Raw genomic sequence first — 55,327 nt, forward strand, 5'->3', positions numbered from 1 at the left:
CCGGACGCCGCAGTTGATGTCGTAGCCGACCGCGCCGGGGGAGAGACAGCCGTTCCGGGCGTCCATCGCGCCGACGCCGCCGACGGGGAAGCCGTAGCCCTGGTGGCCGTCTGGCATGCAGATGGCGTACTTGGTGATTCCCGGCAGCTGTGTCGCGTTGCGGAGCTGTTCGAGCGTCTTGTCGTCGCTGATCTCCTCGAGCAGGGCCTCGCTGGCGAACACCCGCGCCGGGACGCGCATGTCGCCCTGCTTCGGGATCTCCCAGACGAAGTCACGGACCTTCTCGAGCGTGACGTCGCCTGCGTCGTAGGTTGTCATGGTCGACAGTTGGACGGCACGGCCGGAATAGGTTGTGACTTGTTCACATCGGGTCGCCGACTGCGCGGCTATCGGTCGGGCCGCCGGGCCCTACACGTCGAAGACGACGTACGCCCGCCAGCCGTCGTCGGTCTCCTCGACGGTCATCTCGGAGTAGGTGACGGCCTTGACCTCGCGGGCGTCGACGGCGTCGAACGGGACGCCGTGCGCGCTGGCGTCGACCCGCCAGGTACCGTCGGCCGCCGCGGTGACGGTCGCGTCGTGGTCGGCTGGGAGGACGCCCCGAACGTCGCGCTCGTAGACGAGTTCGTCGAGGTAGTCGAACAACAGGCTCTCGCGGCTCTCGCTCCGGACCGAGAGCTCGAACCGGTCGCCGACGCCGGCCGGGACGTCGTCACACTGTGCGGCGGTCAGCCCGTCGGCGACAGCCGCGAACAGCTCCCCGAGACGTCCGCCGGTGGCCTCGACGGCCACGTCGGCGGTGTGCTCGCGGAGTTCGAAGCTCATGGCGTGTTCTCGTCGGTCATATCGGCCTCGGTCTGGCGGTCGTCGTCGTCGTCCGCCTCCTCCGTCGTCGTGGCGTCGCCACCGAGCTCGTGTTCCTCGCGTGCACCGGCCCGTCGCCGACCGCCGCTCTCGATGTCGAGGTCGCCATCGGGGGCGACCTCGTCCGTCTGCTCGGCTTCGTCCGCCGTCTCCCGGTCGAGCACGTCCGGTTCGACCTCGGGCTCGGCCGCCGTCCCCACGTCGTCCTCGGCCTGCTCGAACGCGGCCATCTGACTGAGTTCCGCCTCGGTGAGGTTGTCGGGCTCGCTCGGGTCGCCGCCGGTCGCGACGCCGGTCGTCACGATGGTCCGGATGCCCTCCTCGACGGACATGTCGACGTCGACGACGCGATGTTCCGGCACGTGGACGAGGTTGCCACCCATCACGGGGTTCGGCGCGAGCGGGAGGAAGAGCGTGACCATGTCGTTCCGGCCGACGGCCTCCTGGAGCGGCTGCGGGGTCGAGGTGGTCAGGAAGCCGATGGTGTACGTCTCCTCCTGTGGGAACTCGACGAGTTTGACGTCGCGGAAGTTCCGCTCCTCGCTCTGGACGATGACCTCGGACATCTCGCGGAAGCTCTCGTAGATGGAGCCGAAGCCGGGGACGCGCGCCACGAAGCCGTCGACGTACGAGATGGCGAGTTCCCCGTACCGGAACCGGGTGAGAAAGCCGATGGCGAGGACCAGCAGGACGACGAACAGGATGGTCAGGGTCTGGACGACCAGCACCGAGACGCCCTGGCTCATGCCGGCCTCCTCGAGCGCGAGGACGACGGCGTCGAGGAACGTGAAGAGGTAGCCAGCGAGGACGTTCAGCACGAACAGGGTGACGATGAGGGGGACCACGACCGCGAGCCCAGCGACGAACGCGTCCTGCAGGACGTTCAGAGGGTCGAACCGGTTTTCGTCCTCCGCTGGGGAGCTCATCTCCTGTTTGGACGGGCGGCACTCTTCAAAACCTTTCCCCAAACCCGATTGGGGGTGCTCGACTGCCGGTGGAATTATATCGTCGTGTCCCGGAGTTTCACGACAGTGAGCGTCAACGTCGACACGCGCGTCGCCTCCCCCGGAAGCGACGAGTACGTCGAGGATGCGTGGCGCCTGAAAGAGCGCATCCGCCGCGATGAGGACGTACTCAAGCAGCGAAAGAGCTTCTTCACCGACGCGTATCGCCGGTCGAAGGTCCACCTCTTCCTCGACGAGGGGGCCGACCAGCCGGTCATCGGGTTCGCCGCAGTCCGCCGCGACGGCTACATCCTCTTTCTGGCAGTCGACCCGAGCTATCGCGGTGAGGACATCGGGAAACGACTCGTCGCCCGCGTCGCCGAGGAGCACCGCACCGTGACCTGCCACGCGCGTACCAGCAACGAGAACGCGCTGCGCTTCTACGAGCACCTCGGCTTCGACATCAAGCGACGCATCGACAACTACTACGAGGACGGCGGCGACGCGTACTACCTGAAACTCGGGGACGACGTGAGCATCACGGGGCGGCTCTCCGAGTTCATGCGTCGCTGAGACGGGGCGACTCCGCAAGGTTTGTACGACCACCTTCCGAACCAACGAGAGCCATGAACGAGCGCACCCGACGATACCTCCGCGGTCGCTTCGGCGACCACTACCGGGGGACGGAGCTCTCCCCGCCGCCGCAGCCGAACGAGCGCGAGTGGGGGTACATCACCTGGTCGTCGGGTGGCACGACGATGATCCGCCATCACTCCTGGATGGAGGTCGGCGACCTCCGGACGTTCCTCACGGACGAGCGCCCGCGGCACGTCTACTTCTCCGCGGGCCGCTACGACGACCCCGGCGCGGGCTCGATGTCGAAGAAGGGGTGGCGCGGGTCGGACCTGGTGTTCGACCTGGACGCCGACCACCTGCCGGGGGTCGACCCGGACGAGGACAGCTACGCCGAGATGCTCGCGGTCTGCAAGGACGCCCTGCTGCGGCTGCTCGACCTGCTCGAGACCGACTTCGACTTCGAGGACCTCACCGTGGTCTTCTCCGGCGGCCGGGGGTACCACGTGCACGTCCGCGACGACGGTGTCGACGAGCTGGACCGCAGCCACCGCCGCGAGATAGTCGACTACGTGATGGCCAACGACGTGGACTTCGAGTCGCTGGTCAACCGCGAGTCCGTCGCCGGGCTGGGGCTGAAGAACCCGACCGACAAGCGCAGCCTCGACACGACGGGCGGCTGGGGCCGACGGGTCCACGACCGGCTGCTCGCCTTCGTCGACGAGGTGCGCGAGCTGCCCGACGAGGAGGCCCGGGAGCGACTGCAGTCCTTCGAGGGCATCGGTGCCGGCCGCTCGAAGAAGCTCGTCGAGGTGCTCGACGACCGCTACGACGAGCTCGCGGCCGGCAACCTCGACGTGCATCCGACCGTCGTCCGGCTCGCCGACATCTTCGCCGAGGAGACGTTCGCGGCCGAGACGGCACCCATCGACGAACCGGTGACGACGGACATCAACCGGCTCATCCGGCTGCCGGGGAGTCTGCACGGCGGGACCGGCCTGGCCGTGACGCGCATCCCGCGGGACCAGGTCGCCGAGTTCGACCCACTGCACGACGCCGTCCCGGGGACGTTCGTCGGGAACGACATCGAGGTCACGGTCGACGAACCGACCGCGGTCGAACTTGGGGGCGGTAGCTTTACGGTGGAGGCAGGCACACAGACTGTACCGGAGTACGTGGGCGTGTTCTTGATGGCCCGCGACCACGCCGAGAAGGGGAAAGAATGAATCTCGACGAACTGCGCTCTGCGCTCGACACGGAACGGCAGAAGGGTGGCCTCCAGGGGTTGCGCGACTCCTTCTACCAGGAGGTCGCGGAGTTCGTCGAGGAGCTGAAAGCGGAGCGCGACCGGGTGGCCGCGGAGTCAGACGACCCGTTCGGCTCCCCGGAGGTCCAGCGCCTCACCGACCAGATCGACACCGCGCGCTCGACCGCCGAATCGCTGTACGAACGCCGCCTCGGCAAGCTTGTCAAGCAGGCCAGCCTCGCCGCCGCCGACATGGCGAGCATGGACCAGGTCAAGGGCCTCACCGACGAGGAGCGCGCCCTGTACGACGACCTCGTCGACCGGATCGAGGGCAACAAGAACCACATGTTCGATGTCATCGCCGGCGAGGCGACGACACCGCCCGTCACGGACGACGACTCGCCCGCGCACCACCCCGAGGACGGGATGGCGACGGGGTCGAGCGGGTCGTCGGCCCCAGCCGAGCCGGGCGGTCGGGAGACATCGGACCCGACGACGGCGTCCGAGACGGACAGTTCGACGGACACAGCAGCGGACGACGAGCCAGCGCCGGATGACGACCGCGCGCCCGACGTTGCAGCCGCGGAGGCGAGTGCGGTCGCGGGCGCCGACGATACCGAACCGGAATCCGACGGTGTCAGCGCCGCGGACGTGATGGGCGAGACGCCGTCGCCCGGCGAGGCACCGTCGCCCGGCGACCCCGCCACGGACGGTTCGGGCGTCGCCGCACAGTCCACCGACCAGCCAGCCGACCCGATACCGGCCGGCGGTGCAGCCGAGTCGACGAGCAGCGACGACGCGGCGGGACGGGATGCCGGCGGCGACGGCGGACCGACCGTCGAGCGGACGACGGTCCGCATCACCGACGAGGTCGGAGAGATATTCGGCGTCGACCAGCGCGAGTACAGCCTCGGCACGGACGACGTGGTGACGCTCCCGACGGCGAACGCCGAACCCCTGCTCGACCGCGAGGCCGCGGAGCGCCTCGACTGACCGTCGGCCATTGACACGCCGTCACGTCCCTCCAGTAGCTTCTTGCACCGGTGCTTCGTAGCCGGTGCCATGACCGAGACGGACGCTGCGGATGCGGTCGCCGGCGACGCCACGGCGACGACTGGAACGGTCGAGGCGATTCACATCGCGCCCGAGTCGGGTGAGCCGGTCGCGCCCGTCGAACGGGTCGAGGCTATCGCCGAGGCGGGGCTGCGTGGCGACCGCTACTTCGATGACGGCGGGACGTTCTCGGACGGGACCCCGCGGGGTATCACGCTCATCGAGGCCGAGGCCATCGAAGCCGCCGCGAGCGACTACGGCGTCGACGTGAGCGACGGACGGCACCGCCGGAACGTGACCACGCGGGGGGTCGCGCTCAACCACCTCGTCGACGAAGAGTTCCGCGTCGGCGACGCGATCTGTCGCGGCGTCGAACTCTGCGAGCCCTGCTCGTACCTCGAGGGACTCACGGAGGACGGCGTCGCCCGGTCGCTCGTCCACCGGGGCGGCCTCCGGGCCACCATCGTCGAGTCGGGTGAGCTGGCGGTCGGCGACACCGTCGCACCGGAGTGAGCGCTCGCCGGAAGCGAAATCCGTTTTACCGGGCGTTCCCTTCCGAACGCTATGCTCGAAATCGGTTCAGAGGCTCCTGACTTCGAACTGCCCGACCAGAACGGCGACCTCGTCTCGCTCTCGGACTATCGCGGCCAGACGGTCGTCCTCTGGTTCTACCCCCGGGCGAACACCGAAGGCTGCACGACGGAGGCCTGCTCGTTCCGCGACAACTGGGACGCCTTCCAGGAGCGTGATATCGCGGTCCTGGGCGTCAGCGACGACGAGATCGCCGACCTCGAGCAGTTCGAGGCCGACCACGACCTGCCGGTGACGCTGCTCTCGGACGAGCACGGCGAGGTCGCCACCATCTACGAGTCCTACGGCGAGAAGCAGCTGTTCGGCAACACGTTCGACGGCGTGTTCCGGAACACGTACGTCATCGACGAGAACGGCGAGGTCGCGCGCGTCTACGAGGGTGTCGACCCCGAGGAGCACGCCGCGGAGATACTCGCGGACCTCGACGCCGAGTGACCGACGGCGGGCGCCTCGGGGCGGGTGGTCGCTGTAGCAGTCGGTAGACGCGGCCCACGTCGCCACGGGGACGCCGTGGCGCGTGACGAGGCAGGCCCAGCAGGCGACCAGGCCGACGGCCGCCGGGGGCGAGCCATGCGTCGGACAGCGAGAGGGGCCGCGGTCCCTACTGGAACGTCCGACCGATCTGCTGTTCCTCGGCCACGACGTCCTCGCGGCCGAAGCGCTGTTCGATCTCCTCGTAGCGTTCCTTGACCTCCTCGGTGACGCTCGCGGTCACCTCGTCCAGCGCCTGCTCGAAGTGGTCGGCGGTGATGCGGACGTTGCCGACCGACTCGGCCATCTGCTCCGGTTCGACGGAGTTGATGAACTCGCGGGTCGCTGCGAGCGACGCCTCGCGGCAGACCGCCTCGATGTCCGCACCCACGTAGCCATCCGTCCGCGTCGCGTACGTCTCGAGGTCGACGTCGTCAGCGAGCGGCTTGTCGCGGGTGTGCACCTCGAAGATGCGCTTGCGGCCTTCCTCGTCGGGGACGGGGACGTGGACGTGGCGGTCCAGCCGGCCGGGGCGCAACAGCGCGTCGTCCATCAGGTCCGGGCGGTTCGTCGTCGCGATGACGACGACGTCCTCCAGGTCCTCGAGGCCGTCCAGCTCGGTCAGGAGCTGGGAGACGACGCGTTCGCCGACGCCGGAGTCACCGGTCCGGCTGCCACGTTCCGTGGCGATTGAGTCGATCTCGTCGAAGAAAATGACCGTCGGGGCGTTCGACCGTGCTTTGTCGAACACCTCGCGGACGCCCTTCTCCGACTCGCCGACGTACTTGTTCAGCAGCTCCGGCCCCTTGATGGAGATGAAGTTGCTGTTGGCCTCGTTGGCGACGGCCTTCGCGAGCAGCGTCTTGCCGGTCCCGGGCGGCCCGTACATGAGCACGCCACGGGCGGCTTCGAGGTCCATCGCCTGGAACACGTCGCCGTAGTCGAGCGGCCACTGGATGGTCTCGCGGAGGCGTTCCTTGGTGTCCTCCAGGCCACCGACATCCTTCCAGGTGACGTCGGGGACCTCGACGAACACCTCGCGCATCGCCGACGGCTTGACCGACTTCATCGCCTCCTTGAAGTCCTTCTCGGTGACCTGCAGGTTCTCGAGCACCTCGGCGTCGATCTCCTCCTGCTCGAGGTCGAGCTCGGGCCGGATGCGCCGGAGCGCGTTCATCGCCGATTCCTTGCTCAGGCTGGCGATGTCGGCACCGACGAACCCGTGCGTGTTCTCCGCGTAGTCCTCGAGCTCGACGCTGTCCGACAGCGGCATCCCGCGCGTGTGGACCTGGAGGATCTCCAGGCGGCCACCAGTGTCGGGGACGCCGATCTCTATCTCGCGGTCGAACCGGCCGCCGCGGCGGAGCGCGGGGTCGAGCGCGTCGACGCGGTTCGTCGCCGCGATGACGGTGACCTGGCCGCGCTCCTCGAGGCCGTCCATTAGCGAGAGCAGCTGGGCCACGACGCGGCGCTCCACGTCGCCGGATGCCTCGCCGCGCTTGCTCGCGATGGAGTCTATCTCGTCGATGAAGACGATGGCGGGCGCGTTCTCCTCGGCCTCCTCGAACACCTCGCGGAGCTGCTCCTCGCTCTCGCCGTAGTACTTCGACATGATCTCCGGCCCGGAGATGGTGTGGAAGTGGGCGTCGATCTCGTTGGCGACGGCCTTGGCGATGAGCGTCTTCCCGGTGCCCGGCGGGCCGTGCAGGAGGACGCCCTTGGGCGGTTCGATGCCGAGCTGCTGGAACAGCTCGGGGTGGCGCATCGGCAGCTCGATCATCTCGCGCACCTGGTCGAGCTCGTCGTCGAGGCCGCCGATGTCCTCGTACGTCACGTTCGGGACGCCCTCCGCGTCACCCTCGCCGCTGGGGCCGACCTGCTCGGCGGGCGTCTCGGATATCTGGATGTCGGTCGAGTCCGTGATGATGACCGTCCCCGACGGGTCGGTCGAGGCGATCTTCAGCGGGACCGACTGGCCGCTGCCGCCCATCGGACCGAACGAGAGCGAGAACGGGACGGTCTGGCCGCTGGTGACGGCCTGCCCGCTGAGCTTGTCACGGACGAGCGGCCCGATGTTCCCGCGGATACGGAGGTTCTGCGGGAGGGCGACGGTCACGCTCGTCGCGGGCTTCACGTCGGCCTTCTCGACCTCGACGCGGTCGTCGATACCGACGTTGGCCTGCTGGCGGAGGCGACCGTCGATACGGACGACGCCCTGGCCCTGGTCCTCGGGGTAGCCGGGCCAGACGCGGGCGACCGTGGTCGCGTCCTGCTTACCGACGAGGCGGATGTAGTCGCCGTTCTCGAGCCCGAGTTCGGCCATCGAGCCTCTGTCGATCGCGGCGAGTCCACGACCGGCGTCCTTCTGTTTGAGGGGTTTGACGGTGAGTTTCATGCATCGACCTCCATCTCGATAGTGAGGACGCCGTTTCTGATAAACGCTTGCGAGACGCCGGGGACCTCGAGCTCGTACTGCTCGGCCCCGTCGCCGACCACGATGACCGTCTCGCCGATGACGTCGACGGACCCGGTGCCGGCGAACTCGCCGGCGAGGTCCACTGCCACGACGTGTGCGTCGTCGTACGCGTACTGCCGGACGAAGCGCTCGTCCTCCGCGGTGAAGTCTTGGATATTCATGAGTTCAACTAACCCAAGGTTAGTCGTACTACTATATAAATGATTCGGCGGCGGAACCACCAGACGGTATCGGGTTCTCCCGCGTATGGTGTATCTGCGGTTCAGGATAGACTTAGGCTTTATGCCCTCGGCCCGGCAACCTGTTCGTATGCAGCAGGTCACACACCACGGTCGGACGACGACGTACGAGAGCTTCGACCGTGGCGGCTCCGGGGAGACGGTACTGTTCGTGCACGGGAGCGGGGGAAGCAGGCGCCTCTGGAAGTCACAGGCCCGCCTCGCCGACGAGTTCCCCGTGGCCGCGGTCGACCTCAGCGGCCACGGCGGCGCGAGCGACACCGACGCCAGCGCGGGCTTCGAGTCGCTGTCGGCCTACGCCGACGACGTGCTCGCCGTCGCCGAGGAGGTGGACGCGAGCGTCCTGGTCGGCAACTCGCTGGGCGGTGCCGTCGCCCTCCACGTCCTCCTCGAGCGCGACACCGAGTTCGACGGTGTGGTCCTCGCCGGCACGGGCGCGAAGCTGGGGGTACTGGAGGACCTGCGGAACTGGCTCGCCGACGACTTCGAGCGCGCCATCGAGTTCCTCCACGCGAACGACCGGCTGTTCCACGACCCCGACCCGCGGCTCGTCGAGTTGTCGACGGAGAGCATGCGAGCCTGTGGCCGGGCGGTCACGGAGCGTGACTTCCTGACCTGCCACCAGTTCGACGTCCGTGGCGAACTCGACGGGCTCGACGTGCCGACGCTCTGTATCGTCGGCGAGCACGACCAGCTGACGCCGCCGCACTACCACGACTACCTCGCGGAGGTCATGGACGGGCGCGTCGCCGTCGTCGAGGACGCCGCCCACCTCACGATGCTCGAACAGCCCGAGGCGTTCAACAGCGCGCTCGACCGGTTCGTGGCACGCGTACAGGAGTAGGACTCAGTAGATGCCGTCGAGGTCGTCCTCGACGTGGCTGTGCTCTTCCGCCGGGAACTCGCCCGACTCCACGGCCTCGCGGTAGGCGTCGACGGCGTCGGCCATCTCGCTCCGCACGTCACCGAACTCCTGGACGAACGACGGCGTCCACGTCGAGAGCCCGACGGCGTCGTCCACGACGAGTACCTGCCCGTCGCAGTCCGGGCCCGCGCCGATGCCGATGGTCGGCATCGTCACCGTCTCCGTCACCTCGCGGGCGACGTTCGCCGGCACGTGCTCCAGCACGAGCGAGAACGCGCCCGCCTCCTCGTGGGCGACCGCGAGGTCGAGCATCTCCGCCGCGGCCTCCGCCGTGGTGCCCTGTCGCGCGTAGCCGAGCTGGTTCACGCGCTGGGGCGTCAGCCCGAGGTGTGCCATCACCGGGATGCCGAGCTGGCTCATCCGCTCCGTCAGCTCGACCGTGTGCGGCCCAGACTCGAGTTTCACCGCGTGCGCACCGGCCTCCTTCAGCATCCGACCGGCGTTCTCGATGCTCTCCTTCGCGTCGTGGCCGTAGCTCAGGAACGGCATGTCGGCGACGACCAGCGCGTCCTCCGTCGCCCGCGAGACGGCGGCCGTCGCGCTCGCCATCTCGTCGACCGTCACCGGGAGCGTCGACTCGTGCCCCAGCTTCGTGTTCCCGATGCTGTCCCCCACCAGGATGACGTCCACGCCCTGCTCGTCGACGATCTCCGCCGTCACCGCGTCGTACGCGGTGAGCATCGTGATCGGCTCGTCACCCGCCTTCTCTCGCACGTCACGCACCGTGGTTCGCATGTCCCGAGGTAGCTCGGCATCGCTCAAACGCCTGCCGGTTCCGTGACGACTGGGCGTCACATACCACGGCCTCGCCGTCCCCCAGACGGCCCGCGAGCCCGAGAGGTTTACAGTAATCGTAAACTATCGCCGTGGGCGCGTCCACCGAGAGGACCACCGGCTGCCGACCGCGAAATCGGCAGACCTTACCCACTGGCGGGGTCAGCACCGTCTGTGAGCGATGCAGACGCCGAGGCGGACGAGCCGGAACCCGTCAGCAACCCCGAGGAGGCGGTCGACGCGGCCGTGGGCGAGCGCGAGGAGGAGGGTGTCGACTACGCGTGGGTGATGCGGACGACGTTCGTCGTCACCATCCTCGTGGGCGCTCCGCTGGTGACGCTGCTCTCGGTCCCGGTCTCGCTGCCGACGTGGAACGCGCGCGCCGAGTTCGCCATCCGTGTCGGTGCCGTGGTCTGGTTCCTCACCGCCGTCGGCGTCTATCTCTACGCGTCACGCAAGCGCTGACCGGCGGGTCAGTCGACCCACTGGAAGCCGGTGCCGGCGCGCTCGGCCGTCACCGCGTCGCGTTCCGAGTCGCCGACGAACAGCACGTTCTCGGGCGAGAGGTCGAGTCCGTCGACCGCGTGGAGCAGCGGCGCCGGGTCGGGTTTCCACGTCGAGAGCGTGTCGCGGCCGACGACGGGGCCGACGTGCGGGGTGAGGCCGTGGGTGTCGAGCGCGACCCGACAGGCGGCCTCGCAGTTGAGCGAGCAGACGGCGGTCGGACGGCGCTCGCCGACGAGTTCGTCGGCGTAGGGGAGCAGGTGCGACTCGCGGGCACCGGCCCGCTCGTGGGCCGCGATGGCAGCCTCGACCTCCTCGTACAGCCCGTGCTCGCGTGCCTCGCCGAGCATCGTCCAGAGGTCCCGGTCAGCGGGCGCGATGCCCGCGTCGGCGTACACCGTCTGAACGTCCCGCGCGACCGCGTCCCAGTCGACCACCAGGTCGACCAGCGTCCCGTCGAGGTCGTAGACGACGCCCGCGTACTCGCCCGTCATCGACCGTCGATTGGGTCGAACGCCGGTTGAGCGTGTCGGTTCGGGACCGGGGGACCCCGTCGTGGTCCACCGCGGCACCTAGCTTCTTGCCCGTGGCGGCCGTCCGTCAGCACGGATGTCCTACACGAAAGCCAGCACGGACGACGTGGACTCGGTCGTCCCGGAGGAGTACGGCGGTATGTGGTTCCTCAGGGACGCCCTGGATGCCGAGGCGGTGGGCGTGACCGTCCTCGAACTCGAACCCGGCGCGAAGGGCAAGGAACACGACCACGAGGGTGATGGCCAGGAGGAGGTGTACGTCGTCGTCGCGGGCGAGGTCGCCGTCGACCTCGGCGACGAGACGGTCCACGTCAGCGAACACGAGGCCATCCGACTGCCGGCCGACCAGACGCGCCAGATCCACAACGACGGCGACGAGCGCGCCCAGCTCGTGCTCGTCGGAGCCACCCCGTAACCGGGAGAGGGACCGTCACCCCCGTCCGCCGGCTCCGCAACCGTGAAACCCGTCGCCCCGGTAGGGACGCGCATGATACAGAATCTCGCCGCTGGCGTCCGGGCGTTCACCAGCAACGCCTTTCTGGTCGAGGGTGACCGCCGCGTGCTCGTGGATACGGGCGCGAACTTCGACATCACGGAGCGCGTCACCGAGCACGGTGGCATCGACGCCGTCGTGATGACACACACGCACGCCGACCACGTCGGCAACCTCGCCGACGTGAAAGCGGAGTTCGACGTGCGGGCGTGGGGCTTCGACACGGACGAACCGGGTATCGACGAGCCCATCGCGGACGAGGAGACGGTCCAGCTCGGCGACCACGAGTACGTCGCCCTGCACACGCCGGGGCACAAGAACGACCACTGCTGCTTCTACAGCGCGACCGCCGGCGTACTGTTCGCGGGCGACCTGGTGTTCCAGAACGGGAGCTTCGGTCGGACTGACCTGGAGGAGGGCGACCACGGGTTGCTCGTCGAGAGCATCGACCGGGTCCTCGACGTCGTCGACGAGGACCTCGACGAGATGCACGTCGGGCACGGCCAGTCGATGACCGACCGACCGTACAGCCACATCGAACTGGCGGCGCGGATGGCCCGGTCGTCGGGGCCCTGACTCAGGAGAGCGCGGCCGTCACGAGCGCCTCGTAGGCGACCTCGTACGCGTCGGCCACCGTCGCCGGGTGGGACCGTTCGTCGCTCGAGAGCGCGGGGAGCGTACAGGTCGCGAGCGGGTCACAGAACGAGAGCACGTCTTCGACACGCTCCTCCAGCCGGCCCTCGCGCGGACTGCCGCTGACGGCCTCGCAGGCCCGCCCGTAGCGACCGCCGTCGTACACCCTGGCGCGCTCCGGCTCGACGACGGCGACGGCGTCGAAGGCGACGTCCTGGAGCGGGAGCGCGATGTCGGCGTAGGACTCGACGACCGCCCGGTCGGCCCCCTCTACTGTCTCGCGTATCTCCGCGAGCGCCGGCGCGTGGAGCTGCTCCATCACCGCGTTCAGCTCGTCGAGCGTCCCCACGTGGATGGCCTCGTCGAGTGGGAGGTGCTCGCGGGCGTCGTCCGGCACGTCGGCGCGCTCGTTGACGACGTACCGCTCGCCCACCCGGTCGAGCACGAACTGGCGGTGGCTAGCGCCGATGATACCGGTGTCACTGCCCGGTTCGGGCCGCCAGAGCCGGTGGAGTGGGTTCAGTTCCTCCGGCCGGCGGTCACCCGGGCTCGCCGTCGCGAGCCGCTTCGCGTCCTTGCCGTACAGTCGACCGTCGGTGACGGCGGCGAGGTAGTCGTCGTGGTCGAACCAGTGGTCGTTGCCGGCCCGGGGCTTGAACCCGGTGGCGTCGAGGTACTCGCAGAGCCCGGTCGAGAAGGTCGTCTTTCCGGCGTCGACGCGGGCGTCGCCGGCGACGAGGAGCCTCATGTGGCGAGGCCGTAGTAGCCGGGTTCGTCGTCGGACCGGGGAGTGGCGACGACGAGGTCGTCTGCGTTGCCGATGATCCACGGGATCGCCCAGTCGAGCAGGACGTCCTCCGTCTCCGGGTCGAGTTCGGCATCCGGCTCGATCCCCTGCAGGAGGCGAGCGATCTCGTAGACGGTGTACATCTGGTTCGCCTCGAGCAGCTCGTCCGGCTCGTAGAAATCACACGGGTGGAGATCGTCGAATTCGGACTTCGCGGTGGGCATGCGGGCTCGTAGGTCCGTGCCCGACCTAAAGCGTGCGGTCCACGGCTGCGGCTGTCGGTGAGTGTCGTCGAACGGAACCGGGGCCCAGAGGCCCCGTCCCGCTCGAGCAAGGGACGACCCGTCCGACCGGCAGGATGACAGGCGGTGGTCTGCGGTACGTCGGTCGGAGGGCCGGGGTGCAGGTGCGAGTGTGTCGGCTCGCGAGTGGTGGTGGTGGTGGTGCTGCGCTCTGCGGTCGGTCGCCGTTCGGGACGGCGAGAGACGCGCACCGCAGTGGCACGGTGGACTGCGGCGGCTGGCAGCAAGCGGGGCTACTCCACGGCGACGCCTAAAGCTATCGGATTTAATATATGTTCTGCTCTGAGGGGAACAGTCGGCTCCGGAGGCCTCCATAGACCTCGATAGCGGTGCCCGGATACCGGCGTCTCACCGCGCTATGTGCCAGTATCGCGAATCCAGGCCGGGGAATTCACGACCGACGCGGAGGGGAGCGGGCTCGGGCTCTCGGTCGTCCAGTCCATCGCGGACGCCCACGACTGCGAGGTCCGGGTCGCCGAGAGCGAGCCCGGCGGCGCGCGGTTCGAGTTCGTCGCTCCGGCGGCCGCGGTGGCGGCCCCGTCGTCGTCCGCCGACGACTGAACCGGCCCCGGGCTGGCCGTCGTCGACGGCCCAGCCGGTGGTGGGCGGGTCGAGTTCACCGGGGCTGTCGTTGCCCGAGCGGCGCGTCGACGCGAAAAAATTCGGTGGTGTACGGCTCGTCGCTTACTCGACGCGACCGACGACCTTCGAGTACTCCTCGGCGACCTTGTCCCAGTTCACGACGTCGAAGAAGTTGTCGATGAAGCTGCCGCGGTCCGGCCCGTAGTCGTAGTAGTAGGAGTGCTCCCAGACGTCGAGCGCGAGGATGGGGTGTGCGCCCCAGAGCGCGCCCTGGTCGTGCTTGTCGACGGCGACGTTGCGGAGCTGCTTGGCGACGGGGTCGTAGACGAGCAGCGCCCAGCCACCGGCGGCCGAGGCAGCCGCCTCGAACTCGCCCTTCCAGCCCTCGTAGGAGCCGAAGTCCTCCTCGATACGGTCCCGGAGCTCGCCCTCGGGCTCGCCACCGCCGTTCGGGGACATGTTCTCCCAGAACAGCGTGTGCAGGTAGTGCCCACAGCCGTTGTGGGTCACGTTCCCGAGTGCACCCGCGGTCGAGGAGTGGTCGCCCGACTCGCGATTCTCGGCGAGCGTCTCCTCGGCTGCGTTCAGACCGTTGACGTACCCCTGGTGGTGTGTATCGTGATGCCAGGTAAGAACCTGTTCGGATATCGACGGTTCGAGTGCGTCGTAGTCGTACGGGAGCGGCGGCAGTTCGGCGTGTGATTTCTCGGCCATTTGTATCACCCAGTCATCCCATACGGTCGAGTACCGTTTAAAAGTTTAGAACCCGTATGCGTCTAGTTGGCAACCTGGCTCTCGGCGGTCGCCGGCTTCTCGGCCTCACAGGGCACGTGGAGTGTGATGGCGTTGCCGGTCTCGGCCTCGCCCTCGAAGTCGATGGTGCCGCCGATGGACCGCACGCCCCAGACGGCCAGCCAGAGCCCCAGCCCGCTGGTGTGGTCGAGCGGCGTCTCCGTCCCGGACTTGAGCACCTCGCGCTCGCGCTCCGGGATGGCCGGGCCGTCGTCCGCGACGGTCACGGAGACGTAGCCGTCGGTCCCCGGCGTGACGAAGACGGTCACCGTCGCGTCCCCGTTCACTGCGGCGTTCTCGAGGAGACTCCAGACGACCGGCTGGAGGGTCCGTGGACAGTAGACCACCTCCTGCTCGGTCGTCCACGTGGACTCGAACGTCGCTGACGGGTACTGGTTCCGCCCTCGCTCGAGAACGCGCGAGAGCATCGTCTCGAGTGGCTCCAGGGCGCTCTCGTCGGCGCTCTCCAGCAGCGTCTCGATGCGCCGCGCGGTGTCGCCGAGGGTGGCGACGTCGTTGGCGCGCTCCCGGATGGTCTCGACGAGTTCGCGGTCGTCGTCGTCGACCCGGCCCGAGAGCTCCTCGGCGCAGGCTGCCACGATGTTCATCTCGTTCCTGAGATTGTGCCTGAGCACGCGGTTCAGCACGTCGAGGCGCTGTTCGTCGTGGGTGCGTTCGGTCACGTCGCGCATCGTCACCACCCGGCCGATGCGGCTGCCGCTGCTGTTCGTGACGGCCGACACCGTCACGTCGAAGAACCGTCGCCCCTGCGCGGTCTCGACCGCAACCGTCTCGTTGTCGCCGTCGACTGCTGTGGGGTAGCCGGGAATCGCGCGAGCGGCGTCGCGACCGAGCGCGGCGGCCGCGTCGTAGCCGAGGACCGTCGACGCTGCCGAGTTCGCGTCGACGACCCGGTTGCGCTCGTCGACGACGACGACGGGGTCCGTCATCCCCTCGACGACCACGTCCCGGGCGATGTGGTCGGGGACGGGGACGGCCTCGAACAGTTCGAGCTCGTCGAGTGCGACGTAGCTGGCGACGCCGGTCACCATGAACGCGATGGGTGTCGGGTCGAGCGCGACCATCGGGACGTCGAGGACGTGGACCAGGTTGCCGAGCCACGGTGCCAAAACCGCTGCGAGCAGGGCGACCGACTGCCGTCGGTGCGTCGGACTCCGGTCGAATATGAGCGAGACGAACAGGAGCGACCCGACGAGGACTATCAGGTAGGCGTAGCCGACGCCGAGATAGAACAGCGGCCCGAACACGTGGTCGACGACGTACGTGCCTCCCTGCTCGACGATCTGTGGGTCCTGGTAGACGAGGGTGTGGTGTTCGAACGTCGCGACGAACCCGAACACGACCGCCGGGACGACGAGCAGTGCCGCCACCGACCGCCGGGTGACGTAGCGGTCACGGCCGGTGTACTCGAGGGCGAAGAGCAGCCAGAGGACGGGGATGGTGAGACTCGCGAGCCACTGGAGCTTCATGAACGGCCGACGTGTGGCCATCCGCTGTATCGGCAACTCGAGTGCGTAGAGCGCTGTCCACCACGCGACAGCGACGAGCATCGCGGCGAGCCACATCGCTCCTGGCTTCGGCCGCTGACGGTATGCAAGCCAGGCGACTATCGTGGTCACCGCGGCGATGATGAGGAGCCCTGACATGGGAACGAGCGAGGCGGACATTTCCGGTGAAGCCGATGTACATCGGGTTCGCGTCCCAGGCCCTTAACTCGACTGGCAATATCGAGCCGCGATTTCAGACAGCGACCGCCACACAGCAGAGCATGAGGACGTACTGACAGTCGCGGCAGGTACCGAGCCGTCTGCGGTCGATGTCGCGGCCGACCAGCGTGGTCACCAGCACCGAGTAGCCGACCGCGGGTACCAGCGCGACTGCGAGGGGGACGGCCAGGATGTCGGCCGTCGCCGCCAAGGCGAGGAGCCCGAGTGAGAGCGCGTCGAGCGCGTAGAGCGCCCACTGGGTCCGCCGCACGCCGAAGACGGTCGCCATCGTTCGGACGCCCTCCGCACGGTCGCCGACCACGTCACGGGCGTTGAGGACCTCGCCCGCGACGACGGTCTGGAGGAAGAAGAATGCACAGACGACCACGGCAGTCATCGACACGGACGCATCGGCGTACGCCACGGGGATGAACGCCACGTAGAGGGCCCAGGAGCCGGCGACGAGGACGGTGTTGGCGACGAGGAGGTCCTTCACCCGGGTCCCGCCGTCGAGCGGCAGCCAGGGTGTGCTGTACAGCACTGCGGCGACGGCGGGGACGAGCGTCAGGAGGAACGAATCGAGACCCTCGAGCGCTGCGAGGCCGAGCGCGACGACGTACGCGCCGAGCGTGCCAAACAGCAGCAGTTCGCGGTTCCGGGCGACGAAGCTGGCACGGTCGGGGCAGTTGACCTCGTCCTCGGCGTCGACGAGCTTGTTCGAGCCGTAGACCGAGAAGGTGACGAGTCCGGCCAGCAGCACCGCCGTGGTGACCGGCAGCGACAGCAGCAACGACACCACGACGACCTTCGTCGCCGCGACGAGGCCGTCGAGGAGTGACGCGTGCTTCGCCACACCGAACGCGCGCTCGACGGCGACGGTCGGGTCCGGGAGGTAGTACCTGAGCTGTTCGGGTTCGTACGGGCCGCTCGATTGACTCATAGAACGTGTGACAGTCGGGAGCGACCCCGGAAATAGCTTAGTGCGATGGCCGACAATTATTTCAAACCTGGAGGCCGTTGGTGGCCGTTTCTGCGGGAAGAGGGACAGGGTAACTGGGCGAGCGTCGATTCGTTCATCGGCACGGCCGGTCACGGTGACTTCGAGAACGAGACGACGGGGAGTACTCGGTGGGCGGAGGCGGCTGCCGACGGCGTCGCAGCCGTCGACCGGCCAGTCGGTCCCGTCGCTAAGTGGAAGCCGGAGCACCAGCCGGGCGCGTGCCGATTCGGGGACCGCCACTCCCGCCGAACGACTCGCCGTGGGTCACTCCTCGCCGCGTGCCGATTTGAACATCGCCAAGGCCTGCTCGCGGCGCTCCCCGTGGTCGACGATGGGCCGTGCGTACTCCGGTGCGCCCTGCTCGCGCATCAGCTCGCTCGCCTCGTGCCAGCCGTGGATCAGCGACGGGTCGGCGTCGCGCAGCTCTGGGACGTACTCCGTGATGTACTCGGCGTCGGGGTCGTAGCGCTCACCCTGGGTCATCGGGTTGAAGATGCGGAAGTACGGCTGTGCGTCGGTGCCCGTCGAGGCGGCCCACTGCCAGCCGCCGTTGTCGTTCGCGGTGTCGTGGTCGACGAGGTGTTCGCGGAAGTGTGCGTAGCCCTCGCGCCAGTCGACCAGGAGGTCCTTCGTGAGGAACGAGGCGACGATCATCCGCACTCGGTTGTGCATGTACCCCTCCTCGCGGAGCTGCCGCATTCCGGCGTCGACGATGGGGTAGCCCGTCTCGCCGTCCTTCCAGGCCTGGAGCTCCGCCGGGTCGTTCCGCCACTCGATGGGGTGTTCGTACTCCTTGTAGTTCGCCGAGACCACCTCCGGGTTGAAGAAGAGGACGTGGTGGTAGAACTCGCGCCACGCGAGCTGGCTCTGGAACTCCTGGACGGACTCGCGGTCGGACTCCGAGTCCGCGAGGTCGGCGGCGGCCGCGGTCTCCTCGTACACCTCGCGGATGCCGATAGTGCCCCACTTGAGGTCTGCCGAGAGTCGCGACGTGCAGCCGTCGGCGGGGTAGTCCCGGCGCTCCGCGTAGTCGTACACCGGGCCGTCACAGAACGCGGTGACCCGGTCGCGAGCCGCTTCGGTCCCCGCCGGCTGGATGGTCGCGGTCGGCTCCGCGAAGCCGAGGTCGGCGAGCGTGGGCAACGGCTCCGGGTCTGGCAGGTCGGCGGCGTCGGCGAGCGCGCCGGCCTCGGGCGCGTCCACCGGGTCGGCCTTCGGCCGGTCGCGCCACTTCTTCCAGAAGTACGTGTACACCGAGTACGGGTCGCCGTCGTTGGTCGTGATGGACCCCGGCTCGTGGTGGAGCGCGTCGGTGACGGACTCGCGGGCCACGTCGACGGCGTCGAGTCGCTGTCGGACCGCGGCGTCGCGCTCGTTCGCGAGCCCCGAGTAGCCCTCCGCCCACGTCACCGACACGGCGCCGAGTTCGGTTGCGAGGGCGGGGAGCACCTCGCGCGGGTCGCCGTGTCGGACGAGCAGGTCGCTGCCGCGGTCACGGTACGCCTCCCGGAGCTGTGACAGTGCGTCGAGCATGAACGCGACCCGGTTCGGCGAGCCGTGGGCGAGTACGTCGTCGTCGAACACGAACACCGGGGCGACGGGACCGCGCTCGGCGGCGCGGTCCGTCGCTGTCGAGAGCGCCAGGTTGTCCGCGACCCGCAGGTCGTCGCGGTGCCAGTGTAGTTGCATACCCGACCGAAGGACCGGTCGCTCCCTTAAGCTACTGCCAACGCGGCGCTACACCTTGCGGTCCGGCGGGACGACCCGGTCGTCGGTGGTGCGGACACCCGGCCGCGTCCGGATGCCGGCCCCGAAGCCGAAGACGGCGGCCAGGACGGCGATGGCGAGCCCGTAGGCCGGTGCCGTGACGCTCGCCCCGGCGACGACGACCGCGCCGACGACGCCCCACGCGGAGTGGTCGGCACCGACGAGGTCGGCGCCGGCCTGACACAGGCCGACGAGGCCGATGGCCGTCCAGACCGTCCCGAGGCCGACGAGGACGAAGAGCACCGGCGTCGCGATGAGCGAGACGACCTGGTCCTGTCCCGCTGCGTACCAGATCACGCCGATACAGGCCCCGTAGATGACGGCGACCACGCTCCCGATGAGGAACGAGGAGACCATGCTCTCGCGGACGCGGTCGATCGCCGTCGTGCCGTAGTCCGGGAACAGACCGACGACGAGTATCCCGAGTAGTAGTGTCGAAGCGGAGAGGACCGCGGCTCGAACTGGGACCGAGAGTGTCCAGAACGCGCCGAGGTTCTCCAACCCCGCGGTCGTTGCAGTCGCTGTCGTGCCAGCCCCCAAGCTGGCGAGTGCGGCAGGCACCCCCATACGAGCCTCCTCGTGCCCGAGTTGCAAAGAAGTATCGCCCGAGATATTATAATTGTCCGAAGTTTGTGGCAAGCACCGATCGCGGGGGGCGAGCAGGCTACAGTGGCTCCTCGCCGTCGATGATGCGCTGTGCGCGGTCGGCCAGCGCGGGGACCGCCTCGCGCATCTTCGGATAGAGCGGGTCGTCGGCGTCGCCGGCGAGGTGGCGCGCGAAGAACATCTCGCCGAGGCCACAGAGCTTGTACACCGCCAGCGCCCGATAGAACCGGTCGTTGGTGTACTCGATGCCGGTCGCGGCCTCGTACCGGTCCACGAGCTCCCGCCGGGTCGGGTAGCCGTCGTTCTCGAGGAACGGGTCGAAGAACTCGCCCGAGACCGGGTCGGGGTCGCCGGCGTCACGCCAGAACGACAGCATCCAGCCGAGGTCGGTCAGCGGGTCGCCGAGCGTGCTCATCTCCCAGTCGAACACCCCGATGAGTTCGGGCTCGTCGGCGAGGTCGTACATCACGTTGTCGAGCTTGTAGTCGCCGTGGACGAGCGTGTGCGGGTGCTCCTCGGGCGCGTTCTCCTGCAGCCACTCCATCACGTCGTAGATGGCCGGCACCTCGCGCTCGTCGCTCGTCTTCGAGAAGGCCCAGGTGAGCTGCTCTGACCAGCGCTTGACCTGCCGCTGGCTGAACCCCTCGGGGTGGCCGAACTCGGTGAGCCCCACGTCGTCGACGTCGACGGTGTGGATGGCCGCGAGCGTGTCCACCAGCTCCTCGCCGACGCGCTTGCGGGCCGCCGGCTCGGAGAGCGGGTCGCCGTCCCCGCCCCGGACGACGGTGCCGTCGAGGCGCTCCATCAGGTAGAAGTCGCTGCCCACCACGTCGTGGTCGTCGCAGGCGAGGACGGTGCGGGGGAGCGGCACGTCGGTCGACTGGAGCGCGTCGACGACGGAGTACTCCCGCAACACGTCGTGGGCCTTCTCCGCCGTCTCACCCGGCGGCGGTCGCCGGAGCACCAGCTCCTCGCCGCCCCAGGTCACGAACAGCGTCTCGTTGGAATGGCCGGCCTGGTGGCGGCGTACCTCGAAGTCGTCCGCGTCGCCGAGGTTCGCCCGGAGGTACGACTCCAGGGCGGCCTCGTCGACGAGTCGGTCGAAGTACTCGTCGGATTCGTCTGTCACGCCCGGGACGACGTGAGGGTCGTACGAATAACCTCGGGTCACGGCAGCTAACAATGTTAAAACGGGGATGAAATGTCCGCTACCGCCGGAGGACGGGAGGAAACGCCGAACGAGTTCCCCGCTGTGTGGGACCGTTTTTGACCCCGGCCCCCGAAGCAATTGCCATGGAGTACCACGACCCGGACGTCGGACAGGAGGTCGCCGAGCGAGCCCGCGAGTTCGTCGAGAACGAGGTCATCCCCGTCGAGCGCGAGTGGCTGGGGCACGAGTCGATCCCCGACTCGGTGATCGACGACCTGCGCGAGACCGCCCGACAGTACGAGGTGTACGGGCCACAGATTCCGGAGGAGTACGGCGGGCTCGGGCTGGACTTCCGCGCGATGCTGCCCGTCTTCGAGGAGGCCGGCCGGAGCCTGCTCGGGGGGCTCGCCATGCGCTGTGCCGCCCCGGACGAAGGCAACATGCACACGCTCGAGATCGTCGGGACGAAGGAGCAGCAGCAGCGCTGGCTCGCACCGCTCGCGGCCGGCGAGCTGAACTCCGGGTTCTGCATGACCGAGCCGATGCAGGGCGGCGGCTCGGACCCGAAGATGCTCAGCACCACGGCCGAGAAGGAGGGCGACGAGTGGGTCATCGACGGCCACAAGTGGTGGACTACGGGCGGTGCCGACGCCGACGTCTTCCTCGTGATGGCCCGCACCGACCCCGACGCGCACCCCTACGAGGGCGCGAGCATCATCCTCGTGCCGCGTGACACGGACGGCGTCGAGGTCGTCCGCGACATCCCGCACCTCGGCGGCGAGCCAGTCGGCTCCAGCCACTCGGAGGTCCGGTTCGACGGCGCGCGCGTTCCCGTCGAGAACACGCTCGGCCCCGAGAACGCCGGCTTCGCGGTGGCCCAGAAGCGGCTCGGTCCGGCCAGACTGACCCACTGCATGCGCTTCGGCGGGATGGCCGACCGCGCGCTCGACATCGCCACGGCGTACGCGAGCGAGCGGGAGTCCTTCGGCGAGCCAATCGCGGAGAAGCAGGCCCTCCGGTTCCGCGTCGCCCGCTCGCGGACCCGACTGCACGCGGCCCGCACGATGATCCGCCACGCGGCCGACGACATCGCGGCCGGCGAGGAGGCCCGCATCGGCGTCGCCATGGCGAAGGTGTTCACCGCGAACGTCGCACAGGAGGCCGTCGACGAGGCCGTCCAGATCTGTGGCGGCAACGGCATCGGGAAGGACCTGCCGCTCGCCGACTTCTACGAGAACGTCCGCGCGTTCCGCATCATCGACGGCGCGGACGAGGTCCACCTCCGCAGCATCGCCCGGGAGGCCTTCGCCGAGCCGAAGCTTGACGAGCTGGAGAACGTCACCAGGTTCGGGCAGTAGTCACGTCCGGATCTCGAACCGCGCGCCGCCGTCGTGCGAGTCGACCAGCTCGACGGTCCACCCGTGGGCGGTGACCACGCGCTCGACGATAGCCAGCCCGAAGCCGGTGCCGTCCGGGTCCGAGCTCTCTCCGGCCTCGAACAGCTCCTCCTGGACCGATTCGGGCACGCCGACGCCGTCGTCCGCGACGAAGAAGCCGTCCGCAGCGAGTGTTCCGACCGTGACCGTGAGCTCGTGGGCGTCGTCGGGTGCGCCGTGCTCCAGCGCGTTGCGGTACAGGTTCTCGAACACCTGCTGCAGTCGGTCCCGGTCGGCTTCGAGCGTCGTGTCGTCGACGACTGCCAGGGTCGCCGCCCCCGTCTCCACCGTCTCCCACGCCTCGGTGGCGAGCGCCCTGATCGAGACCGGTTGCCGGTCGCCGATCTCCCGCCCCTCACGGGCCAGCGTGAGGACGCCCTCGATGATGCGTTCCATCCGCTCGTGGGCGTTCGCTATCTTCCCGATGTACTCGTGGTCGACGTCCGCCCCGAGGAGGTCGAGGTACCCATCCGCCACGCTGAGCGGGCTCCGCAGGTCGTGGCTGACCAGGTGGGCGAACTCGTCGAGCCGCTCCTTCTGGCGCTGCAGCTCCCGCTCGCGCTGTTTCAGTTCCGTGATGTCCGACGAGATACCACAGACGCCGACGGGGTCGCCGTCGCCGCCGTACAGCGGGACCTTCACCGAGTAGTAGGTCCGTTCGTCGCCCTGGAACTTGCCGGTCTCCTCTATCTGGATTGCTTCGCCGCGTTCGACGGCCAGCCGGTCGTTCGCGTGGACCTCCTCGGCGTGGGCGTCGTCCTGCAGGTCGAAGTCGGTCTTGCCGACCGCCTCGCCCGGCGCCAGCCCGAGCAGCTCCCGGAAGCTGTCGTTGACGAGTTCGTACCGGCCGTCGAGGTCCTTGATGTAGATGTTCGCCGCGGTGTTGTCGAGGATGGCCTGCAGCTGCTCGTTCGTCCGTCGCAGGTCCGCCTCGCTCTCCAGCCGGTCGAACGCCTGCGTGACGTGGGTGACGAGGAGCTCCGCGAGCTCCCGGTCGGTCTCGGTGAAGGCGTTGGCCTCCTCCGAGATGGCCTGGAACACGCCGTAGCGACCGACCGGGACGCTGACCGCCGAGCGGAACTCCGGCTGGTCCGGCTGGGCGGTCGTGTCCTCGCGGACGTCCCTCACCAGCACCGACTCGCGCTGTCTGTACGTGTGCCCGAGGACGCCGTCGTCGACGGTCGGGAGGTCGTCCTCCGGTCGGTAGCTGCGCTCGGTCAGGGGGACGAACCGGCCGTCTTCGAGCACGTAGATGCCGGAGACGTCGAAGTCGAGGATGCGGTCGGCCGCGACCAGCGCCTGGTCGACGACGGTCTCGCGGTCGTGCGCCCCGGCGATGGCGACTGCGTGGTGATGGAGCCCCTCGAGGCGGCCTCGCGTCTCCGCCAGCCCGCGTTCGGCGCGGCACTGGTCCACGGCGTTCCTGATGCGCTCACGGAGGAGCTTGCGGGCCTCCGTGCCGCTCTTCCGGAGGTAGTCGGTGACACCGGCGGAGATCGCCTCGCTTGCGACGGACTCGGAGCCGGTGCTGGTGAACATGATGAACGGGAGACGGTCCCTGCGTCCCCGGACGGCCGCCAGCAGGTCGAGGCCGTCAATCCCGGACATCTCGTACTCGCTGACGACGCAGTCGATCCGCGTCTCACCGAGGCGGGTGAGCGCGTCCGCGCCGGTCGTCGCGACCAGACAGTCGAACCCCGCGTCCTGCAGATACTCCGCGGTCCTGCGGCCGGCGTCCCGGTCGTCGTCCACGCAGAGGACGCGGAGGTCGTCTGGCATCCGTATTTCGAGGAAGAGCCACGGAACCGACATGATTCTTGCGCTTGTCGGACGTTGACAGGGGCCGTGGTATCAGGGACCAGCTGACGCGCCGACCACGCTGTCGGGGACGTCCTAGCCCTCACCGGCCTGATACGCCCCGGGGTGGCAGGAACAGCGGTCAGGCCCTGGCGGCGGGTGCGAGCTGGCTCTCGACGGCGGTCGGGCCGTCGAGCGGGAGGCGCATCTCGAGCTCGACGGCAGCTCGGTCGGCGACCTGGAAGCCGAGCTTGCGGTAGACGGCGATGGCGGTCCGGTTCTCGTTCGCGACGTTGAGCCGCAGCGCCCGGTGGCCCGCGGCGGCCGCGTACGCGATGGCGTGTCTGGTGAGCTCGGTCCCGAGTCCGCGGCCGTGGGACGCCGGGTCCACGTAGACCAGGAACTCCGGCTCCTCGCCGTCGTGTGGGGCGAACCCGGTGTGTCCGACGACCCGCTCACCGTCCCACGCGAGCAGGTTGGTGCCGCGTGCGTGGAGGGTCCGCAGCCAGTCACGAATCCCCCGCTCGCTGATCGGTGGGAGCCCCATCGAGCGGTGTTCCTGCGGGTAGTCCAGGTACATCTCGACGAGTTCCTCCGGGGTGTCGTCGGCGGCGGGAATCGGCTGTATCAGGTAGTTCGTCCCGTGCTTGCCGACGAACCGTGGACAGCGTGGCGGACAGTGAGTCGTCCCTTCACAGCCGTCCACGTTCCAGCCACCGCACGCGTTCGTTGCCATCCTGCGATCACTGTACACAGCTACGGGGCGGACCGAGGAGGGAGCTCGCCCGTCTATGTACGGGGTTTAAACATACGCGTGGCAGATGCGGTCCTCCAGAGTCGAGCGAGAGAACCAACGACACTGGCCGCAGCCGACACTCAGACCGACGACAGCTCGTGGTCGTCGTCGATGTCCTCGAGCAGCTTCCCGATGGTGTACTCCTCGGAGCCGGTCGGCGAGAGCACCATGCCCGCCAACTCGGCGTCGAGTTCGTCGACGTCCGCCCGCTCGGTCTCCCGCTGGAGTTCGGTGAACGCCACCATCGCATCGGTCGGTTCGTCGCTGTCGGGCGTCGACCCAGCATCCGCACCGAGGCCGGCGTCGGTCCCGTCCTCGTCGTCGAACGTGAACTCCTCGGACGAGCCGAACCCGCCGTCGACGCCGAACCCATCGCCGGTGTCCGAGTCGCCGTCCGTTCCGAGGTCGTCGGGTTCGAACGCACCGTCACGGGTCCCGAACTCGTCTTCGTCGGTGCTCCCGCCCGGCGAGACCGGCTCCGGAACGAAGTCGCCCGGTTCGCCCGGTCCGGTGGGGTCGACGGTGCTGGCGTCGTCGTCGACGGTTCCCTCGGCGACGACCGGCGCGTCCGAGTCCGCCAGCGCCGTCGCGGGTTCGACCGGGTCGGGGCTGTCGGTCGACGCTGGGCCCGGTGTGGCAGCGTCGCTCCCCTCCTCCGCCGTCGGCGACGCCGATTCGAACACGGTGGCCGCGAACTCGTCGGGGTTCGGGTCGGCCGACTCTGGCCGCGCCGCCCGTGCGGCGACCGCGCCCGTCAGTTCGGTCACGACCAGCCCGGAGACCCGGTGGTCGTCGCCCAGGGCCGTCACGATGCGTTCTGCCTGCCAGTTCGTCCCGATGGCCACGTCGAGGACGCGCCACGCGCCGCCGTCGCGGTCGTCCGCGTCGGCGTACAGCACCGAGAGCGCGTTCGTCAGGTCCTCGAGGACGGAGACCTCGCGCGCACCACGGTCCGCGGAGTCCACCGACAGCCGGAGGTGGTAGTACCGGTCGTGGTCCGCGTCCGAGCCGCCACCGACGATGGCGTCGGCCGCCTCGTTGACGACCGCCCGGGGCGGTGCGTCGAGGCCGTCCCCGGGGTCCGGGAGTTCGGCGAGCGTCGGGATGGTCCCCTCCTCGCGGCGGAATGCGCCGTCGGGTACGTGCTCGGCGACCGCCGACGTGCCCGCGCCGGAGCCGGCCCCCGTGAGCAGGGTCTCGTCGAGCACCTGCGGGTCGGCGTCGCGCCCGACCGTCCGGACGGACTCGACCGTCGGCGGCGTCAGCAGCGACAGCGCCGTCTCCGGCGCGTCGAGCCACACGGCGAGCACGACGCGACGCGACTCGCCCGGTGCGAGTTCGCCACGCCAGACGAGCTCGCCGCCGTCGTAGCAGGTCCAGCCGTCGCCGCCGTACTCCGGGTGGTAGCCGACACGGTCGGGCTCGACCGTCGCCGGCAGCTGCTCGACGAGCGTGACTTCCGTTCGTTCCTCGCGCTCCGACCGAAGTTCGTACGAGACGGCCGGTAGCGGTAGCGAGTCCACGTCGAGTCGTTTCGCGACGACGATGCCCCCCCGGGCGACCGTCATCCCGTGTCGACGGGTGTCCCCGTTCGTATGTTCCATTGATGCCCCCCTTCGCGTTCCACCCACATTTCAACTCTACAATAGTTATAACTTCCCTACAATTCCAGTGGGCCGAACTGTTGCTTTTACCGAGAATAAACCGGGAACGATTCGCACGGTGTTTCAGCCCGTCGCCTTCACCGACCTTTATTGCTCACAGTCCGTACGGTACGACAGCATGACACACGAGCATCTGGAGGCGGTTCGATGAGTACCGAACAGTTCGCGGTCGACGGCGACGTGGCCATCGTCACCGGGTCGTCGAGCGGCATCGGCCGGGTGATCGCCGAACGCTTCGCCGACGACGGCGTCGACGTGGTCGTCTGTTCGCGCGAACTCGACAACGTCGAGCCAGTCGTCGAGGGCATCGAGGACAGCGACCGGCCCGGTAGCGCGCTCGCCGTCGAGTGCGACGTGACCGACCGCGACGCCGTCGAGGCGCTCGTCGAGGCCACCGTCGAGGAGTTCGGGGGCATCGACGTGCTCGTCAACAACGCCGGCGCGTCGTTCATGGCGAACTTCGACGACATCAGCCCGAACGGCTGGCAGACCATCGTCGACATCAACCTCACGGGCACCTACCACTGCACGCAGGCCGCCGCAGAGCACCTGAAGGAGTCGAACGGCACCGTCATCAACCTCTCAAGCGTCGCCGGCCAGCAGGGCGCACCGTGGATGAGCCACTACGCCGCCGCCAAGGCCGCCGTCGAGAACCTCACGAAGACGCTCGCCTACGAGTGGGCCGACGACGACGTGCGCGTCAACTGCATCGCCCCCGGCTTCGTCGCCACCCCCGGCGTCGCCAGCCAGATGGGCGTCACCGCCGAGGAGCTCGACCGCGACGAGGTGAAACGCCGCATCGGTCTGAGCGAGGAGATCGCCGACATCGCGCAGTTCCTCGCCTCACCCGCGTCCTCCTACGTCGTCGGCCAGACCATCACGGCCGCCGGGCTGCCGGACATCATGGAGAACCCCGACGTCTGAGGAGTCGGCCCACGCCGGGTTCTTACGCCGGACCACGCCGAGTGCGTTCATCTCGGTTCCACGTTCTCTGCACGAAAATGGGGAGTAATCAAGTTCCCACGGCCCCAACTGCAGCAGTATCGTGACAGATTATCACGTCCATCTACCGGTCGCCGCACAGGATTCGGTGCAGGACTTCGTCGACATGGCGGTCCGCGCCGAAGAACTCGGGTACGACTTCGTCTGGCTGCCAGAGACGTGGGGACGGGACGCCGTCACCGTGATGACGAGCATCGCCCACGCCACGGAGGAGATCGGTATCGGCTCCTCCATCATGAACGTCTACTCACGGTCGCCCGCGCTGCTCGCACAGACAGCCGCGACGCTGCAGGAGGTCTCCGACGGGCGGTTCCGCCTCGGCATCGGCCCCTCGGGTCCGGCGGTCATCGAGGGCTGGCACGGCATCGACTTCGGCAACCCGCTCCGACGCACCCGCGAGTACGTCGACATCGTCAAGATGGTGCTCGAGGGGAAGGAGCTGGACTACGACGGCGAGTACTTCAACCTCTCCGGGTTCCGGCTGCGCTGTGACCCGCCCGAGCCGCGGCCGAAGGTCGACGCCGCCGGCATGGGCCCGAAGGCCGTCGAGCTCGCGGGGCGGTTCGCCGACGGCTGGCACGCCATCCTGTTCACGCCGGAGGCGATGCGCGACCGCCTCGAGGACTTCGACCGCGGGGTCGAGATGGGCGACGGCGACCGGAGCGAGCAGGACGTGACGCTCTCGCTGACCTGTGCTGCGCTCGACGACGGCGAACGGGCGCGCCACCTCACGAAGCAGCACTCGGCGTTCTACGTCGGCGCGATGGGCACCTACTACCGCGACTCGCTCGCCCGCCAGGGCTACGAGGACGAGGCCCACGACATCGCCGCGAACTGGATGAACGGCGACCGCGAGGCCGCACTCGACGTGTTCACCGACGAGATGCTCGACGACTTCACGGCCGCCGGGACGCCCGAGCGCGCTCGGGAGGAGCTGGCGAAGTTCGCGGCGATCGACGGCGTCGACAACATCAGCGTCGGCTTCCCGCGTGCCGCGTCCCGGGAGGAGATTCACGAGACCCTCGACGCGCTCGCGCCCGACCAGCGCTGACGCTCGGACCGCCGGAAGCTTGAGGCTGCTCTGCGGGCCACGTTGGCTCTGGTAGCCAACCAGATGTCCGATGTCCCCGCCCTCAGCGTCGCACTCGCGGCGGCGGCGGCAGCCGGTACCGCGTTCCTCTCGTTCGTCGGGTACCGCCGGAGGCACCGCCCCGTCGCTCGCACCCTCGTGCTCCTGGCCGGTGTGACCGCTGCCTACGCCGGCATCTACGCCGTCAGTCTCCCGGTCCCGGCCAGCTCCCTCCGCACCGTCCTCGGGACCGCGCAGTGGTTCACGCTCGCGCCGATTCCGGTCCTCTGGCCGTTCTTCGCGCTCGAGTACACGGGTCGGGTCGAGTTCATCACGCCACGTATCGCGGTTGCGCTCGGCGTCGTCCCGGCGCTGGCTGTCGCCGGGGCACGCTGCCCACTGGTCGCGAACGCAGTCAGCATCGCCGGTGGCTCACCGGTCGCCGGGTTGGACCTGCTCCCGTTCTGGCTCCCGGTGACGGCGGCGCAGCTGACGGACCGGACGACCCGTGACCGACACGCGGAACGGGACCACCACAGCGAGGCTTACCGTCGCCGTCAGGGGGTCGACTCGCCGTCGACGACCTCTCCGGTGTCCTCGACGTCGCCCACGCTGGCGGCACCGGCCCCGGTCGTCGTGGCCCCGAGCGCGGCCCGTGCGACGGCACGGCCGCCCTCCGCCGTTCGGGCCACAGAATCGAGCGCACGCAGGAGACGCGGGTCGGTGTCGGACGCAGTCTCGAACAGCGCCGTCTCGACGGTCTCCTGCTCCGCCGTGAGCGACTCGGTGCGCCCGAGCAGGTCGGTGACCTCGTCGACGGTCGCCCCGTCGAGCACCAGTTCGGTGGCGTCCTCGAGGAGCGTTCGAGCGTCGGTCGCGAGCGTCTCGAAGGAGTCGACGAACCCGTCCGGGAGCGGGCGCTCGACCGACTCGGCGACGCTGGCGACGATGACGCCCTCGTCCGCGAGTCGCTCGTACTCACGGGCGACCCGGCAGTGTGTGAACAGGTCGGGACGGCTCACCCCGAGGGCGTCGGTCTCCTCGAAGTCGCTGAGCGAGCGGTTGAAGTGCCGCACGACCATGCCCGCGAGCCGCTGGACCTCGGCCGCGCGCTCCCGGAGGTCGGTCGGACTGCCGTCCTCGCCGTCGACCAACGTTTCGACGGCGGACCGATGCAGCGACAGCGCCGTGAACTGCAGCTGGAGGACGGACTGCTGGACCGAGACGTCCGCGGCGTCGAGCAGGCTCCGGACGGTGACGGCTGCCTCGTCCGCGGCGACGACCTGGAGCCCGACGGTGTCACGGGCGACATTCGTTACCTGCCGCCGCTGGGCGTCGCCGAACCCGTCCGGCGCGGTCAGGGTTATCTCGTCGAAGCCCGCGGCGTACAGTCCCCGGAGGACCGTCGCTATCGTCTCGGGGGGCTCGCATCCGAGCTCGACGGTGCGCTCGGCGAGGCCCTCGCCGTCCGTCCGCGAGGCCCGAACGACGAGCGAGCCGTCGTCGTGGGTGTAGAGGTGGACGTCCTCGCCGGCCTCGATGTGGTGTTCGTGCGCCCAGTCCTTCGGCAGCGAGACCGTGTAGGTCGAGCCGCCGACCTTCTGAACCTTTCTCCGTTCCATTGTCAGTAGATGAGCGTCCGGTCGTTCTCGACCATGTACGCCGTCCGCGCCGCGATGTTCACCGCGTGGTCACCGATGCGTTCCAGATCACGGACCGTCAGGAGCAGCCGGGAGACGTCGTCGAGGACGCGCTCGACGGACCACGCGTCGGTGACGTGCTCTCGCTCGATGAGCGCCCGCACGAGCTGCTCGCTCGCCCGCAGTCCGTTCGCGTCCACCCTGTCGTCGCGGTCAGCCAGTTCGTAGCACGCCTCGACGTCCCGTTCTGCGTAGGCTGTCATCCCATCCTCGACCATGGCCTGTACGTCCTCCGCGAGGGCGACGACGTCGACTTCGGGGACGCTGCTGCGCTGTTCCGTCAGTGCGTACGTGCCGAGGTTCGACGCGAGGTCGCCGATGCGTTCGAGGTCGGTGATGATCTTGAACGACGCCGCGACGATTCGCAGGTCCGAGGCCACCGGCTGCTGGAGCGCGAACAGGTCGAGGCAGCGGTTCTCCAGGGCGACGTACGTCTGGTTCACCGCGTCGTCGCCATCGACGACCCGGTGGGCCGCCGTCTCGTCGCCGTCGAGAGCGTCCAGGGCCAGGGAGAGACGGCCGGTCACGAGGTCGCCCATCCCGGCCACCTCGGTTCGGAGGGTTTTCATCTCGTTCCGGAAGCCTTCGCGCGCCACGGTATCACCCGAACTTGCCGGTGATGTAGTCGTCGACGCGCTGGCTCTCGGGGTCCTCGAAGATCTTCTCCGTCCGGTCGTACTCGACCAGCTCGCCGCCGGTGAGGAAGACGGCGGTCTGGTCGGAGATGCGTGCGGCCTGCTGCATGTTGTGCGTGACGACGACGACCGTGTACTCCTCGGCCAGCTGCTCGATGAGGTCCTCGATCTTCGCCGTCGCGATGGGGTCGAGCGCGCTCGCGGGCTCGTCCATCAGGATGACATCCGGGTCGACCGCGAGACAGCGTGCGATGCAGAGCCGCTGCTGCTGGCCCCCGGAGAGCCCGAGCGCGTTGTCGTCGAGGCGGTCCTTCACCTCGTCCCAGAGCGCGGCCTGCTTCAGGCAGCGCTCGACGAGCGCCATCTCGCTCTCGCGGTCGTCGCGACCGATGAGCCGGGAGAGCAGGCTCGTGTCGAGGTCGCCGTGCTTGCGCGGCCCGTAGGAGATGTTGTCCTTGATGGACTTCGGGAAGGGGTTCGGCGCCTGGAACACCATCCCGACGCGCTTGCGCAGTTCGACGAGGTTGGTGTGGCCGCCGTAGATGTCCTCGCCGTCGAACTCGACGGACCCCTCGACGCGGGCGCTGGAGATGCGGTCGTTCATCCGGTTGAGCGAGCGGAGGAACGTCGACTTCCCGCAGCCGGAGGGGCCGATGAGGGCGGTGACGCTCTCCTCGGGGATGTCCATCGTGACGCGCTTGATGGCCCGCTCGTCGCCGTAGTAGACGTCGAGGTCCTCGACCGAGAGCTTCGCCTCGCCGGGGTACTGGTAGTCGCTCCAGGCGTCCTCGACCGTCTCCTCGCTCTCGCCGGCTGTGGTCAACTGGCTGTCCGTCCCGTCGGTGTCGATCTGTCTGTTGCTACTCATAGTGCAGTTTCCTCCGGAAGTAGAGCCGGCTAGCGACGCCGATGGCGTAGAGCCCGAGGACGACGAGCAGCAGGACCAGCGCGGTCCCCCAGCCGAACTCCTGGTTGCTGTATATCTCCGGGCGCGGGAACACCCCGGCCGTGATGGTGGAATACAGCTGGTACGGCAGCGCGCTCGCCGGTTCGAGCAGCGCCTGATTGGTTATGAACGGCGGCTCGGTGCTGAACGAGAACTGGCCGACGACGTTGGGGCTCGCGCTCGGGTAGGGTGCGCCGCCGAACACGAGCAGCAGCGGCGCGGTCTCGCCGGCGATGCGGCCGACGCCGAGGATGACGCCGGTGATGGTGCCGGGCATCGCCGCCGGGATGACGACGCTCCGGATCGTCTGCCACTTCGAGACGCCCAGCGCGGCGCTCGCGTCGCGGTACTCGTCCGGCACCGATTTGATGGACTCCCGGCTGGTGATGAGCACCAGCGGGAGCAGCATGAACCCGAGGACGAGCTGGCCGACGAAGATGGAGTTCCCGCCGCTGATCCGCGGGACGAGGAACGCCAGCCCGAACAGCCCGAACACGATGCTCGGCGTGCTCCAGAGGCCGTTCGTGGCGACTTCGACGACCTGCGTGAACCGCCCCTGTTCGGCGTACTCGGTGAGGAACACCGCGGCACCGACGCCGAGTGGCACCGCGAACAGCACCGCGCCGAACACCAGCCAGAGCGTGCCGACGACCGCGGGCATCACGCCCGGCGTCTCGACGAACAGGCTGCCCGTGACGTTCGTGACGAAGGGCACCTCGACGAAGGGGAAGCTGAGGCCGGTGAACGGGACGTTCAGGTGGCCGCCCGTGAGGCTCGCGCCGGTCAGGAACGTGTCGAGCCCGTTCTTGACGATGAACCAGATGAGCAGCGCCAGCACCGACAGCATGCTGAAGACGACGGTGGCGATGATGTAGAACGCGCCCGCCTCCCGTCCCTGCGCACCGAAGCCCTCCTTCGCCTTCCCGGCGCTCCACGCGCCGAGCAGCGTCGCGCCGGAGACGAGCAGCGGGATGAGCTCGCTCCCGGGGAAGATGGCCCCGGTCCACTCGGCCTCGTACACCCAGCTCGCATCGAACACGCCGGCGACGATGAGGCCTCCGAGAACGGCGAGCAGCAGTGCCGAGGGGACCGTGGAGCCGATGTCCTCGCGGGGCAGCGTCGCCGTCAGGAGCCCGACCGCGCCCATGACGAGCGCGACCGGCCCCCAGGAGAGCACCGTGTTGCCGAGGTACTGGAACGAGACGGCCATCCCGATGGCCGCCCAGAGCGTCCCGAAGACGATGCCGACGGGGAGCCCAGCCGTCGGCGACGGCGTCGTGTCGATGTAGCCGAAGCGCGAGAGGACGCCGATGCCGGCGACCCCCGCCGCCATGAGCAGCAGTGCGACGCCGAACACCGTCAGCACGGTGAGGCCGAGCACCGTCCGCGACTCGTCGATCCACTGGAACGTGGTGACCCACGTCGCGAGGAACGTCAGGAACGCGAGCCCCAGTACGGGCAGTGCGACCTGTCGACCGAGCGTCGTGTAGCCGGCACGCAGTTCTGTGTCCGCGGCGTTGCTCATCTACTGGTCACCTCCGAGCTTCCTGTGCATCCTCCACTCGATCCACTGGGAGGTGACGCTGAACAGCATCACCATGAAGAAGAGGACGACGCCCCCCGCGAACAGGGCGCTGAGGTGGATGCCGCTGGCGCTGGCGCCCTCGAACGCGATGACCGTCGTCAGCGTCTCGCCGTAGTTCGAGAACACGTCGAACGCCGGCGAGGGGAACCCCTTCGTGTGCGAGAGCATGACCGTCGCGGCCATCGTCTCGCCCATCGCCCGGCCGACGCCGAGCAGGACCGCTGCGGAGACGCCAGACAGCGCCGCCGGCAGGGTGACGCTCTTGGTCGTCTGCCACTCCGTCGACCCCATCGCCAGCGAGCCGCTCTTCATCGACTCGGGTACCGTCGAGATGGCGTCCTCGGCGACGGTGACGATCGTCGGGAGCGCCATCAGCCCGATCATGATGCCGGCCGCGAAGTAGCTCCCGATGGTCGGGGTGCGGAACTCCGTGTAGAAGTACTGGTTCAGGATGGTGAGCCCGATGAAGCCGTAGGTGATGGAGGGGATGCCGGCCATCAGCTCGATGCCGGGCTTGACGACCTCGCGGACCGTCGGGGGAGCCATCTCGCTGATGAAGATGGCCCCGGCGATGCCGAGCGGTGCGGCGATGGCAGTCGCGACGAGCGTCGTCAGCGCCGTCCCCATCATCATCGGGGTCAGCGAGTAGACGCCGCCCTCCGAGGGCGTCCAGAGCGGTTTCTCGATCCGCGTGAACACCCCGAGGCCCATGTGCTCGACGATGGCCATGGACTCCCACAGCAGGAAGCCGATGATGAGCGTCAGTATCGACACCGTCACGATGGTGGTGAGGAAGGTCAGCCCCATCGCCACCTCGGCCTGCTGGCGCTGCCAGCCGACCACGATGACGGCGACGAACGCGAGCAGGGGGATGACGGTCCACTCCGACCCGGCGAAGAACATCACGAAGGTCAGCAGCGTCGTGAACCCCGCCGCCGCGTGGAACAGCAGCGCCTCGTCGTCTGTTCGAGCGCGGTACGCCCGTGCCCGCCGGGAAACGCCCCGTACGAACTCGCCCGCGCGGTTCTGGATCTGTTGTAGCATTCGTACTGAAATATCGAAGGTGGTCAATTCCCGTCGTCGGGAACCGGGTCGTCAGTAGTTCGAGGCGTCGACCTTCTCGCGCTCGGTCTCCAGGCGGTCCTGCGGGAGCTTGAAGTAGTTGTTCCCGGCGACGAAGACCTCCTGCCCGAAGTCGCTGAGGCAGAAGTTGATGAACGCCGCCTCCTTGCGGCTGGTGTCCTCGTAGGTGTACGCGTGCAGGTCACGCGAGAGCGGGTAGTCGGCCGCACCCAGGTTCCGCCCGTACTCGTACAGGGTCCCGTCGATCTCGAGGCCGACGGCGGGCGTGTCCTCGGTCACGAAGGCGAGCGCGATGTACGAGATCGCGTTGTCGGCCTGCGCGATGGCCTGCTGGAGCTGCTGGTTCTGGCCGAAGCGCTGGTCCGGCTCGATGGGCGCCTCCGGGTCGCCGAAGACGTTCTGGCGGAACGCAGTGTCCGTCCCGGAACCGACCGCACGGCCGAGCGCGAGGATGTCGCGGTCCGGGCCGCCGAGCTCGCTCCAGTTGGTGATCTCCTGGTTGTAGATACCACGGAGCTCGTCGATGGTGATCTGTTCGACGCCTGCGTCCTTGATCTCCTGGCTCACGACGATGGGCTGGCCGTCGACGCCGACCACGTGGTCGACGAAGCCGTCGAGGCCCTCCGCGTCCGAGCCGAGTTCGGACTCGGCAGACGAGCTCGCGTCACCGATGTCGACGCGACCCTCCATGACGCCCTCGATACCCGTGCCGGAGTGGCTGAGCGCGATGCTCACGCGAAACGGCGGGTGGGAGCGCTCGCCGGTCGCCTCGTAGCCGTACTCGCTGGCGAAGAAGTCGGCGAGGCGCATGTCGGTGCCGTACTCCTCAGCCCAGTCGGACGGCCAGTAGTCGCCGTCGCCGGCCTCGGGGTTGGAGTTCCAGTAGCTCGCGGCGGTGTTCGTGATAGGGAACACCGTCGAGGAGCCGTCGCCGGTCAGGACTGTCGTGTCGAGCCCGGACTCGTTGCTGTCGTCGTCGTTCTGCGTGTCCTGGTCACTGTTCTCGGTCTCCGGAGCCTCGGTCTGGTCGCCGTCACCCTCGCCGTCGCTCCCGTCGCTGGACTGGGAACAGCCAGCCAGCATGGTGAGTCCAGCGGCCCCTGTGGAGACGAGGAACTTGCGACGTGATGCCACCTCTGCCAGACGCGTCGAGCCTTGCGTCATCAACTGGGCGAATACGTGTTTACTGTAAAGCGATTTATAATATCGCTACTCTTCGATGGGTTCTCCTCGCCAGTGGTACGCTTCGGGTTATACCGGTACGTACGGTATGTCGACATTGGGTCGGCTATTGCGGACTATGTAGGTGTCTGTATTGCCGGTCGCCGGCCGGTGATGGACCGGGAGCAGAATAATATTAGAACTGACATGTGGGCACTGACACCGGCGGGGTTCGGGGGCTCATGCCATCGGCTGTCTGCTCCCGGACTCGTGACCGTCGCGAGTGCCGCCGTGCCAACGATTTTCACTCCCCCCGCCGAGGAAGCAGATATGACCGAGTACACCGGTGCGGACCTGTTCGTCGACGGCCTCTCCGAGTACGGCATCGAGTACGTCTTCGGCAACCCCGGGACGACGGAGCTCCCGGTGATGAACGCGCTCGTCGACTCCGAGCTGGAGTACGTCCTGGGGTTGCACGAGGACGTAGCCGTGGGCGCGGCGGCGGGCTACGCGAGCGTCCGACGCCAGCGCGCGGACGAACTCGACGGGCTCCCGGCGGGCGTGGTGAACCTCCACGTCGCGCCCGGGACGGCCCACGGGCTGGGCAACCTCTACGGTGCCGCGATGGCGGGCGCACCGCTGGTCGTCACGGCGGGCAACCACGAGCGCGACTTCCGCGCCGAGGAGCCCATCCTCTCGGGCGACCTCGTCCAGCTCACCGACCAGTTCACGAAGTGGTCCGACGAGGTGCTGTCCGTCGAGGCGCTGCCCCGGATGCTCCGCCGGGCGTTCCGCGTCGCCTGTACCCCGCCGACCGGCCCCGTGTTCCTCGGGCTTCCGATGGACGTGATGCGCGAGGAGACGGAGCTGGAACCGGAGCCGATGGGCGGGACGGTTCCGAACCCCGGCCGGGGCGACCCCGCGGCCATCGAGGACGCGGCCGACGCCATCGCCGAGGCGGACAACCCGGTCCTCGTCGTCGGCGACCACGTCGGCCGCCACCGGGCCTGGTCCGGTGTCGAACCGGTCGACGCGGCCGTCGACCTCGCCGAGGCGGGCGGGCTGCGCGTCCACGGCGAGATTCTGGGCTACGAGGTGAACTTCCCGACCGACCACGAGCAGTGGGTGAGCCACGTCCCGCCCAGCGAGGACGTCGCCTCGACGCTGTTCCACACCGACACGCTCGTCTTCGCCGGCTGCTCGACGAACACGACGCTCTGGGGCCACGAGAACCCGCTCGTCCCCGAGGACGCGACGGTCGTCGACCTCACCGACGAGCCGTGGGAGGGCGGCAAGAACCAGCCCGCGACGGTCGTCACGGGCGACCTCGGCCACGTCATGGACGAGCTCGCCGACGCGGTGGCGGCCCGGGTCGACGAGGAGACGCGGGAGGAGCGGCTCGTGCAGGTCGACGCGATGAAACAGCTCGCGGCCCAGCAGATGGACGCGATGGGCGAGGACGAGGCACCGGCGGGCGACAGCCGGGGGTCGAAGGCCGACCTCGTCGACGCCATGAACAGCGTCGCGCCGGACGCGCTCGTGATGGACGAGGGCGTCACGGCACGCTACGCGCTGCTCACGCGCTGGGACCTCGCGCCGGGACACCTGTTCGGCAACAAGGGCGGCGGACTCGGCTATGGGCTCCCGGCGGCCGTCGGGGCGGCGCTCGCGGAGTCCGAGCGCGAGGACCCCCGGACCGTCTTCGGGTTCGTCGGCGACGGCTCCTACCTCTACTACCCCCAGTCGCTCAACACCGCCGCCAGACACGACCTGGACCTGACAGTCGTCGTCCCCGACAACCGGAACTACCGAATCCTGAAGGACAACACGGCGGCCATCTTCGGCGGCGACGTCGAGGACTACGAGTACGTCGGGATGGACTTCGAGCCGGCGGTCGACCTCGCGGCGAACGCCGAGAGCCACGGCGCGACCGGCTTCACGGTCGAGCACGGCGCGGAGCTGGAGGCGACCATCGCGGAGGCCGTCGCGGCCGAGGGGCCGACGGTCGTCGACGCGTTCGTCCACGACTGAGCCGTCGGGGGCGCTCCCGCGACCCGGCAACCACAAAACGATATGGTCGGGGCGGTCGAACAGCCCGGCTATGTCCGACAGAGGTAGCGGGTTCGACCCGGTCCACGGGGACTTCTTCGAGAAGCTCCCGGTCCTCGTGGTGTTCGCCACCCTGGCGGTCGCCATCGTCGGGAACGGGGTCGGGGCCTACGCCGTCACCGCACCGCTCGTCGCCCTCGGGTTCGTCATCGTTCTCCCGCTGTCGTTCCTGTTCAGGGACGACCTCCGGCGGCTGGTCGGCCGCGAGCCCGACCCGGAGGACGGGCCGGACCCGAAGAACGACGCCTTGGACCAGCTGCAGCGGATGTACGCCAGCGGCGAGCTCTCCGAGGAGGAGTTCGAACGGCGTGCCGCACGCATCCTGGAGAACGAGGACCTGGAGCGGGTCCGTTCGCGGGTCGAGCCCGGGCAGGGGCAGGCATCCGACGAGGAGCGCCGCGAGTCCGAGTTCGAGCGCTGAGCGCTGCCCGGCGCGGGCGGGTACTTACTTCACCTGACAGCGCAAACGGAGTGATATGACAGTGACGCAGCGAACCGCCGACCGGGGACTCCCGTGGTGAGCGACCCGGAGCGGTGCCGATGACCGACCCCGTCTTCTGGGGACTGGTCGTGGTGGCCACCCTGACGAGCCTCGGCACCGCGTGGACGCTCGGCGCGAACAGCAACTCGCCGCCGTTCGCGCCGGCCATCGGGGCGAACGCCGTCTCGACCATGAAGGCGGCGTTCCTCATCGGCATCCTCGCCGCGCTCGGTGCGCTCACGCAGGGCGGGAGCATCTCCGAGACCGTCGGCGCGGGGCTCATCCAGGGAGAGCCCATCACGTCGCTCGCGGCGACCGCGGGACTGCTCACCGCGACGGCGTTCATGGCGTTCGGTATCTACTCGGGGTACCCGGTGCCGGCGGCGTTCGCGACGACAGGGGCGATGATCGGCGTCGGGCTCTCGCTCGGCGGCGACCCCGCGGTCGCGACCTACCAGCGCATCGCGACGTTCTGGCTGCTCGTCCCGCCCGTGTCTGGCGGGCTTGCGTACACGACCGCGACGCTCCTGCGTCGGGACGACATCCCCGAGACGGTCAGCATCCCGCTGTTGGCGGCCGTCGTGGGTGGTATCGTCGCCAACATCCGGCTGAGCGTCATCCCGTCGCCGACGGGTCGCTCCCAGGAGTCCGTCGCGGGCTTGGTCTCGGGCACCGTTCCGTCGCCGACGGTCGGCCCGGTCGACCTACTGCTGCCGGTCGTGACGCTCGTCTTCGCCGCGGTGAGCTTCCAGTTCATCCGCCGACGGACCCAGACGTCGGTCGACAAGGGCATCAAGAGCTTCCTGCTCATCCTGGGGAGCATCGTCGCCTTCTCCAGCGGCGGCAGTCAGGTCGGGCTGGCGACCGGGCCGCTGGAGAACCTCTACGGCGTCGAGCTCGGCCTCCCGGGCATCGCCCTGCTGACCGTCGGTTCGGTCGGGATCCTCGGCGGGGCGTGGATGGGTGCGCCGCGGCTGCTGCAGGCGACCTCGCGGGAGTACGCCCAGCTCGGGGTCCGCCGGTCCATCGCGGCGCTCGTCCCCGGGTTCATCATCGCGCAGGCGGCCATCCTGCTCGGCATCCCCATCTCGTTCAACAACATCATCATCTCGGGTGTCATCGGCGGCGGATTGGCGGGTGGCTCGGCCGGCGTCTCCCGGCGCAAGATAGCGACGACGCTCCTCTTCTGGGTGTTGACCCTCGGGACCTCCGTCGTGCTCGGCTTCGGGGTCTATCGGGTGTTCGCCTTCGTTCTGGGTGGCGCCACGGGCTGAGCGCTCGGCCGCGGGTCAGTCCCTGACCACGGTCACGGTCGTCGTCGCCTCGCTGACGACGGTCGTCGCGACGGTGCCGAGCAGCCGGGCGGCGAGCGCGTTTCGTTCGCCCCCGTGTCCGCCCATCACGATGTGGTCCACGGCGCTGGACTCGGCGAATTCGACGATGGTCTCGGCGGGGTCGCCGGTCTCGACGGCCGTCTCGACGGTGCGGCCGTGCTCCGCTGCGCGGCGCTTTCCCCGCTCGATTATCGTCTCGGCGCGGTCCTCGGCGGACTCCTCCCGGTCCTCGTCGGCGTCGAGGATGCCGCTCTCGCTCATCGATCTGTCCAGCGGCGTCACGACGTTCAGCACCGTGGTCCGGCAGTCGAACGTCTCCAGCGCGTGGACGAGCGCGCGGTCGGCCAGCGGCGAGCCGTCGAGCGGGACCAGGACGTGGTCGGGTGCCATCCTACTGGTCCCCGTCGCGGACGCGGTGTCCGTCGACGGTCTCCGGGAACAGTTTGCCGGGGTTGAGGGTGTCCGTCGGGTCGAGCGCGCGCTTGACCCGGCGCATCGCGTCGACGGTGGCCTCGCCGTGCTCGCGGACGAGGAACTCCCGCTTGCCGAGGCCGATGCCGTGCTCCCCGGTGCAGGTGCCGCCCCGTTCGATGGCGAACTCGACGATGTCCCGGTAGGCTGCCTCGCCACGCTCGACCGCGTCGGGGTCGTCCTCGTCGACCAGCACGGAGTAGTGGACGTTGCCGTCGCCCGCGTGCCCGAAGCAGGGTATCAGCAGGTCGTGCTCGTCGGCGAGGTCCTTCGCGTACCGGATGGCGTCCCCGTACTTCGAGATGGGGACGGTGATGTCGCCGGGGTGGAGCGGCGTCAGCTCGGGGTCCCAGGACTGCATCGCGTAGGCGAGGTCCTTGCGGGCCTCCCACAGCTCGTCCATGCCGGCGTCCGCCTCGGCCACCTCGAACAGCGTCGCGTCGTGGGCCGCGAAGACGGACTCGCAGAAGGCGACCTCCTCGTCGACGCCGTGGTTGGCGTGGAACTCCACGAAGACGGTCGGCCGGTCGGGGAGGTCGGTGCCGGAGTACGCGTTGGCCATCATCGCGCTCTCGGCGTCGATGAGTTCGAGCTTCGCCACGTCGACGCCGGACTGGACGGCGTCCTCGACGGCGGCGGTGGCGTCGTCGAGCGTCTCGAACTGCGCGCGCCCGCCGCGGATCTGTGCGGGTCGCCCCGCGAGTTCGAGCGTCGCCCGGGTCACGACCGCGAGCGTGCCCTCGCTGCCGATGAGGAGGTCGCGCAGGTCGTAGCCCGACGAGGTCTTGACCGCCTTCGACCCGGCGGTGACGACCGAGCCGTCGGCGAGCACGGCCTCCAGTTCGAGCACCCAGTCCGCGACCTCGCCGTACTTCACCGTCTGCATCCCGCTGGCGGCGTTGGCGACCATGCCCCCGACGGTCGAGATGCTGCCCGAGGAGGGGAGCGGGGGGAACAACAGCCCGTGCTCGCCGGCCGCGTCGTCGACAGCCGAGCCCATGACGCCCGGCTCGACGTCGAGCTGGAAGTCCTCCGGTCGGACGTCGAGCACCGCGTCCATCCGGGTCAGGTCGAGGCTGATGCCCGCGTGCGCCGGCACGGCGTTGCCCTCGAGGCTGGTGCCCGCCGCGTACGGCGTGACCGGAACGTCGCGTGCCGTCGCGGCCTCGAGGACGGTCGAGACGTCCGCGGTCGACTCGGGGTACACCACCGCGTCGGGCAGCACCTCGTCGCCCGGCTTCGTCCCCCAGTCGCTGTCGTGTGCCTCCCGCGTCGCCTCGGCGAACGACACCTGGTCGTCGTCGAGGTCGAGGTCGTCGAGGAACGAACAGTCGGTTGTCATACGGAGACGTGGGGCGACCCCGGCGATAAAGCTGTCTCCCGTGGCGGTCGTGGTCCCGAGCCGGATTGAACACTGAACTTGTGGATGGTTTCGCCGGTTGGCCGACCCTTTTCCCGCCGGCGGTGGTACGAAGGGTCGAACATGCGCGCTATCCAGGTCACGGAGTACGGCGGACGCGACAACATCGAAGTCATCGAGCAGGAGAAACCGGAGCCAGGGCCGGGCGAGGTCCGGATCGACGTCGAGGCCGCGGGGATCAACTTCGCGGACATCATGCAGCGACGGGGCCACTACCCGGGCGGACCGGACGCGCCGTTCGTCCCCGGCTTCGAGGCGGCCGGTACCATCGACGCCGTCGGCGAGGGTGCCGGAATCGAGGAGGGCGCGCGCTACGTCGGTATGGTCGGCGTCGGCGGCTACGCCGAGTACGCCGTCACCGACGCCGACTCGCTGTTCCCCATCCCGGAGGGGATGAGCTTCGCGGAGGCCGCGGGCTTCCCGGTGCAGTTCCTCACCGCCCACAACAGCCTGTTCGGCTGGGGCGGCCTCGAGGAGGGCGAGTCGGTGCTCATCCAGGCCGCCGCGGGCGGCGTCGGCACCGCGGCGGTCCAGCTCGCCGACCGCGCCGGGGCAGAGGTGTTCGGCACCGCGAGCACGCAGGAGAAGCTCGACCTCGCCGCCGAGCTCGGCTGTGACCACCCCATCAACTACACCGAGGAGGACTTCGTCGACGTGGTGCAGTCCGAGACCGACGGCGTCGGCGTGGACCTCGCGCTCGACGGCGTCGGCGACGACGTGTTCTCGAACTGCATCCGCGCGACGAAGGACTTCGGACGCATCGTGCCCTACGGCGCGGCCAGCGGCGTGCCCGGCACGCTCGACACCAGCGAGATGTTCTTCCGGAACCAGTCGGTCATCGGCTACCACCTCGGCCGCGCGATGGCCCGCAAGCCCGAGAAGGTGCTCGAGGCGGTGCCGGACCTGACCCAGGGGCTCACCGAGGGCGAACTGGAGGTCGTCGTCGGCGAGACGTTCGCCCTCGAGGACGCCCGCGAGGCGCACGAGTACATCGAGGACCGCAAGTCGACCGGCAAGGTCGTCCTGGAGCCGTAGTCACGGGAGCGTCGTCCCCGACGCGAACAGCAGGTGGTCGGCGGCGTCCTCCACCGCGTTCATCGCCGCGTCCAGACAGACGAGCAGGTCCCGGACCAGGAGGGCCGCTGACGTCTCCTCGTCGCCGTCGAACGCGGCACCGAGGGCGTCGTACTTCAGCTGGTCGCACGCGGACTCCAGCGCCGCCACGCGCTCGACCGTCGCGGTCGGGTCGCCACCCGTTCCACCGGTGACCAACCGCTCGACGAACGTCGAGATGGCCGCCGTGAGTGTCCGCGCGGCCGTGTCGATGTGGTCGGTCATCTCGACGAACGTCGCCAGCTGTGAGTCCGTCAGCGACGGTTCCGTCGCCCGGAGCTGCCGGGCGAACCGTTCGAGCTCCGTGGGAATCCTGTCGACGTGCGTGTACAGCTCGAGCAGGTCGCTCTTCCTGAGGTACGCACCGCTGAAGCTCGGGTCTAGCTCCGACCCGACCGTCCGTCTGAGCTCGTGGAGCGTGTTGTCGCAGGCCGATTCGACGGCCACGAGGCGCGACAGCTCCCGCTCGAACGCGTCCCCGTCCGTTCCGTAGGCGTCGAGTGCCGTCGCGAGGGTTTCGGTGCTCTCCGTGACGTGCTGCAGGAAGGTGCTGGTCTTGGCGAGCAGCTCGTCGGTCATCCCGTCGGTCGAGGGCATCGGGTGGAAGACGGGCAGTGACGGACGAAAGCGCTCCTATGAGTTCACCAGTGCGCTACGTTCCCACACGTAGTGCAGGCCTGCCGGCGGTTCCGCGGGCGGGTGCTCACGGCAGTGGCTCCAGGTCGTCCCGAACGCCGTCCAGGACCGCGAACCACCCGTCGCGCCGCCGCTCCAGCCACGCGAGCAGCCGCGCCGCCCAGCGGAGCTTGCGCCGTTTCATCGGGCCCACGTCGGGGTCGTCGAACGACCAGCCGGGGAACGAGAGCCGGGTCGCGCCGGCGTGGTCCGCGAGGAACGCGGCCCGGTCGCCGTCGGTGAAGCCCCCGTAGTTCCGGACGTGTGCGGCTGGTGCGGCCTGCGTCGTGGGGAGCACCGGTTCGGCCGGGAGCCCGGGCACGACCGACCGGACCCGCCCGACGTTGTCGCCGTGTGCGTGGACCGCGACGGGTGTCCCCTCGGCAGCGAGGTCACCGACCAGCTCGGGGTCGCCGTCGAGGTCGGTGACGTAGACGTCGACGGTGACGCCCCGCTCACGGCAGACCGCCGCCGCCGAGGATGCCGCGACGACCCGGTCGGCGTCACAGTCGTCGAGGTCCGCGGCGAGCGTGGGGCCGGCCCCACAGACGGCGACGTGTTCGCCGGCGAGCACCGAGAGGCGCGACTCGTCGAACGGCGTCGTCAGCTCGGCGAGGGCGTCGCGTGCTCGCTCGTCGCCGTCGCGGTCGAAGCCGAAGTCGGCGAGGATGGCCTCGTACACCGGCTCGAACGTTTCGAAGTCCATGGCTGTAGCTGTCGGATGTAGTTCCAAGATAACCGTTGGTGTGGGCCGGAATTGCCTCTTGTGAGTACCCCTACCCGAGAGGCCCTCCCGGCTTCCACCCCCACCTTCTGAAGCCACCGGTATAAGTTTTCTCTTACCGAGTTATACGACCCATAACGATTCGTTAGAGCCCGCTACGTGTGGAGTTCGATAGATATGCGACCCGGGGACGGTCGGCGGATGGTGTCCCACGGGGCCTCGATGCACCGTCGACCAGCGGACGGGACCGCGGTGCAGGCTCAGTTCAGGGACGACGCGACGGCGTCGAGGACCGCCCCAGTGCCCGCAGTCCCGGGCGTGGCCTCGACGAGCGCCTCGAGTGCGGCGTGGGTCCCCACGAGCAAGCCACCGTCGCCCGCCGCGTTCCTCGCGAACGTCGTCTCGGCGTCGGCAGCGAGCGTCCCCAGCTCCTCGCACGCGTCCTCGGTGAGTCCACGGACGTCGAACACGGCGAGGGTAGCTGTGGCGGCCAGGTCGGCCGTGCCGAGGCGGTCCGCGTGCCGTCGCACGTCGCCCTCGGAGTCGACGTCGAGCTCCTCGACGCTGACCCCGCTCGCGTGGCTCCGGTGCCGCTCGGGGACGAACGCGTCGCCCACGGCGGCCGCGTCGACCGTCTCCCGCACGTCGTGGGTCCGAATCACGTGTGCGCCGCGTTCGATGGCCATCGACGTGGCCGCGAGGGAGACGGCGAGTGCGTCCTCGGTGGGGCGGTCGGTCAGCGACCTGAGGAAGTTCTTCCGGTTGATGGAGACGAGCATCGGCCGGCCGAGCCCACGGAACTCGCGGAGCCGCCGGAACGTCTCCCGGTCGTCGGCGACCGTCTTCGCCTCGGACCAGCCCCCGAACGCCGGGTCGACGATGGTGTCTTCGGGCAGCCCGTTCTGCTTGAGCGCCTCGTACACCATGTCGACGTAGTCGGCCTGTTCGGCCCACGCCTCGCCTTTGCGCTCCGCCCAGGGTGTCTCCTCGACAGCGCCCGGACGCGTCAGATCCGGTGGGCTGGCCATCTTCGCGACGGCGACCCCGTACTCCTCGGCGACCCGGGGCATCTCCGGGTCCGCGAACCCGGCGATGTCGTTTATCATGTCGAAGCCACCGTCGAGGGCGGCCGCGGCGACCTCGTGGTAGCGCGTCTCGATGGACCAGACCGGGTCCGCGGACGTGTTCTCGATGACCGACAGCGCCACGTCCAGCCGGTCCAGCTCCTCCGCCGCGCTGAGCACCTCGAAGCGCTTGTTCGCCGACTCCAGCCCGATGTCGACGATGTCCGCCCCCTCCGCGACGAGTTCGTCCTCGACGTAGTCGGCTGCCTCCGCGGGGTCGTCGAACACGCTCGGGTCGTACGGTGATTCCGCGCTCACGTTCAGCACGCCCATGATCCGTGTCGGGTGGTCGTCCCCGATACCGAGTCCGGCGGCGTCGACGTTCTGCATACCCATCCTGGGGGCGCTGACAGTGAAAAGGGCCGTGTTCCCCGGAGCGACTGCCGGGACCCGGCGCGCCGCCGCCGTCGGTACAGTCGACGTGTGTGCCAACGAAAACCACTCATACCATCGGACCCGAGTGGCGGGCGTGAACCGAGAGCGACTCCTCCCGGTCGTCCTCGCGCTCGTCTGCGTGGTCGCGCTCTCGCTCGTCGCCGCGAGCGTGGTGGACCCGGCCGACGGCGGCGGCGGGTCGACCGTCAGCGACCCCACCGGCGGCGACGACCGCGACTCCGGCGAGAACGGCAGCAGCGGCCGTGAACCCCTCACCGACCCCGGGCAGTTCTCGTTCTCTTTCGGCATCTGTCTCCCGTTCCTGTTGACCGGCGAGTTCCTCGCCATCGTCATCGGCGTCGCACTCCTGCTCTGGTCGGGGCTCGCGTACCGCGACGACGGGTTCGCGGCCTCCGCCGCCCTCGTCGTCGTCGGGTTCCCCGCCTTCTTCCTCTGGATGCTGCTGACCAACTGCGCGGAACAGCCCGCGCCGACCTCGGCCGACATCCTGCCCTCGGAGCCGGCACCGCCCAGCACCGGGGGAAACGCCTCGGTCGGCATCGCCAACGACTCCGGGCTGGTCATCACACAGCCCTCGGTGTTCGTGGTGCTCGTCGCGGCGACGCTGGTCGTCGGTCTCCTCGGCTACGCCCTCCTCTCGAGCACGGACGACGAGGAGAGCGAGGCGGAGCCCCCCGAACAGGGGAGCGCCGAGGAGGGCGACCCGAGGCGGGTCACCGAGATCGGCAACGTCGCCGGTCAGATCGCCGACAGGCTGGAGCGGACCACCGGCACCGAGAACGAGGTGTTCCGCGCCTGGGTCGAGATGACCCGGCACCTCCCCGTCGAGCACCCCCGGTCGAGCACCCCCTCGGAGTTCGCCGACGCGGCCGTCGGGGCCGGTGTCTCGCGCGAGGACGTGGCCGAACTCACCGAGCTGTTCGAGGAGGTCCGCTACGGCGGCGAGCCGGTGACGGCGGACCGCGAACGTCGTGCCGTCGACGCACTCCGGCACATCGAGGACAAGTACGGGGACGAGCCCTGACGCCGTCGACGCCACCTGCGTCGCTTCCGGTGGTCGTTCAGCACAAGACGTGTTTGTGTATACGAACCCGTTAAGTGCGGGTTGTGGTAACAGTGGTCCGTGAACAGACGGACGATCGGGGTCGCTATCATCGCTGTCTGCTGTGTTGTGGCTATCGTCTTCGCGGCCGGGACGCTCAGTCAGACGACGAGTGCTGGCCAAGACGCGAACCAGCCGGCACCGGAGCAGGACGAGAGCATCGCTGCGACTGACTCGCCGATGGACGCGAACGTGGAGGGCGGTGAGAAGCGGCAGAAGCCGCCGGTGAAGGTCGAGCGGTGCGAGCAGTCGATTCCACCGACGCTACTGCTCGGGCTGATTGGTATCCTCGTCGGGGTGACGGCGTTCATGTACCGGAAGTACGACCGGATGGTCGCGCTCAGCGCCTTCTTCGTGGTGGGTGTGCTGGTGGCGACGACGGTGCCGTTCCTGGTCGCGTGCCCGGACGAACCGGTCCCGAAGGAGCAACAGAACGGCAGCCCGGACGTCATCAGTAACCAGACGGCGTCGGGCGGTGGCGGTGACGGTAGCGGCGGCGGCGAACAGGGCGAGACGCGCCAGCAGCTGCCCGACGCCCTCCTGCTCCTGCTCGGCGTCGTGGGTGTCGCGGTGGTGGTGGTCGCGGGCGTCTGGATGGTCCGCTCCGGCGACGACGACGCGGAGTCGGAGCTCGCCGAAGCGGTCGACCCGGCCGACGAGGAGGACCCCCCGGAACCGCCGGACGTCGCGGCGGTCGCGGCGGCCGCCGGCCGGGCGGCGGACCGCATCGAGGAGCAGTCGGCGGTCGACAACGAGATCTACCGCGCCTGGGTCGAGATGACCGGCCACCTGCCGGTGGAGCACCCGGAGACCAGCACGCCGCGGGAGTTCGAACGTGCGGCGGTCGCCGCGGGGTTCGAGACCGGTGCGGTCGGCGAACTCACCGACCTGTTCGAGTCGGTGCGCTACGGCAGCGAGTCGGCGACCGCGGAACGCGAGGAGCGGGCAGTCGAAGCACTGAGGCGTCTCGAGGACCAGTTCGAGAGTGAGAACGAATGAAGCCGCGAACCCTGCTCGCCGTCTTCGGCGTGGCGCTCGCGCTGACCGGGTTCACCCTCGTCGCAGCGCCAGGGCTGGCGTCGTCCATCACGCTCGACGAGGCGGTCCTCGTCGTCGTCGGCCTCCTCGGCGTCCTCCAGGGGGTGCGTGTCGCCATCGGCCGGTCACGCACCGACTACGAGCAGGTCGAGACGCCCGACCCGGAGGCGTCACAGGACCTCCCGACCCCGGGTGACGAGTTCGACGAGATGCTCCTCACGGCCGGCTCGGACCGCAGGGAGATCGAGACGCGAGAGACGGTGCGGACCCGCCTGGAGCGGGCTGCCATCGCGACCATCGTCCGCACCGAGGGCTGCACGCGGGCCGAGGCCGAGCGACAGCTTGAGTCGGGCGAGTGGACCGACGACCCCTTCGCCCGGGCCTTCTTCACCGGCTCCGTCGAGGGGGCGTCGCTGTTCGACCGGTTCGACTTCCAGCGGGACAACCGGACGCAGTACCACCGCTGGGCGGTCCACGCCGCCAGCGAGATAACGCGGCAGTCGGAGGCGGCCGAAGCATGAGTTCGACGCTATCGCAGTCGGCGACGGGCGAGTCCACGGCCGACGAGGCCGAGTCGGGCGGCGGAACGTCGACGGGGACGCGAGAAGGAGGGAGCGAGGGGAGCCAGCGGGTCATCTCCGAGACCGAGGAGGACACGAACCACTGGCGTGGCATCGGCGCGCTGACGTTCGTGGCGGGTGGAATGGGCGTCATCCTGAAACAGCCCGCCCTGCTCCTCGCGGCGGTCGTCGCGGTCGCCTACCTCGCGTACGTCCAGGTGACGACGGTACCCCGGGCGACGGTCCGCATCCGACGGGAGCTGTCCGACCCGACGCCGGACCTGGGCGACGACCTGACGGTGACGGTGAGGGTCACAAACGTGGGCGACCGTGTCCTCCCGGACCTTCGGGTCGTCGACGGCGTGCCGGAGGAGCTCACCGTCGTGGGCGGCACGGCCAGGCTCGGCACCGCGCTCCGCCCCGGCGAGACCGACTCGTTCACGTACACGTTGAACGCCAGACGGGGGACACACGAGTTCAAGACGTGTGACACCATCGTCCGTGACTGGTCCGGCAAGCGCGAGCGATACACCCGCTTCCGGACCGGCGGCGAGGTGGTCGTCACGCCGTCGCTCTCGTCCACGCTACCGATGCCGCTCCGCAAGCAGACCTCGCAGTACGCTGGCCGCGTCGAGACCGACCACGCCGGCGACGGCGTCGAGTTCCACTCCACCCGCGAGTACCGTTCTGGTGACCCGCTGTCGCGGGTGGACTGGCGACGCTACGCGCGCACCGGCGACCTCGCGACCCTCCAGTTCCGCGAGGAGCGGGCCGCGACAGTGATGCTCCTGCTCGACCTGCGCCAGGAGGCGTACGTGCGGCGCGACGAGGACGACCTCCACGCGGCCGACCTCGGCATCAACGCGGCCGGCCAGATTTTCACCACGCTGCTCGAGACCGGCGACCGGGTCGGTATCACCGCCCTGGCACCCCAGAAGGTCTGGCTCTCGCCCGGACTCGGCAACGAGCACCGGGTCGAGGTCGAGGAGCTGTTCGCCCACCACCCCGCGCTGTCGGCCGAGCGACCGACGGGACGCTACTCCGTCACGCTCGGCGTCCGGAACCTCCGCAAGCGCCTCTCGGGCGACATCCAGGTGATGTTCTTCTCGCCGCTCTGTGACGACGACGCGGTGAAGGCGGCACAGCTGCTCCACGCACACGGGCACAAGGTGACGGTGCTCAGCCCCGACCCGACGAACGACGGGACGCTCGGCCAGCGGTTCGCCCGCGTCGAGCGCGCGGACCGGATATCGACGCTCCGACAGGGTGGCGTCAGGGTGCTCGACTGGGACCCCGACGAACCGCTCGCGGAGTCCATCGCGCGGAACACCGTGCGGTGGTCGCGATGACGGAGATCGACAGGCGGCCGGTGCGCCTCTCGGCAATCGTCTCGCTCGGCGCGGCCGCGGTCGCCGCGCTCGCGGCCATCCTGACCGCGAGCGTCGGGGGCGTCGTCGCCGGGCTGGGCATCGTCGCACTCGCCCCCGGCCTCGTCGTCGGCTCGCGACGACTCGTCCACGCGGGCGGCGTCGTCCTCGCCGCGGGGATGGTGGTCGCGGGCGCGACCGGTGCCGGCGCTGCAGCAGAGCTGTTCCTGCTCGTCGGCACCGCGGCGACTGTCGTCGCCTGGGACGTCGGGCAGAACGCCGTGGGGCTGGGCCAGCAGCTGGGCCAGGAGGCGGAGACGACCCGGGCCGAACTCGCACACATCGGCGCGACGCTGGTCGTCGGCGGGGTCACGGTCGGCGTCGCGTACGGCCTGTACCAGGTCGCCGGCACCGGCCAGCCGCTCCCAGCACTGGTGATGCTGCTGGTCGCGGCGCTCGTCCTGACCACGGCGCTGCGACAGACGTAGAAGGGGTTACTCGACGGTCGGGACCGGGACCGAGTCGAGCACCGTCTGGACGACCTCACGCTTGTCGACGTTGTTCACCATCGCGTCCGGCGTCAGCACGAGACGGTGCGCGAGCACCGGCAGCGCCACGCGCTTGATGTCGTCGGGCGTGACGTACTCGCGGCCGACCATCGCGGCGTAGGCGCGCGAGGCCTCGAACAGGCGCTGGGTCCCACGCGGAGAGACGCCGATGTCGACGCGGCCGTCCTGCCGGGTCTCGCGGCAGAGCGCGGCCATGTACGCGAGGAGGTCGTCGTCGACCCGCACGTCCTCCGGCACCTGCCGGAGCTCCGCGACCTCCTCGTCGCTGAGGACGCGGTCGACGCTCGGGCTCTGGTCGACGCGACCCGCGCGGCGACGGAGCAGTTCGATCTCGCCCTCCTCGTCGGGGTAGCCGATGCTCGACTTGACGATGAAGCGGTCGACCTGTGCTTCCGGCAGCGGGAACGTCCCCTCCTGCTCGACGGGGTTCTGCGTCGCGATGACGAAGAACGGCTGCGGGAGCATCCGCGTGTCGCCGTCGACGGTGACCTGTCCCTCCTCCATCGCCTCGAGCAGGGCGGCCTGGGTCTTCGGCGGCGCGCGGTTGATCTCGTCCGCGAGCACGATGTTCGCGAAGATGGGACCGGCCTGGAACTCGAACTCGCGGCTCTCCTCGTTGAACACGTGCGTCCCCGTCACGTCGGAGGGCAGGAGGTCGGGGGTGAACTGGATGCGGGAGAAGGACAATCCGAGGGCGGACGCCATCGACCGTGCCGTGAGCGTCTTGCCGGTCCCGGGCACGTCCTCGAGGAGTACGTGACCGCGGCCGACGACGCCCATCAGTACGGTTTCGAGGAACTCTCGGTCGGCGATGACCGAGTTCCCGATGGCGTCGAGGACTGCGTTGCAGTCCTCGTTTGCTTGGCTAACGTCCATGGTATCTCCCTGCGACGCATGCAATTTATTATTGACGATTGTCACCACACGCCCGACCGAATCGAAACCCCTAAAATACTCAGCGGGCAAGGTGAGAGCGAGCCGAGATAGCCTAGCCTGGCCAAGGCGGTAGATTCGAAATCTACTGTCCACACGGACACGGGAGTTCAAATCTCCCTCTCGGCGTTTCTTCGGGAACCACGACGGCGAGCGCAGCGAGCCGTCCGTCCACGAAGAAACGCCAAAGGGGAGTTTGAACCAGGGAGCGAGCACAGCGAGCGACCGCGGTTCAAATCTCCCTCTCGGCGTTTCTCTCGACGCGATGACGACGAGCGGTGCGTCTTCCGAACGCAGTGAGGAACAGGAGGTCGCGAACGGGGAGCGACGCGACCCGTGAGCGGCGTCCCGTCCAGTTCCGACTGGGAGGCCCCGGTATGTTTCCGGGGCGACGAGAGACGGGAGCCGTCCTCGCTCGACCGCTCGCGGACGGACACGACGTTACCAGCCGGCGGGAACCGACCTCCACATCTAATGGCTCGTGCTATCAATACACACATATGGCGCAGCAGACAGCAACGCAGATGGACGCACTGGAGATAGACGAGTTCCTCGAATCACAACAGACGGGTGTCCTCGCGCTCGCGAACGACGGCGACGCCTACGCGGTCCCGCTCTCGTTCGCGTACGACGACGACGACCGGTCGGTGTACCTACGGCTCGGGTTCGCACCGGGGAGTCAGAAGCAGCGCTACCTCGAGAGGACCGACCACGTCTCCTTCGTCGTCTACGACGACACCGACGAGGGCTGGAAGAGCGTCCTCGTGGAGGGGAAGGTGACGATGCTGTCACACGACAGCCTCGACGCCGCCATCGTGGAGGTGATGGAGGGGCTCGACATCCCGTACTTCCAGGTCCACTCCCGGCCGGCGACCGATATCCAGTTCAACGTTGCCTGTATCGAGCCGACGCAGGTGAACGGTATCATCGAGGGGTACTCCCACCGGACGGACGACGAGGCGTGACGCGTCGGAGTCCGGTGCTTCCGTCCCCCGCACGTGGCCGAATTTTCAGCGGGTCCTCCCCGGAACACCTGCCGACAATGGGTCACCCGCGGGTAAGTCGGGACTACCGACCGGCGCGGCGGTTTCGGTGGGTTTTACGCCCCGTCGCGCGTCGGTTCGCCCATGTCCGACGACTACCGCACCGAACAGGACAGCCTCGGCGAGATGCAGGTACCGGCCGACGCGTACTGGGGTGCACAGACCCAGCGCGCGGTCGAGAACTTCCCCATCTCGGGGCTGACGTTCGGCCGCCGGTTCGTGCGCGCCCTCGGTGTCGTGAAGAAGGCCGCGGCGCAGGCCAACCGCGACCTCGAGATGATCCCGGAGGACAAGGCCGACTGCATCGTCGCCGCCGCCGACGAGGTCATCGCCGGCGAGCACGACGACCAGTTCCCGGTCGACGTGTTCCAGACCGGCTCGGGCACGTCCTCGAACATGAACGCCAACGAGGTCATCTCGAACCGCGCCACCGAGCTCTACGGCGGCGACATCGGCTCCCGGGAGATCCACCCGAACGACCACGTGAACTTCGGCCAGTCGAGCAACGACGTCATCCCCACCGCGATGCACGTCGCGGCGCTCGAGGCCGTCGAGAAGGACGTCATCCCGGCGCTGGACATCCTCCGCGAGGCGCTGCGCGCGAAGGAGGAGGAGTTCGACGGCGTCGTCAAGACCGGCCGCACCCACCTGCAGGACGCGACGCCGGTCCGGCTCGGCCAGGAGTTCGGCGGCTACGCAACCCAGATGGAGAAGGGGCTCGTCCGCGTCGACAACGTCCGCGAGCACCTGAGCGAGCTCGCGCTCGGCGGGACCGCGGTCGGCACGGGGCTGAACACGCACCCCGAGTTCGCCTCGCGTGCGGCCGAGTACATCACGAAGGAGACGGGCGTCCAGTTCCGCGAGGCCGACGACCACTTCGAGGCGCAGGCCGCTCACGACGCGATGGGGGAGGCCCACGGCGCGCTCCGGACCGTCGCCGGGAGCCTGAACAAGATCGCGAACGACCTGCGGCTGCTCGCCTCCGGCCCGCGCAACGGGCTCGGCGAGATCGAGCAGCCCGAGAACCAGCCCGGCTCGTCCATCATGCCCGGCAAGGTGAACCCGGTCGTCGCCGAGGCCGTCAACCAGGTGCACAAGCAGGTCGTCGGCAACGACGCCGCCGTCTCGGCCGGCGCTGCGGAGGGCCAGCTCGACCTCAACCTGTACAAGCCGGTCTGTGCGTACAACTTCCTGCAGTCCGCCGAACTCGTCACGAACGCGAGCGAAGTGTTCGCCCGGAAGTTCGTCGCGAAGCTGGAGGCCAACGAGGAGCACTGTCAGGACCAGGTCGAGCAGTCGATGGCGCTCGCGACCGCGCTCAACCCGCACATCGGCTACGACAAGGCCAGCGAGGTCGCCAAGGCCGCGCTGAAGGAGGACAAGACCGTCCGCGAGGTCGTCGTCGAGAAGGGCTACCTCTCGGAGGCGGAGGCCGACGAGGTCATCGACCCCGAGGCGATGACCTACACCGGCATCCTGGGCGACGACTGAGCCGGCCCGTCAAGTAGCTCTCGAAGCGGGGCTACAGCACCCGGAACCGTTCGATGGGACCGTACGACCCGGTCGTCGACCACGACTCGTCGGTCCCGCGCCGCCGTGCGGAGAAAGATTTATCACTTCGAAATTCGCTGACTGGCTTCAGACCGACCGCACGACGGCAGTAAGTTACCGAGAGTGACCGGTAGACGGCGCCACGGCGAACAATCCACTGTTGTTATGGGGGATGCCGGAGTCGATTCGAGTATGTACACCTGCAGAGACTGCAATCAGTCGTTCAGCACAGAGCTCGCCCTCGAGCTACACCACGACAAGTGCGAGAAGGGCCAGCTGTTCTGCGAGTCCTGTGGTGGACGATTCTCCGAGCGCGTAGCGACACGGGACGGCTGGCACTACCGATGTCCAGACGAGGACTGCGACGGCGAGGGCCTCGGCGACGACATCGTCCGCATCGAGGACATCAAGGCAGCGACGCAGTGAGCGCGCTGGCGGCGGGCAGTTCTGTGGACGCCTGCTTCTGAGAGGAGTCGCTCTCCGAACCCGACGGAGGAACACACTATCGGGGGAGACTGGACGGTTTTTTACCCCTCCGGGTCGGACCTGCTCTCAATGACCGACCACGACTACGACGAGCTCGGGTTGGTGGCCGGGCTGGAGATCCATCAGCAGCTCGACACCGACACGAAGCTGTTCTGTTCGTGTCCGACCGACCTCCGCGAGGCCGACGCGTCGACCCGCCAGTTCACGCGGTACCTGCATCCCACGAAGAGCGAACTCGGCGAGATCGACGAGGCGGCGCTGGAGGAGAGCCAGGTCGAACGGGAGTTCACCTACCTCGGCTACGACACCACCTGCCTCGTCGAGGAGGACGACGAACCGCCGCACCGGCTCGACCAGGAGGCACGCACGGTCGTCCTCGAGATCGCCCAGCTGCTCGACATGGAGCCGGTGGACGTCGCGCACGTCATGCGCAAGCTCGTCGTCGACGGCTCGAACACGTCGGGGTTCCAGCGCTCGACGCTCGTGGCGACCGACGGCGAGATACAGACGGACGAGGGCCCCGTCAGAGTCGCGGACCTGATGCTGGAGGAGGAGAGCGCCCAGCGCATCGAGGAGACCGAGGCGGGCGTCACCTACAGCCTCGACCGGCTCGGCATCCCGCTGGTGGAGATCGGCACGAAGCCCGACATCTCCTCGCCGGAGCAGGCCCGCGACGCGGCCGAGCGCATCGGGATGCTCCTCCGCTCGACGGGCCACGTGAAGCGTGGACTGGGGACCATCCGGCAGGACGTGAACATCTCCATCGCCGACGGTGCGCGGGTCGAGGTGAAGGGCGTCCAGAGCCTCGACGACATCGACGACATCGTCCGGAACGAGGTCGGCCGGCAGGTCGCACTCCTCGACATCGCGGCCGAACTCGAGGAGCGCGGCGCGAGCGTCGGCGAGGTCCAGGACGTGACCGGGG

General features: G+C 68.9%; 56 protein-coding genes, 1 tRNA gene and 1 pseudogene (2 of these 58 cut by a window edge). 28 read left to right on the forward strand and 30 right to left on the reverse strand.

The window, feature by feature from the left end:
- The 3 genes from BLT27_RS07645 to BLT27_RS07655 form a co-directional block, all read right to left on the reverse strand.
- A protein-coding gene (locus BLT27_RS07645) for an RtcB family protein (protein WP_089732523.1) crosses the window boundary here: on the reverse strand, nt 1–318 show its 5' end (the start). Its footprint begins 1,191 nt before the window's first position; the window shows 318 of its 1,509 coding nt (coding positions 1–318); its start codon is at nt 316–318; its stop codon lies off the left edge, out of view.
- A 90-nt stretch (nt 319–408) separates the two neighbouring features.
- Nucleotides 409–825: an archease gene (locus BLT27_RS07650; protein ID WP_089732526.1), complete on the reverse strand. Its 417-nt coding sequence runs from the start codon at nt 823–825 to the stop codon at nt 409–411.
- On the reverse strand, nt 822–1,790 hold the full coding sequence (locus BLT27_RS07655) for a DUF502 domain-containing protein (RefSeq protein ID WP_089732528.1): 969 nt from the start codon (nt 1,788–1,790) through the stop codon (nt 822–824). The genes BLT27_RS07650 and BLT27_RS07655 overlap by 4 nt, the downstream gene beginning before the upstream one ends.
- A 105-nt stretch (nt 1,791–1,895) precedes the next feature.
- Here BLT27_RS07655 and BLT27_RS07660 point away from each other — a divergent pair, with 105 nt between their 5' ends.
- The 5 genes from BLT27_RS07660 (at nt 1,896) to bcp (ending at nt 5,706) form a co-directional block, all read left to right on the forward strand.
- Entirely contained in the window at nt 1,896–2,381 is a 486-nt protein-coding gene (locus BLT27_RS07660) for a GNAT family N-acetyltransferase (RefSeq protein WP_089732530.1), read from the forward strand.
- A gap of 53 nt (nt 2,382–2,434) precedes the next feature.
- Nucleotides 2,435–3,607 carry a DNA primase small subunit PriS gene (gene priS, locus BLT27_RS07665; protein ID WP_089732532.1) on the forward strand — a complete coding sequence of 391 codons (1,173 nt, stop codon included), beginning with the start codon at nt 2,435–2,437 and terminating at the stop codon, nt 3,605–3,607.
- Nucleotides 3,604–4,620: a hypothetical protein gene (locus BLT27_RS07670; RefSeq protein ID WP_089732534.1), complete on the forward strand. Its 1,017-nt coding sequence runs from the start codon at nt 3,604–3,606 to the stop codon at nt 4,618–4,620. The genes priS and BLT27_RS07670 overlap by 4 nt, the downstream gene beginning before the upstream one ends.
- A 69-nt stretch (nt 4,621–4,689) precedes the next feature.
- The gene (locus BLT27_RS07675) at nt 4,690–5,193 is read left to right on the forward strand and encodes an MOSC domain-containing protein (RefSeq protein WP_089732536.1); all 504 of its coding nucleotides are present in this window, start codon (nt 4,690–4,692) and stop codon (nt 5,191–5,193) included.
- A 51-nt stretch (nt 5,194–5,244) separates the two neighbouring features.
- Nucleotides 5,245–5,706, forward strand: coding sequence for a thioredoxin-dependent thiol peroxidase (gene bcp, locus BLT27_RS07680; protein WP_089732538.1), 462 nt, complete (start codon nt 5,245–5,247; stop codon nt 5,704–5,706).
- Between the two features lie 166 nt (nt 5,707–5,872).
- Here the strand turns inward: bcp and BLT27_RS07685 are convergent, their stop codons facing one another.
- Both BLT27_RS07685 and BLT27_RS07690 read right to left on the reverse strand, forming a co-directional pair.
- Nucleotides 5,873–8,137, reverse strand: coding sequence for a CDC48 family AAA ATPase (locus BLT27_RS07685; RefSeq protein ID WP_089732540.1), 2,265 nt, complete (start codon nt 8,135–8,137; stop codon nt 5,873–5,875).
- Nucleotides 8,134–8,379, reverse strand: coding sequence for a DUF7127 family protein (locus BLT27_RS07690; protein ID WP_089732542.1), 246 nt, complete (start codon nt 8,377–8,379; stop codon nt 8,134–8,136). The genes BLT27_RS07685 and BLT27_RS07690 overlap by 4 nt, the downstream gene beginning before the upstream one ends.
- Nucleotides 8,380–8,527: 148 nt before the next feature.
- Here BLT27_RS07690 and BLT27_RS07695 point away from each other — a divergent pair, with 148 nt between their 5' ends.
- Nucleotides 8,528–9,301, forward strand: coding sequence for an alpha/beta fold hydrolase (locus tag BLT27_RS07695; RefSeq protein WP_089732544.1), 774 nt, complete (start codon nt 8,528–8,530; stop codon nt 9,299–9,301).
- Between the two features lie 3 nt (nt 9,302–9,304).
- On the opposite strand, the gene panB is transcribed toward BLT27_RS07695, so the two are convergent.
- Nucleotides 9,305–10,117, reverse strand: coding sequence for a 3-methyl-2-oxobutanoate hydroxymethyltransferase (gene panB, locus BLT27_RS07700; protein WP_089732546.1), 813 nt, complete (start codon nt 10,115–10,117; stop codon nt 9,305–9,307).
- A gap of 213 nt (nt 10,118–10,330) precedes the next feature.
- Here panB and BLT27_RS20155 point away from each other — a divergent pair, with 213 nt between their 5' ends.
- Nucleotides 10,331–10,621 (forward strand): DUF5822 domain-containing protein, encoded by a 291-nt coding sequence (locus BLT27_RS20155; RefSeq protein WP_089732548.1) that lies wholly within the window; start codon nt 10,331–10,333, stop codon nt 10,619–10,621.
- An 8-nt stretch (nt 10,622–10,629) separates the two neighbouring features.
- Here BLT27_RS20155 and BLT27_RS07710 read toward each other — a convergent pair whose 3' ends face one another.
- Entirely contained in the window at nt 10,630–11,154 is a 525-nt protein-coding gene (locus tag BLT27_RS07710) for an HAD family hydrolase (RefSeq protein WP_089732550.1), read from the reverse strand.
- A gap of 115 nt (nt 11,155–11,269) precedes the next feature.
- Between BLT27_RS07710 and BLT27_RS07715 the strand changes: the two genes are divergently transcribed.
- Nucleotides 11,270–11,608, forward strand: coding sequence for a cupin domain-containing protein (locus tag BLT27_RS07715; RefSeq protein ID WP_089732552.1), 339 nt, complete (start codon nt 11,270–11,272; stop codon nt 11,606–11,608).
- Between the two features lie 72 nt (nt 11,609–11,680).
- Nucleotides 11,681–12,262, forward strand: coding sequence for an MBL fold metallo-hydrolase (locus BLT27_RS07720; protein WP_089732554.1), 582 nt, complete (start codon nt 11,681–11,683; stop codon nt 12,260–12,262).
- A 1-nt stretch (nt 12,263) separates the two neighbouring features.
- On the opposite strand, the gene BLT27_RS07725 is transcribed toward BLT27_RS07720, so the two are convergent.
- A complete protein-coding gene (locus BLT27_RS07725; RefSeq protein ID WP_089732555.1) occupies nt 12,264–13,067 on the reverse strand; it encodes an ATPase in 804 nt (267 codons plus the stop codon).
- A complete protein-coding gene (locus BLT27_RS07730) occupies nt 13,064–13,330 on the reverse strand; it encodes a DUF5827 family protein (protein ID WP_089732557.1) in 267 nt (88 codons plus the stop codon). Before BLT27_RS07730 ends, BLT27_RS07725 begins: the two co-directional genes overlap by 4 nt.
- 438 nt (nt 13,331–13,768) lie before the next feature.
- Between BLT27_RS07730 and BLT27_RS07735 the strand changes: the two genes are divergently transcribed.
- Nucleotides 13,769–13,969 carry an ATP-binding protein gene (locus tag BLT27_RS07735; protein ID WP_089732559.1) on the forward strand — a complete coding sequence of 67 codons (201 nt, stop codon included), beginning with the start codon at nt 13,769–13,771 and terminating at the stop codon, nt 13,967–13,969.
- A 123-nt stretch (nt 13,970–14,092) separates the two neighbouring features.
- Here BLT27_RS07735 and sod read toward each other — a convergent pair whose 3' ends face one another.
- The 6 genes from sod to BLT27_RS07765 form a co-directional block, all read right to left on the reverse strand.
- Nucleotides 14,093–14,704: a superoxide dismutase gene (sod, locus tag BLT27_RS07740; RefSeq protein ID WP_089732561.1), complete on the reverse strand. Its 612-nt coding sequence runs from the start codon at nt 14,702–14,704 to the stop codon at nt 14,093–14,095.
- Between the two features lie 62 nt (nt 14,705–14,766).
- Nucleotides 14,767–16,449: a histidine kinase N-terminal 7TM domain-containing protein gene (locus tag BLT27_RS07745; protein ID WP_175526414.1), complete on the reverse strand. Its 1,683-nt coding sequence runs from the start codon at nt 16,447–16,449 to the stop codon at nt 14,767–14,769.
- 94 nt (nt 16,450–16,543) lie between these two features.
- Nucleotides 16,544–17,449: a UbiA family prenyltransferase gene (locus BLT27_RS07750; protein ID WP_089732566.1), complete on the reverse strand. Its 906-nt coding sequence runs from the start codon at nt 17,447–17,449 to the stop codon at nt 16,544–16,546.
- Nucleotides 17,450–17,773: 324 nt separating this feature from the next.
- Nucleotides 17,774–19,198, reverse strand: a complete 1,425-nt coding sequence (locus tag BLT27_RS07755; RefSeq protein WP_089732567.1) for a cryptochrome/photolyase family protein — start codon at nt 19,196–19,198, stop codon at nt 17,774–17,776.
- A gap of 48 nt (nt 19,199–19,246) precedes the next feature.
- Entirely contained in the window at nt 19,247–19,843 is a 597-nt protein-coding gene (locus BLT27_RS07760) for a DUF8173 domain-containing protein (RefSeq protein WP_089732569.1), read from the reverse strand.
- A 97-nt stretch (nt 19,844–19,940) separates the two neighbouring features.
- The gene (locus BLT27_RS07765) at nt 19,941–21,011 is read right to left on the reverse strand and encodes a phosphotransferase family protein (RefSeq protein WP_089732571.1); all 1,071 of its coding nucleotides are present in this window, start codon (nt 21,009–21,011) and stop codon (nt 19,941–19,943) included.
- Nucleotides 21,012–21,175: 164 nt separating this feature from the next.
- On the opposite strand from BLT27_RS07765, the gene BLT27_RS07770 reads away from it, so the two are divergent.
- A complete protein-coding gene (locus BLT27_RS07770) occupies nt 21,176–22,390 on the forward strand; it encodes an acyl-CoA dehydrogenase family protein (RefSeq protein ID WP_089732573.1) in 1,215 nt (404 codons plus the stop codon).
- On the opposite strand, the gene BLT27_RS07775 is transcribed toward BLT27_RS07770, so the two are convergent.
- The 3 genes from BLT27_RS07775 to BLT27_RS07785 all read right to left on the reverse strand — a co-directional run bounded on the left by BLT27_RS07775 (nt 22,391) and on the right by BLT27_RS07785 (nt 26,665).
- Nucleotides 22,391–24,247: a PAS domain-containing protein gene (locus BLT27_RS07775; RefSeq protein ID WP_175526415.1), complete on the reverse strand. Its 1,857-nt coding sequence runs from the start codon at nt 24,245–24,247 to the stop codon at nt 22,391–22,393.
- A 160-nt stretch (nt 24,248–24,407) separates the two neighbouring features.
- Complete coding sequence (locus BLT27_RS07780) at nt 24,408–25,001, reverse strand: GNAT family N-acetyltransferase (RefSeq protein ID WP_089732577.1); 594 nt, start codon at nt 24,999–25,001, stop codon at nt 24,408–24,410.
- Nucleotides 25,002–25,141: 140 nt separating this feature from the next.
- Nucleotides 25,142–26,665 (reverse strand): hypothetical protein, encoded by a 1,524-nt coding sequence (locus BLT27_RS07785; RefSeq protein ID WP_089732579.1) that lies wholly within the window; start codon nt 26,663–26,665, stop codon nt 25,142–25,144.
- Between the two features lie 207 nt (nt 26,666–26,872).
- On the opposite strand from BLT27_RS07785, the gene BLT27_RS07790 reads away from it, so the two are divergent.
- The 3 genes and pseudogenes from BLT27_RS07790 to BLT27_RS20495 form a co-directional block, all read left to right on the forward strand.
- Nucleotides 26,873–27,649: an SDR family NAD(P)-dependent oxidoreductase gene (locus BLT27_RS07790; protein ID WP_089732581.1), complete on the forward strand. Its 777-nt coding sequence runs from the start codon at nt 26,873–26,875 to the stop codon at nt 27,647–27,649.
- Between the two features lie 121 nt (nt 27,650–27,770).
- On the forward strand, nt 27,771–28,778 hold the full coding sequence (locus tag BLT27_RS07795; protein WP_089732583.1) for a TIGR04024 family LLM class F420-dependent oxidoreductase: 1,008 nt from the start codon (nt 27,771–27,773) through the stop codon (nt 28,776–28,778).
- 63 nt (nt 28,779–28,841) lie between these two features.
- Nucleotides 28,842–29,168 (forward strand): annotated as a pseudogene (locus tag BLT27_RS20495) (histidine kinase N-terminal 7TM domain-containing protein); the annotation flags it as partial.
- A 185-nt stretch (nt 29,169–29,353) separates the two neighbouring features.
- On the opposite strand, the gene BLT27_RS20160 reads toward BLT27_RS20495, so the two are convergent.
- The 6 genes from BLT27_RS20160 to BLT27_RS07825 are packed head-to-tail and all read right to left on the reverse strand — an operon-like array spanning nt 29,354 to nt 35,909.
- Nucleotides 29,354–30,418, reverse strand: a complete 1,065-nt coding sequence (locus tag BLT27_RS20160; RefSeq protein WP_245707667.1) for an AbrB/MazE/SpoVT family DNA-binding domain-containing protein — start codon at nt 30,416–30,418, stop codon at nt 29,354–29,356.
- Between the two features lie 2 nt (nt 30,419–30,420).
- The gene (phoU, locus tag BLT27_RS07805; protein WP_089732585.1) at nt 30,421–31,092 is read right to left on the reverse strand and encodes a phosphate signaling complex protein PhoU; all 672 of its coding nucleotides are present in this window, start codon (nt 31,090–31,092) and stop codon (nt 30,421–30,423) included.
- 4 nt (nt 31,093–31,096) lie between these two features.
- Nucleotides 31,097–31,999 carry a phosphate ABC transporter ATP-binding protein PstB gene (gene pstB, locus BLT27_RS07810; protein WP_089732587.1) on the reverse strand — a complete coding sequence of 301 codons (903 nt, stop codon included), beginning with the start codon at nt 31,997–31,999 and terminating at the stop codon, nt 31,097–31,099.
- Nucleotides 31,992–33,602: a phosphate ABC transporter permease PstA gene (gene pstA, locus BLT27_RS07815; RefSeq protein ID WP_089732589.1), complete on the reverse strand. Its 1,611-nt coding sequence runs from the start codon at nt 33,600–33,602 to the stop codon at nt 31,992–31,994. The genes pstB and pstA overlap by 8 nt, the downstream gene beginning before the upstream one ends.
- Complete coding sequence (gene pstC, locus BLT27_RS07820) at nt 33,603–34,706, reverse strand: phosphate ABC transporter permease subunit PstC (protein ID WP_089732591.1); 1,104 nt, start codon at nt 34,704–34,706, stop codon at nt 33,603–33,605.
- A 51-nt stretch (nt 34,707–34,757) separates the two neighbouring features.
- Entirely contained in the window at nt 34,758–35,909 is a 1,152-nt protein-coding gene (locus BLT27_RS07825; RefSeq protein WP_089732593.1) for a PstS family phosphate ABC transporter substrate-binding protein, read from the reverse strand.
- A gap of 327 nt (nt 35,910–36,236) precedes the next feature.
- On the opposite strand from BLT27_RS07825, the gene BLT27_RS07830 reads away from it, so the two are divergent.
- The 3 genes from BLT27_RS07830 (at nt 36,237) to BLT27_RS07840 (ending at nt 39,770) form a co-directional block, all read left to right on the forward strand.
- Nucleotides 36,237–37,937 (forward strand): thiamine pyrophosphate-binding protein, encoded by a 1,701-nt coding sequence (locus BLT27_RS07830; protein WP_089732595.1) that lies wholly within the window; start codon nt 36,237–36,239, stop codon nt 37,935–37,937.
- A 70-nt stretch (nt 37,938–38,007) separates the two neighbouring features.
- Complete coding sequence (locus BLT27_RS07835; protein WP_089732597.1) at nt 38,008–38,436, forward strand: SHOCT domain-containing protein; 429 nt, start codon at nt 38,008–38,010, stop codon at nt 38,434–38,436.
- Between the two features lie 119 nt (nt 38,437–38,555).
- Nucleotides 38,556–39,770, forward strand: coding sequence for an inorganic phosphate transporter (locus BLT27_RS07840; RefSeq protein ID WP_089732599.1), 1,215 nt, complete (start codon nt 38,556–38,558; stop codon nt 39,768–39,770).
- Nucleotides 39,771–39,785: 15 nt separating this feature from the next.
- Here the strand turns inward: BLT27_RS07840 and BLT27_RS07845 are convergent, their stop codons facing one another.
- Nucleotides 39,786–40,220 (reverse strand): universal stress protein, encoded by a 435-nt coding sequence (locus BLT27_RS07845; RefSeq protein WP_089732601.1) that lies wholly within the window; start codon nt 40,218–40,220, stop codon nt 39,786–39,788.
- A gap of 1 nt (nt 40,221) precedes the next feature.
- Entirely contained in the window at nt 40,222–41,643 is a 1,422-nt protein-coding gene (locus tag BLT27_RS07850) for an FAD-binding oxidoreductase (RefSeq protein WP_089732603.1), read from the reverse strand.
- Between the two features lie 141 nt (nt 41,644–41,784).
- Here BLT27_RS07850 and BLT27_RS07855 point away from each other — a divergent pair, with 141 nt between their 5' ends.
- A complete protein-coding gene (locus tag BLT27_RS07855) occupies nt 41,785–42,756 on the forward strand; it encodes a quinone oxidoreductase family protein (protein ID WP_089732605.1) in 972 nt (323 codons plus the stop codon).
- On the opposite strand, the gene BLT27_RS07860 is transcribed toward BLT27_RS07855, so the two are convergent.
- The 3 genes from BLT27_RS07860 to folP form a co-directional block, all read right to left on the reverse strand.
- The gene (locus tag BLT27_RS07860) at nt 42,757–43,431 is read right to left on the reverse strand and encodes a DUF47 domain-containing protein (protein WP_089732607.1); all 675 of its coding nucleotides are present in this window, start codon (nt 43,429–43,431) and stop codon (nt 42,757–42,759) included.
- Between the two features lie 106 nt (nt 43,432–43,537).
- Entirely contained in the window at nt 43,538–44,215 is a 678-nt protein-coding gene (locus BLT27_RS07865) for a 6-hydroxymethylpterin diphosphokinase MptE-like protein (RefSeq protein WP_089732609.1), read from the reverse strand.
- A 278-nt stretch (nt 44,216–44,493) separates the two neighbouring features.
- The gene (folP, locus tag BLT27_RS07870) at nt 44,494–45,687 is read right to left on the reverse strand and encodes a dihydropteroate synthase (RefSeq protein ID WP_089732611.1); all 1,194 of its coding nucleotides are present in this window, start codon (nt 45,685–45,687) and stop codon (nt 44,494–44,496) included.
- Between the two features lie 139 nt (nt 45,688–45,826).
- Between folP and BLT27_RS07875 the strand changes: the two genes are divergently transcribed.
- From BLT27_RS07875 to BLT27_RS07895, 5 genes are all read left to right on the forward strand, one after another.
- Entirely contained in the window at nt 45,827–46,777 is a 951-nt protein-coding gene (locus tag BLT27_RS07875; RefSeq protein WP_139172274.1) for a DUF4129 domain-containing protein, read from the forward strand.
- 99 nt (nt 46,778–46,876) lie between these two features.
- Entirely contained in the window at nt 46,877–47,854 is a 978-nt protein-coding gene (locus tag BLT27_RS07880; protein WP_089732615.1) for a DUF4129 domain-containing protein, read from the forward strand.
- The gene (locus BLT27_RS19690; protein ID WP_089732617.1) at nt 47,851–48,414 is read left to right on the forward strand and encodes a DUF7269 family protein; all 564 of its coding nucleotides are present in this window, start codon (nt 47,851–47,853) and stop codon (nt 48,412–48,414) included. The genes BLT27_RS07880 and BLT27_RS19690 overlap by 4 nt, the downstream gene beginning before the upstream one ends.
- A complete protein-coding gene (locus BLT27_RS07890) occupies nt 48,411–49,802 on the forward strand; it encodes a DUF58 domain-containing protein (RefSeq protein WP_217639111.1) in 1,392 nt (463 codons plus the stop codon). Before BLT27_RS19690 ends, BLT27_RS07890 begins: the two co-directional genes overlap by 4 nt.
- Nucleotides 49,799–50,308, forward strand: coding sequence for a DUF7519 family protein (locus BLT27_RS07895; RefSeq protein WP_139172277.1), 510 nt, complete (start codon nt 49,799–49,801; stop codon nt 50,306–50,308). The genes BLT27_RS07890 and BLT27_RS07895 overlap by 4 nt, the downstream gene beginning before the upstream one ends.
- 6 nt (nt 50,309–50,314) lie before the next feature.
- Here the strand turns inward: BLT27_RS07895 and BLT27_RS07900 are convergent, their stop codons facing one another.
- Nucleotides 50,315–51,265, reverse strand: a complete 951-nt coding sequence (locus tag BLT27_RS07900) for an AAA family ATPase (RefSeq protein WP_089732621.1) — start codon at nt 51,263–51,265, stop codon at nt 50,315–50,317.
- A gap of 101 nt (nt 51,266–51,366) precedes the next feature.
- Between BLT27_RS07900 and BLT27_RS07905 the strand changes: the two genes are divergently transcribed.
- The 5 genes from BLT27_RS07905 to gatE all read left to right on the forward strand — a co-directional run.
- Nucleotides 51,367–51,451, forward strand: a tRNA-Ser gene (locus BLT27_RS07905).
- 371 nt (nt 51,452–51,822) lie between these two features.
- Nucleotides 51,823–52,287: a pyridoxamine 5'-phosphate oxidase family protein gene (locus BLT27_RS07910; protein ID WP_175526416.1), complete on the forward strand. Its 465-nt coding sequence runs from the start codon at nt 51,823–51,825 to the stop codon at nt 52,285–52,287.
- Between the two features lie 162 nt (nt 52,288–52,449).
- Complete coding sequence (locus BLT27_RS07915; RefSeq protein ID WP_089732625.1) at nt 52,450–53,856, forward strand: class II fumarate hydratase; 1,407 nt, start codon at nt 52,450–52,452, stop codon at nt 53,854–53,856.
- A gap of 252 nt (nt 53,857–54,108) precedes the next feature.
- Entirely contained in the window at nt 54,109–54,342 is a 234-nt protein-coding gene (locus tag BLT27_RS07920; protein WP_089732627.1) for an HVO_2901 family zinc finger protein, read from the forward strand.
- A 129-nt stretch (nt 54,343–54,471) separates the two neighbouring features.
- Nucleotides 54,472–55,327 carry the 5' end (the start) of a Glu-tRNA(Gln) amidotransferase subunit GatE gene (gene gatE, locus BLT27_RS07925; protein WP_089732629.1) on the forward strand. The gene runs 1,013 nt beyond the window's last position, so only the first 856 of its 1,869 coding nucleotides appear in the window; the start codon lies at nt 54,472–54,474; the stop codon falls past the right edge of the window.

This window comes from Haloarchaeobius iranensis (assembly GCF_900103505.1).
In the GTDB taxonomy this organism is placed as follows: Archaea; Halobacteriota; Halobacteria; order Halobacteriales; family Natrialbaceae; genus Haloarchaeobius; species Haloarchaeobius iranensis.

Excerpts from the sequence above, each read along its gene's own strand:
- BLT27_RS07650 (WP_089732526.1), bottom strand. The coding sequence starts at position 825 with ATGAGCTTCGAACTCCGCGAGCACACCGCCGACGTGGCCGTCGAGGCC.
- BLT27_RS07655 (WP_089732528.1), bottom strand. The coding sequence starts at position 1,790 with ATGAGCTCCCCAGCGGAGGACGAAAACCGGTTCGACCCTCTGAACGTC.
- priS (WP_089732532.1), top strand. The coding sequence starts at position 2,435 with ATGAACGAGCGCACCCGACGATACCTCCGCGGTCGCTTCGGCGACCAC.
- BLT27_RS07670 (WP_089732534.1), top strand. The coding sequence starts at position 3,604 with ATGAATCTCGACGAACTGCGCTCTGCGCTCGACACGGAACGGCAGAAG.
- BLT27_RS07675 (WP_089732536.1), top strand. The coding sequence starts at position 4,690 with ATGACCGAGACGGACGCTGCGGATGCGGTCGCCGGCGACGCCACGGCG.
- bcp (WP_089732538.1), top strand. The coding sequence starts at position 5,245 with ATGCTCGAAATCGGTTCAGAGGCTCCTGACTTCGAACTGCCCGACCAG.
- BLT27_RS07685 (WP_089732540.1), bottom strand. The coding sequence starts at position 8,137 with ATGAAACTCACCGTCAAACCCCTCAAACAGAAGGACGCCGGTCGTGGA.
- BLT27_RS07690 (WP_089732542.1), bottom strand. The coding sequence starts at position 8,379 with ATGAATATCCAAGACTTCACCGCGGAGGACGAGCGCTTCGTCCGGCAG.
- BLT27_RS07695 (WP_089732544.1), top strand. The coding sequence starts at position 8,528 with ATGCAGCAGGTCACACACCACGGTCGGACGACGACGTACGAGAGCTTC.
- panB (WP_089732546.1), bottom strand. The coding sequence starts at position 10,117 with ATGCGAACCACGGTGCGTGACGTGCGAGAGAAGGCGGGTGACGAGCCG.
- BLT27_RS07710 (WP_089732550.1), bottom strand. The coding sequence starts at position 11,154 with ATGACGGGCGAGTACGCGGGCGTCGTCTACGACCTCGACGGGACGCTG.
- BLT27_RS07715 (WP_089732552.1), top strand. The coding sequence starts at position 11,270 with ATGTCCTACACGAAAGCCAGCACGGACGACGTGGACTCGGTCGTCCCG.
- BLT27_RS07720 (WP_089732554.1), top strand. The coding sequence starts at position 11,681 with ATGATACAGAATCTCGCCGCTGGCGTCCGGGCGTTCACCAGCAACGCC.
- BLT27_RS07725 (WP_089732555.1), bottom strand. The coding sequence starts at position 13,067 with ATGAGGCTCCTCGTCGCCGGCGACGCCCGCGTCGACGCCGGAAAGACG.
- BLT27_RS07730 (WP_089732557.1), bottom strand. The coding sequence starts at position 13,330 with ATGCCCACCGCGAAGTCCGAATTCGACGATCTCCACCCGTGTGATTTC.
- sod (WP_089732561.1), bottom strand. The coding sequence starts at position 14,704 with ATGGCCGAGAAATCACACGCCGAACTGCCGCCGCTCCCGTACGACTAC.
- BLT27_RS07745 (WP_175526414.1), bottom strand. The coding sequence starts at position 16,449 with ATGTCAGGGCTCCTCATCATCGCCGCGGTGACCACGATAGTCGCCTGG.
- BLT27_RS07750 (WP_089732566.1), bottom strand. The coding sequence starts at position 17,449 with ATGAGTCAATCGAGCGGCCCGTACGAACCCGAACAGCTCAGGTACTAC.
- BLT27_RS07755 (WP_089732567.1), bottom strand. The coding sequence starts at position 19,198 with ATGCAACTACACTGGCACCGCGACGACCTGCGGGTCGCGGACAACCTG.
- BLT27_RS07760 (WP_089732569.1), bottom strand. The coding sequence starts at position 19,843 with ATGGGGGTGCCTGCCGCACTCGCCAGCTTGGGGGCTGGCACGACAGCG.
- BLT27_RS07770 (WP_089732573.1), top strand. The coding sequence starts at position 21,176 with ATGGAGTACCACGACCCGGACGTCGGACAGGAGGTCGCCGAGCGAGCC.
- BLT27_RS07775 (WP_175526415.1), bottom strand. The coding sequence starts at position 24,247 with ATGCCAGACGACCTCCGCGTCCTCTGCGTGGACGACGACCGGGACGCC.
- BLT27_RS07780 (WP_089732577.1), bottom strand. The coding sequence starts at position 25,001 with ATGGCAACGAACGCGTGCGGTGGCTGGAACGTGGACGGCTGTGAAGGG.
- BLT27_RS07785 (WP_089732579.1), bottom strand. The coding sequence starts at position 26,665 with ATGGAACATACGAACGGGGACACCCGTCGACACGGGATGACGGTCGCC.
- BLT27_RS07790 (WP_089732581.1), top strand. The coding sequence starts at position 26,873 with ATGAGTACCGAACAGTTCGCGGTCGACGGCGACGTGGCCATCGTCACC.
- BLT27_RS20160 (WP_245707667.1), bottom strand. The coding sequence starts at position 30,418 with ATGGAACGGAGAAAGGTTCAGAAGGTCGGCGGCTCGACCTACACGGTC.
- pstB (WP_089732587.1), bottom strand. The coding sequence starts at position 31,999 with ATGAGTAGCAACAGACAGATCGACACCGACGGGACGGACAGCCAGTTG.
- pstA (WP_089732589.1), bottom strand. The coding sequence starts at position 33,602 with ATGAGCAACGCCGCGGACACAGAACTGCGTGCCGGCTACACGACGCTC.
- pstC (WP_089732591.1), bottom strand. The coding sequence starts at position 34,706 with ATGCTACAACAGATCCAGAACCGCGCGGGCGAGTTCGTACGGGGCGTT.
- BLT27_RS07825 (WP_089732593.1), bottom strand. The coding sequence starts at position 35,909 with ATGACGCAAGGCTCGACGCGTCTGGCAGAGGTGGCATCACGTCGCAAG.
- BLT27_RS07830 (WP_089732595.1), top strand. The coding sequence starts at position 36,237 with ATGACCGAGTACACCGGTGCGGACCTGTTCGTCGACGGCCTCTCCGAG.
- BLT27_RS07835 (WP_089732597.1), top strand. The coding sequence starts at position 38,008 with ATGTCCGACAGAGGTAGCGGGTTCGACCCGGTCCACGGGGACTTCTTC.
- BLT27_RS07840 (WP_089732599.1), top strand. The coding sequence starts at position 38,556 with ATGACCGACCCCGTCTTCTGGGGACTGGTCGTGGTGGCCACCCTGACG.
- BLT27_RS07845 (WP_089732601.1), bottom strand. The coding sequence starts at position 40,220 with ATGGCACCCGACCACGTCCTGGTCCCGCTCGACGGCTCGCCGCTGGCC.
- BLT27_RS07850 (WP_089732603.1), bottom strand. The coding sequence starts at position 41,643 with ATGACAACCGACTGTTCGTTCCTCGACGACCTCGACCTCGACGACGAC.
- BLT27_RS07855 (WP_089732605.1), top strand. The coding sequence starts at position 41,785 with ATGCGCGCTATCCAGGTCACGGAGTACGGCGGACGCGACAACATCGAA.
- BLT27_RS07860 (WP_089732607.1), bottom strand. The coding sequence starts at position 43,431 with ATGCCCTCGACCGACGGGATGACCGACGAGCTGCTCGCCAAGACCAGC.
- BLT27_RS07865 (WP_089732609.1), bottom strand. The coding sequence starts at position 44,215 with ATGGACTTCGAAACGTTCGAGCCGGTGTACGAGGCCATCCTCGCCGAC.
- folP (WP_089732611.1), bottom strand. The coding sequence starts at position 45,687 with ATGCAGAACGTCGACGCCGCCGGACTCGGTATCGGGGACGACCACCCG.
- BLT27_RS19690 (WP_089732617.1), top strand. The coding sequence starts at position 47,851 with ATGAAGCCGCGAACCCTGCTCGCCGTCTTCGGCGTGGCGCTCGCGCTG.
- BLT27_RS07890 (WP_217639111.1), top strand. The coding sequence starts at position 48,411 with ATGAGTTCGACGCTATCGCAGTCGGCGACGGGCGAGTCCACGGCCGAC.
- BLT27_RS07895 (WP_139172277.1), top strand. The coding sequence starts at position 49,799 with ATGACGGAGATCGACAGGCGGCCGGTGCGCCTCTCGGCAATCGTCTCG.
- BLT27_RS07900 (WP_089732621.1), bottom strand. The coding sequence starts at position 51,265 with ATGGACGTTAGCCAAGCAAACGAGGACTGCAACGCAGTCCTCGACGCC.
- BLT27_RS07910 (WP_175526416.1), top strand. The coding sequence starts at position 51,823 with ATGGCGCAGCAGACAGCAACGCAGATGGACGCACTGGAGATAGACGAG.
- BLT27_RS07915 (WP_089732625.1), top strand. The coding sequence starts at position 52,450 with ATGTCCGACGACTACCGCACCGAACAGGACAGCCTCGGCGAGATGCAG.
- BLT27_RS07920 (WP_089732627.1), top strand. The coding sequence starts at position 54,109 with ATGTACACCTGCAGAGACTGCAATCAGTCGTTCAGCACAGAGCTCGCC.